At 53.4% G+C, this 57671-nt stretch carries 54 protein-coding genes and 2 tRNA genes (1 of these 56 running past the window's edge); 22 read left to right on the plus strand and 34 right to left on the minus strand.

Annotated features, from left to right (window positions below; translation table 11 throughout):
• Positions 1-26 precede the first annotated feature (26 nt).
• A tRNA-Glu gene (locus AB8B75_RS16045) sits at positions 27-101 on the plus strand.
• 419 nt (positions 102-520) lie between these two features.
• On the opposite strand, the gene AB8B75_RS16050 is transcribed toward AB8B75_RS16045, so the two are convergent.
• The 8 genes from AB8B75_RS16050 to AB8B75_RS16085 all read right to left on the minus strand — a co-directional run bounded on the left by AB8B75_RS16050 (position 521) and on the right by AB8B75_RS16085 (position 8816).
• On the minus strand, positions 521-1186 hold the full coding sequence (locus tag AB8B75_RS16050) for a response regulator transcription factor (RefSeq protein ID WP_405363743.1): 666 nt from the start codon (positions 1184-1186) through the stop codon (positions 521-523).
• The gene (locus AB8B75_RS16055) at positions 1170-3341 is read right to left on the minus strand and encodes a cache domain-containing protein (protein WP_405363744.1); all 2172 of its coding nucleotides are present in this window, start codon (positions 3339-3341) and stop codon (positions 1170-1172) included. The genes AB8B75_RS16050 and AB8B75_RS16055 overlap by 17 nt, the downstream gene beginning before the upstream one ends.
• A gap of 385 nt (positions 3342-3726) precedes the next feature.
• Positions 3727-4296 (minus strand): hypothetical protein, encoded by a 570-nt coding sequence (locus AB8B75_RS16060; RefSeq protein ID WP_405363745.1) that lies wholly within the window; start codon positions 4294-4296, stop codon positions 3727-3729.
• A gap of 135 nt (positions 4297-4431) precedes the next feature.
• Positions 4432-5202 carry a diguanylate cyclase domain-containing protein gene (locus tag AB8B75_RS16065; protein ID WP_405363747.1) on the minus strand — a complete coding sequence of 257 codons (771 nt, stop codon included), beginning with the start codon at positions 5200-5202 and terminating at the stop codon, positions 4432-4434.
• A gap of 266 nt (positions 5203-5468) precedes the next feature.
• On the minus strand, positions 5469-6056 hold the full coding sequence (locus AB8B75_RS16070; RefSeq protein WP_405363749.1) for a heme NO-binding domain-containing protein: 588 nt from the start codon (positions 6054-6056) through the stop codon (positions 5469-5471).
• 96 nt (positions 6057-6152) lie between these two features.
• The gene (locus tag AB8B75_RS16075) at positions 6153-7715 is read right to left on the minus strand and encodes a trimethylamine methyltransferase family protein (RefSeq protein ID WP_405363751.1); all 1563 of its coding nucleotides are present in this window, start codon (positions 7713-7715) and stop codon (positions 6153-6155) included.
• A 121-nt stretch (positions 7716-7836) separates the two neighbouring features.
• Positions 7837-8535: an HAD family hydrolase gene (locus AB8B75_RS16080; RefSeq protein ID WP_405363753.1), complete on the minus strand. Its 699-nt coding sequence runs from the start codon at positions 8533-8535 to the stop codon at positions 7837-7839.
• The gene (locus AB8B75_RS16085; RefSeq protein ID WP_405363835.1) at positions 8532-8816 is read right to left on the minus strand and encodes a DUF3572 domain-containing protein; all 285 of its coding nucleotides are present in this window, start codon (positions 8814-8816) and stop codon (positions 8532-8534) included. The genes AB8B75_RS16080 and AB8B75_RS16085 overlap by 4 nt, the downstream gene beginning before the upstream one ends.
• A gap of 56 nt (positions 8817-8872) precedes the next feature.
• Between AB8B75_RS16085 and AB8B75_RS16090 the strand changes: the two genes are divergently transcribed.
• Positions 8873-10318, plus strand: coding sequence for a diguanylate cyclase (locus tag AB8B75_RS16090; protein WP_405363755.1), 1446 nt, complete (start codon positions 8873-8875; stop codon positions 10316-10318).
• A gap of 35 nt (positions 10319-10353) precedes the next feature.
• Here the strand turns inward: AB8B75_RS16090 and AB8B75_RS16095 are convergent, their stop codons facing one another.
• From AB8B75_RS16095 to AB8B75_RS16110, 4 genes are all read right to left on the minus strand, one after another.
• Entirely contained in the window at positions 10354-10851 is a 498-nt protein-coding gene (locus AB8B75_RS16095; protein WP_405363757.1) for a periplasmic heavy metal sensor, read from the minus strand.
• A gap of 4 nt (positions 10852-10855) precedes the next feature.
• Positions 10856-11224 carry a hypothetical protein gene (locus AB8B75_RS16100; protein WP_405363759.1) on the minus strand — a complete coding sequence of 123 codons (369 nt, stop codon included), beginning with the start codon at positions 11222-11224 and terminating at the stop codon, positions 10856-10858.
• Complete coding sequence (locus AB8B75_RS16105; protein WP_405363837.1) at positions 11211-11801, minus strand: RNA polymerase sigma factor; 591 nt, start codon at positions 11799-11801, stop codon at positions 11211-11213. Before AB8B75_RS16105 ends, AB8B75_RS16100 begins: the two co-directional genes overlap by 14 nt.
• A 68-nt stretch (positions 11802-11869) precedes the next feature.
• On the minus strand, positions 11870-12322 hold the full coding sequence (locus AB8B75_RS16110; RefSeq protein ID WP_405363761.1) for an EF-hand domain-containing protein: 453 nt from the start codon (positions 12320-12322) through the stop codon (positions 11870-11872).
• A gap of 221 nt (positions 12323-12543) precedes the next feature.
• Between AB8B75_RS16110 and AB8B75_RS16115 the strand changes: the two genes are divergently transcribed.
• On the plus strand, positions 12544-12945 hold the full coding sequence (locus AB8B75_RS16115) for a DUF983 domain-containing protein (RefSeq protein ID WP_405363838.1): 402 nt from the start codon (positions 12544-12546) through the stop codon (positions 12943-12945).
• Positions 12946-12981: 36 nt separating this feature from the next.
• A complete protein-coding gene (locus AB8B75_RS16120) occupies positions 12982-13689 on the plus strand; it encodes an NUDIX hydrolase (protein WP_405363763.1) in 708 nt (235 codons plus the stop codon).
• Between the two features lie 46 nt (positions 13690-13735).
• Here AB8B75_RS16120 and AB8B75_RS16125 read toward each other — a convergent pair whose 3' ends face one another.
• From AB8B75_RS16125 to AB8B75_RS16140, 4 genes are all read right to left on the minus strand, one after another.
• The gene (locus tag AB8B75_RS16125) at positions 13736-14653 is read right to left on the minus strand and encodes an EamA/RhaT family transporter (RefSeq protein WP_405363765.1); all 918 of its coding nucleotides are present in this window, start codon (positions 14651-14653) and stop codon (positions 13736-13738) included.
• A gap of 409 nt (positions 14654-15062) precedes the next feature.
• A complete protein-coding gene (locus AB8B75_RS16130; protein WP_405363766.1) occupies positions 15063-16538 on the minus strand; it encodes a carnitine 3-dehydrogenase in 1476 nt (491 codons plus the stop codon).
• Entirely contained in the window at positions 16535-17083 is a 549-nt protein-coding gene (locus tag AB8B75_RS16135) for a hypothetical protein (RefSeq protein ID WP_405363768.1), read from the minus strand. Before AB8B75_RS16135 ends, AB8B75_RS16130 begins: the two co-directional genes overlap by 4 nt.
• Complete coding sequence (locus tag AB8B75_RS16140; protein WP_405363770.1) at positions 17080-17994, minus strand: 3-keto-5-aminohexanoate cleavage protein; 915 nt, start codon at positions 17992-17994, stop codon at positions 17080-17082. The genes AB8B75_RS16135 and AB8B75_RS16140 overlap by 4 nt, the downstream gene beginning before the upstream one ends.
• Positions 17995-18071: 77 nt before the next feature.
• Between AB8B75_RS16140 and AB8B75_RS16145 the strand changes: the two genes are divergently transcribed.
• Positions 18072-19088: a GlxA family transcriptional regulator gene (locus tag AB8B75_RS16145; protein WP_405363772.1), complete on the plus strand. Its 1017-nt coding sequence runs from the start codon at positions 18072-18074 to the stop codon at positions 19086-19088.
• On the opposite strand, the gene AB8B75_RS16150 is transcribed toward AB8B75_RS16145, so the two are convergent.
• Entirely contained in the window at positions 19021-20064 is a 1044-nt protein-coding gene (locus tag AB8B75_RS16150; protein ID WP_405363773.1) for an aldo/keto reductase, read from the minus strand. The genes AB8B75_RS16145 and AB8B75_RS16150 overlap by 68 nt on opposite strands.
• A 131-nt stretch (positions 20065-20195) precedes the next feature.
• Between AB8B75_RS16150 and AB8B75_RS16155 the strand changes: the two genes are divergently transcribed.
• The 9 genes from AB8B75_RS16155 (at position 20196) to AB8B75_RS16195 (ending at position 29694) form a co-directional block, all read left to right on the plus strand.
• Positions 20196-20813: an ImuA family protein gene (locus tag AB8B75_RS16155; protein ID WP_405363775.1), complete on the plus strand. Its 618-nt coding sequence runs from the start codon at positions 20196-20198 to the stop codon at positions 20811-20813.
• 61 nt (positions 20814-20874) lie between these two features.
• Positions 20875-21471 (plus strand): YceI family protein, encoded by a 597-nt coding sequence (locus tag AB8B75_RS16160; protein WP_405363776.1) that lies wholly within the window; start codon positions 20875-20877, stop codon positions 21469-21471.
• 65 nt (positions 21472-21536) lie between these two features.
• A complete protein-coding gene (locus AB8B75_RS16165) occupies positions 21537-22766 on the plus strand; it encodes an MFS transporter (RefSeq protein WP_405363777.1) in 1230 nt (409 codons plus the stop codon).
• A 95-nt stretch (positions 22767-22861) separates the two neighbouring features.
• On the plus strand, positions 22862-24583 hold the full coding sequence (gene metG / locus AB8B75_RS16170) for a methionine--tRNA ligase (RefSeq protein WP_405363779.1): 1722 nt from the start codon (positions 22862-22864) through the stop codon (positions 24581-24583).
• 268 nt (positions 24584-24851) lie between these two features.
• Positions 24852-25352, plus strand: a complete 501-nt coding sequence (locus AB8B75_RS16175) for an Lrp/AsnC family transcriptional regulator (RefSeq protein WP_405363781.1) — start codon at positions 24852-24854, stop codon at positions 25350-25352.
• 31 nt (positions 25353-25383) lie between these two features.
• On the plus strand, positions 25384-25938 hold the full coding sequence (locus AB8B75_RS16180) for a tetratricopeptide repeat protein (RefSeq protein WP_405363782.1): 555 nt from the start codon (positions 25384-25386) through the stop codon (positions 25936-25938).
• A gap of 180 nt (positions 25939-26118) precedes the next feature.
• Positions 26119-26204 (plus strand) — tRNA-Leu (locus AB8B75_RS16185).
• 41 nt (positions 26205-26245) lie between these two features.
• Complete coding sequence (locus AB8B75_RS16190; RefSeq protein WP_405363783.1) at positions 26246-26689, plus strand: protein kinase domain-containing protein; 444 nt, start codon at positions 26246-26248, stop codon at positions 26687-26689.
• A 1115-nt stretch (positions 26690-27804) separates the two neighbouring features.
• The gene (locus AB8B75_RS16195; protein ID WP_405363784.1) at positions 27805-29694 is read left to right on the plus strand and encodes an SLC13 family permease; all 1890 of its coding nucleotides are present in this window, start codon (positions 27805-27807) and stop codon (positions 29692-29694) included.
• 527 nt (positions 29695-30221) lie between these two features.
• On the opposite strand, the gene AB8B75_RS16200 is transcribed toward AB8B75_RS16195, so the two are convergent.
• Positions 30222-30521 carry a hypothetical protein gene (locus tag AB8B75_RS16200; RefSeq protein ID WP_405363785.1) on the minus strand — a complete coding sequence of 100 codons (300 nt, stop codon included), beginning with the start codon at positions 30519-30521 and terminating at the stop codon, positions 30222-30224.
• Between the two features lie 238 nt (positions 30522-30759).
• Here AB8B75_RS16200 and AB8B75_RS16205 point away from each other — a divergent pair, with 238 nt between their 5' ends.
• Positions 30760-33936, plus strand: coding sequence for a CARDB domain-containing protein (locus tag AB8B75_RS16205; RefSeq protein WP_405363786.1), 3177 nt, complete (start codon positions 30760-30762; stop codon positions 33934-33936).
• A 584-nt stretch (positions 33937-34520) separates the two neighbouring features.
• Here AB8B75_RS16205 and AB8B75_RS16210 read toward each other — a convergent pair.
• From AB8B75_RS16210 to AB8B75_RS16255, 10 genes are all read right to left on the minus strand, one after another.
• On the minus strand, positions 34521-35741 hold the full coding sequence (locus tag AB8B75_RS16210; RefSeq protein ID WP_405363788.1) for a cysteine desulfurase: 1221 nt from the start codon (positions 35739-35741) through the stop codon (positions 34521-34523).
• Positions 35734-36327, minus strand: a complete 594-nt coding sequence (locus tag AB8B75_RS16215) for a YIP1 family protein (protein WP_405363789.1) — start codon at positions 36325-36327, stop codon at positions 35734-35736. The genes AB8B75_RS16210 and AB8B75_RS16215 overlap by 8 nt, the downstream gene beginning before the upstream one ends.
• Positions 36324-36809, minus strand: coding sequence for a YIP1 family protein (locus tag AB8B75_RS16220; protein WP_405363791.1), 486 nt, complete (start codon positions 36807-36809; stop codon positions 36324-36326). Before AB8B75_RS16220 ends, AB8B75_RS16215 begins: the two co-directional genes overlap by 4 nt.
• Positions 36809-38089 (minus strand): Fe-S cluster assembly protein SufD, encoded by a 1281-nt coding sequence (gene sufD, locus AB8B75_RS16225; protein ID WP_405363792.1) that lies wholly within the window; start codon positions 38087-38089, stop codon positions 36809-36811. Before sufD ends, AB8B75_RS16220 begins: the two co-directional genes overlap by 1 nt.
• Complete coding sequence (sufC, locus tag AB8B75_RS16230; protein WP_405363794.1) at positions 38089-38844, minus strand: Fe-S cluster assembly ATPase SufC; 756 nt, start codon at positions 38842-38844, stop codon at positions 38089-38091. Before sufC ends, sufD begins: the two co-directional genes overlap by 1 nt.
• A gap of 64 nt (positions 38845-38908) precedes the next feature.
• Entirely contained in the window at positions 38909-39223 is a 315-nt protein-coding gene (locus AB8B75_RS16235) for a heavy metal-binding domain-containing protein (protein ID WP_405363795.1), read from the minus strand.
• Positions 39220-39573 carry a hypothetical protein gene (locus AB8B75_RS16240; protein ID WP_405363797.1) on the minus strand — a complete coding sequence of 118 codons (354 nt, stop codon included), beginning with the start codon at positions 39571-39573 and terminating at the stop codon, positions 39220-39222. Before AB8B75_RS16240 ends, AB8B75_RS16235 begins: the two co-directional genes overlap by 4 nt.
• 6 nt (positions 39574-39579) lie before the next feature.
• On the minus strand, positions 39580-41115 hold the full coding sequence (gene sufB / locus AB8B75_RS16245) for a Fe-S cluster assembly protein SufB (RefSeq protein ID WP_405363799.1): 1536 nt from the start codon (positions 41113-41115) through the stop codon (positions 39580-39582).
• Between the two features lie 15 nt (positions 41116-41130).
• Positions 41131-42312: a cysteine desulfurase family protein gene (locus AB8B75_RS16250; protein WP_405363801.1), complete on the minus strand. Its 1182-nt coding sequence runs from the start codon at positions 42310-42312 to the stop codon at positions 41131-41133.
• Positions 42309-42770 (minus strand): Rrf2 family transcriptional regulator, encoded by a 462-nt coding sequence (locus tag AB8B75_RS16255; protein WP_405363802.1) that lies wholly within the window; start codon positions 42768-42770, stop codon positions 42309-42311. The genes AB8B75_RS16250 and AB8B75_RS16255 overlap by 4 nt, the downstream gene beginning before the upstream one ends.
• A gap of 182 nt (positions 42771-42952) precedes the next feature.
• On the opposite strand from AB8B75_RS16255, the gene AB8B75_RS16260 reads away from it, so the two are divergent.
• From AB8B75_RS16260 to AB8B75_RS16275, 4 genes are all read left to right on the plus strand, one after another.
• Positions 42953-43606 (plus strand): alpha/beta hydrolase, encoded by a 654-nt coding sequence (locus tag AB8B75_RS16260; protein WP_405363803.1) that lies wholly within the window; start codon positions 42953-42955, stop codon positions 43604-43606.
• Between the two features lie 3 nt (positions 43607-43609).
• Complete coding sequence (locus AB8B75_RS16265) at positions 43610-43852, plus strand: hypothetical protein (protein ID WP_405363804.1); 243 nt, start codon at positions 43610-43612, stop codon at positions 43850-43852.
• Positions 43845-44423, plus strand: coding sequence for an HD family hydrolase (locus AB8B75_RS16270; RefSeq protein ID WP_405363806.1), 579 nt, complete (start codon positions 43845-43847; stop codon positions 44421-44423). Before AB8B75_RS16265 ends, AB8B75_RS16270 begins: the two co-directional genes overlap by 8 nt.
• A gap of 570 nt (positions 44424-44993) precedes the next feature.
• A complete protein-coding gene (locus AB8B75_RS16275) occupies positions 44994-46208 on the plus strand; it encodes an NADP-dependent isocitrate dehydrogenase (RefSeq protein WP_405363807.1) in 1215 nt (404 codons plus the stop codon).
• Positions 46209-46315: 107 nt separating this feature from the next.
• Here the strand turns inward: AB8B75_RS16275 and AB8B75_RS16280 are convergent, their stop codons facing one another.
• Positions 46316-46549, minus strand: a complete 234-nt coding sequence (locus AB8B75_RS16280; RefSeq protein ID WP_405363809.1) for a DUF6356 family protein — start codon at positions 46547-46549, stop codon at positions 46316-46318.
• A gap of 114 nt (positions 46550-46663) precedes the next feature.
• On the opposite strand from AB8B75_RS16280, the gene AB8B75_RS16285 reads away from it, so the two are divergent.
• The 3 genes from AB8B75_RS16285 to typA all read left to right on the plus strand — a co-directional run bounded on the left by AB8B75_RS16285 (position 46664) and on the right by typA (position 49396).
• Positions 46664-47122, plus strand: coding sequence for an Lrp/AsnC family transcriptional regulator (locus AB8B75_RS16285; protein ID WP_405363810.1), 459 nt, complete (start codon positions 46664-46666; stop codon positions 47120-47122).
• Between the two features lie 15 nt (positions 47123-47137).
• Entirely contained in the window at positions 47138-47473 is a 336-nt protein-coding gene (locus tag AB8B75_RS16290; protein WP_405363812.1) for an SMR family transporter, read from the plus strand.
• Between the two features lie 105 nt (positions 47474-47578).
• Positions 47579-49396, plus strand: a complete 1818-nt coding sequence (typA, locus tag AB8B75_RS16295) for a translational GTPase TypA (RefSeq protein WP_405363813.1) — start codon at positions 47579-47581, stop codon at positions 49394-49396.
• 50 nt (positions 49397-49446) lie between these two features.
• Here the strand turns inward: typA and AB8B75_RS16300 are convergent, their stop codons facing one another.
• From AB8B75_RS16300 to AB8B75_RS16320, 5 genes are all read right to left on the minus strand, one after another.
• Positions 49447-49734, minus strand: coding sequence for a DUF1330 domain-containing protein (locus tag AB8B75_RS16300; protein WP_405363814.1), 288 nt, complete (start codon positions 49732-49734; stop codon positions 49447-49449).
• Positions 49735-49739: 5 nt separating this feature from the next.
• A complete protein-coding gene (alaS, locus tag AB8B75_RS16305) occupies positions 49740-52397 on the minus strand; it encodes an alanine--tRNA ligase (protein WP_405363815.1) in 2658 nt (885 codons plus the stop codon).
• 146 nt (positions 52398-52543) lie between these two features.
• The gene (recA, locus tag AB8B75_RS16310; protein ID WP_405363816.1) at positions 52544-53623 is read right to left on the minus strand and encodes a recombinase RecA; all 1080 of its coding nucleotides are present in this window, start codon (positions 53621-53623) and stop codon (positions 52544-52546) included.
• A 398-nt stretch (positions 53624-54021) separates the two neighbouring features.
• Positions 54022-56355, minus strand: a complete 2334-nt coding sequence (locus AB8B75_RS16315; RefSeq protein ID WP_405363818.1) for an ATP-binding protein — start codon at positions 56353-56355, stop codon at positions 54022-54024.
• Positions 56356-56557: 202 nt separating this feature from the next.
• A protein-coding gene (locus tag AB8B75_RS16320; protein ID WP_405363820.1) for an RsmB/NOP family class I SAM-dependent RNA methyltransferase crosses the window boundary here: on the minus strand, positions 56558-57671 show its 3' portion. It continues 2 nt past the right edge of the window; the window shows 1114 of its 1116 coding nt (coding positions 3-1116); only part of the start codon is in view: it crosses the right edge, with 1 base visible at position 57671; the stop codon is at positions 56558-56560.

The raw sequence follows: 57671 nt of genomic DNA on the forward strand, positions 1-57671 counted from the left end.
GCCTAATCAACCGCTCACAGCCATGTGGCCCGTTCGTCTATCGGTTAGGACGCCAGGTTTTCAACCTGGAAAGAGGGGTTCGATTCCCCTACGGGCTACCAGCTGTATCTCCTACTATGTAGTCTCCTAAGAGACCGTCTCCGCTGAGAATGACTTTGTGAGTGTTCCAGTTCCGAGACAGTGGTGCCTCGACGCGTTACATTTTAGCAAGGAAATTTGGAAAAGTTGCGATCACAACGTATTCAAGATGTTCGCATCGCAAAAACAAACATCGGCAGTTTTCCAAACTAGAAGACACGTCGCCGTCTGACAGTGCAATACAGACGACGACGTGCTTCCTATTTATACTCGCAAGAACGCTGATACAAACTAGGGATGTGAACCATACTGAGGCGCGCATTGATCACAACACCTCAGATACTCGGCAACTGATTGCGCCAAAATCGCGCGGAACACCCAACACCCACACTGTGTTCTCACACTGTACCAGCAATGGAATTAGGTAAATGAGCGTGGTTACCTAGGTAGAATTACCTATTGGATAGGTCGCGCTGGATTTGTGGAAAAGGTTTGTCGTGATGGACAGATCAACCAGTTCTGCTACAGAATTTACCTGCATTTTTTCCAGAATGCGCGCCCTGTGGTGATCTACTGTGCGTGGGCTGATGTCGAGTTGTCGCGCAACATCTTTACTGGAGGAACTGGAGGGATTGGACACGAGTAGTTCAGCTATTTCTCTTTCGCGATCAGTCAGATTCTCAAATCGCCGCCTTGCAATTCTGGCTTTGTCCCGACCTCGACGGCTTTCGGCATCTTGCTTTAACGCGGCATCAATCTGCTTGAGCAACACTTCTTGTCGGAAAGGTTTTTCCAGAAAATCGATGGCTCCCAGTTTCATGGCTTGTACCGATTCCGGTACTCCCCCATGACCCGTAATGAAAATTATTGGCAGTGTCGCGCCGCGTGCGACCAAAGAACGTTGCAACTCGAGGCCAGACATTCCAGGCATCCCATAGTCCAGGATTATACATCCCGAAATGTCAGAGTCATACGCTTCTAGGAACGCTTGCGCCGATCCGAAAACGCAGGTGGTGTATCCGCGTGTCGTCAAAGCCCGCGACAAAGAAACCTGAATATCGGCGTCATCATCAACAATGAAGACTGTTTGCTCAGACTTCGACGTCATCTTGCCTCGCCTGCAGGGATTTCGGCGTCAGAGAAGGAAGTGAGAACAAAAACCGGGCCCTGCTCTCTGCATCTCGCTGGTACCATAGCTTTCCGCCATGCGCTTCTACGATCGTGCGACAAATGGAAAGACCAAGCCCCATTCCGTCTTCTTTAGTAGTCTCGAACTGTTCAAACAAATTCGCACCTTCATCCAAGCCCGGGCCCGAGTCAGTTATTGAAATTAGTGTCCCGAACGCAGTGTTCTCTGCCCGCAAATGAACTTTTCTTATTGTGTCATCGCTTCCTGCGATCGCCTCAATGGCGTTTCGAAGAAGGTTGAGTAAAACTTGCGCGATCTGCACACGAGATCCGTAAACCGGGTCCAGCCCTTGCGCGTCAGTATCAATTTTTATCCCGTTTTCCTTTGCCTCAGAGCGTACCAGATGAAGCGTCTGTTCCAAGAGCTCTTCAAAATCAAACTCTGCTTTTTCAACACCGTCCTTTTTTACGAATCCCCTGAGTGCTTTGATGATGTCTCCTGCGCGATGCGCTTGGCGGTCCGTTTCCTGCAACACAGATTTCAAGGTGTCTCTATCTTCAGAGTCATTCTGCAATGCGTAGAGCGCCGTATCCATGTTCTGCGTGATAGCCAGCAGCGGCTGATTGAGTTCATGCGCGAGACTGGTTGCCATCTGGCCCATAACATTAACACGTGCGGAATGCGACAAATCCCAATTCAGTTGTTCGATTTCGCGTTCAGCAGCCTTTCTTTCGGAAATATCATCCACCGTGACCACGGCATGCAAGGGCTTCCCACTATCGTCCCTAATTATGATCACATTTTCGCTCACCCAAATAATCGTGCCATCTTTGCGCAGCAAACGTTTTTCATGCAGATAGCCAGATTTTTCATGACTGCCGTCTTTGAAGAAAAACGCAGACACAGGATCATCGGGATGGGATATATCATGCGCGGTCAGTTGCAAAATTTCGGATTCTTCATACCCTAACATGCTAGCAAACTTTGCGTTGACCCGTATCAATTTGCCTGTTCCAGCCTGAATTTGCGCCATACCCCGCGATGCCAGATCGAAAGTACGCCCGAATTCAGCCTCGGAAATTTTTCGTTCAGCGATGGCTTGAACAAGTGTCTCGTTTGCACGTTCAAGCTCTCGATACGTTTTTGGCAATGGTTCCGAGGATGACACTTCGCCCTGAGATACCAAAGATGCGCGTACAGCAAACGCGCGCACCGGTTTGTGAATGTAGTTCGCCAAGATCAAGCCGAAGACACCCGTCATCAAAGCAATAAAGGCCGCAATCCAAACGTTTTGAGTGCGGTTCGCTTTGATTTCGCCTGTAAAATCGTTTTCCTGAGCATAAACCGCTATTGTCCAGGGTAATTCGTCGCTGATGACAGGCATGATCATAGAGACATAAGTCGACCCGCCGAAATCAAAGCGTGACGACACTTCAGTTTGGACCGAAATGTCTTGCTGGGACACTAAGTCGCCAAACGCGGCTCGCGCCACCGGATCACCAATTTCACCAATGTTTACGAAACTAAAACTGCCGTCCGGGTTTTCTTTTCGAATTAGGCTTTGGTCGGGATGGGCAATGACATCACCATTATTATTTAAAATCAGTGCTTTGCCGCTTTCTCCTATAGTTAAACGCGACAAAAATTCAGAAATGGCATGTATGCCAATGTCAACACCAACGACGCCTCGGATTTTCCCTTCTGCGTCGACTACTGGAGAGGCAGCGGTTATGCCGGGCTGTCGCGAGGTGAAAAAGATGTAAGGATCGGTCCAAATACTCTGATTTGCTGTACGCGCATTAATGTACCAAAGGCGCTCTCTGGGATCATAAGTATCAGTTGGGTCCGAACGCGTTTCAACAATCTTGTAGTCGTTTTCCCGCCAAATTAATTCGACCGAACGGAATTCATCCGTTTGTTTAATAAATTTTGATCGAAAGGGACCCGGTCCGCTACTGCGCATCACGTAGACAAAGTTGCCATCTTGATCTCCGTAAAACACGCCGGAGAACTGGGGAGATATCTGCAATTGCTGGAACAAAAGCTTTTCAAGCTGTGCACGATCGTCACTGGAAATAACCTGATTTTCAGCAAGGCGGCGTGCCAGTTCAGCGGCCCCTTTTGCAGGTTTCAAAAAACCCTTGGAATGCTCGATTGTATTGGTTCCAACGTCGCTCAAAAGTTCGCGAGCATGGTCCAGTAAAACGCGTTCAGACGTCAAAAATGACGAAAAAACCACAATTGTAACAGCAATGAATTGCAAACCCGCCAAACATAGCGCCAGGATCATTCCAAGAGAGAGCTTCATTGATGACGCGTTTCTTTTTGCGCCAAAATCGGCCAACTTACAGGATCAACCATTGTTAAGTACGGCGTCCGAATAGGGTGAACTGTGTCACCACTTCGGTTACGTGCTACACGATATGATTGAAAAAAGCAGATTGAACAAAAAAATTTCCTGGACTGAATTTGAATAAGCTGACGCAAGCGGCTCTTAAGTGTCTCGATCAAACGTGACCTCAGGTTTCATTAATCATCGGCATCATCTTAGCAGCTTTCTGCAAAGCCGTCATATGATCATTGTTCCAACGTAGCGATTTCGTGCTTACAGTGCACAATGTGCCAGTCGCGCCCTTCCCGCGCAAGCCAACCGGTATTCCCGCAAAAGACCGTAAGCAATGACCGAAAAGAATGTCTTTCCGCCCAATCAAAGGGTGAGCGTAAATATCGTCAATGAAAAGTGGCTTTTGTAATCCAATGATGTGTTCGGCGATTAGACTCGCCTGTTTGCACATGTTTAGACCAAACTTTTTGTCACTGCCGCAGCGCATCTGTAAATCCGCACTGGATAACTCTAAGGCGCAGAAAAAATAGCTTGCCGACGTCTGCAACTCAGAAGAGAGAAGCGCGAGCGCGCGCCCGTCAGGAGAAAACACTTCTGTCACAAACTTGGACCTACTCGCAAAAAAAACACTTTTTGAGCGCCCTAAGGAACCCATGTCACGACCACGTCTTGGTTTCAGCCTGATTGCCTTCACCGCAGCCATAGTCGAGGAGGCATGGTAATCGTTCAATTTATATTGTGACATTAGTAGAATTACCCATTCCCGTGTGATCAGGAATCGTCGAAAACTCACCAATATACTGATTTATAAAGTAAATATTATGTCGACGCACAATACAGCAATGGGCATAGTCGAAAAAATAGTAGGTATTGCGTTGTACTAGGCGCGCCGCTCGACTTCATCCAAATTCGATTCGTTGTCCACTAATTCGCTATCGGTACGAAGTGCTCCGGAATAGAAAGTGTGACGGCCGCGCCCTAGGTGTTTTGACTCGTAAAGTGCCAGATCGGCGTCCGCCAGCATTTGTTCCGCGTCAGGGTAATCATACTGATTGGAAAGCGCGGTTCCCGCGCTGGCAGAAACTTTGAGAACGTTGCCTTCAAACTGAATGGGTTGGCTGAGTTTTCTGATGATCCGCATTGCAATCTGATCAATTGTTTTGGCATTATCCAAGTCGCGCAAAAGTAACACAAACTCATCGCCGCCGACTCTCGCGACGCAATCGTGTTTTCGGGTTTCCGTCACCATGATCGATGAAACCACCTGCAACACATGATCTCCTGCTGCATGTCCCATTGTATCGTTGACGGCTTTGAAAAAATCCAAGTCCATATGCATCAACGCAAAATTCTCTTTGTTGTCAATCGAGTCGCCAAGAACCTGGTCCATTGCGCGGCGGTTTTTGAGACCCGTCAACGTGTCGGTCAACGCTTGCACTTGTGCCTCATCACGCGCGCCCTGCAGGCGATGGTTGAGTTGGCGCGACGCTTCCATAGCAAGTGATTTTGCTTCAACAAGATAAAGCATCTCAATAGTCAAATCGGTAGGAGCGAAGTCCGCAGCCGATAGCTTGTACTCTTGAACCGCTTCTACAACAGAGATCCCAAAAGACAGATTCACGACCATCTCATTTTCTTCGGGACCCTCCATCAGGACCCCCTTAAGCTCACGATGCGGTGGAGTTCGCAATTGCATGTGCAATTTGCCACCGGCCTTTGCACGCAATTTATCCAAAGAATCTATTGAATGCGGACGTTTCACCTCGAAAACTTCAAGAAACCGCTTTCCAACAAGCGGTTCCCCAAGCAAGAGCTTTTCTGCAGTTGGACCTGTAGATAAAATGTGACCTGATTTGCCTAAAACCAGATGCATTGGACACATGACATCGAGCATCTTTTGGAAAGGGCTTGACTGGTTCATTGCACACCTGTTGCAAGTTCAAATCCACGATCTTCTGCAAAATCAGTTTCTAACAATGCTATCGCAACGACCTCAACACCGTCGTGCGATCCCTCATATTCTAAGAACACCAATGCGCCATAGTCGTCTGCCATTGCACGCAAAACGCCCGTAAGCAGGTGTCCGCACCCGACAACCAGGCCATCGCACCTTAAACTATACCGAAAAGGGCTATGCTCGCGAAGTTCAAGACGTGGGAGGTCCAGGTCAGAAACAGCCAAACGTGCACGATCTGGCAAATCATCCAGCGAGTGCAAGAATTCGACGAAATCTACGCCACCAAATCGCAATAGCCGTCGCAGTGATTGCAAATTTGGATGAGACACCAAGTAGTTGCCAATGTCTTCTAACAGTTCCTCATAGGGTCTATCCAGCACATCGCAAACGGCGTTTAGCAGCCTCGGGGTCAGGGCATCTTCGTACACCCACATCGCCTCGAATTCGATAACACCTGCATCTGCTTGTTTGGCTGCCGCTTTCCACTGCCCGATGCCATAGCAATCGGTGACAAAACTTTGAATTGCTCTATTGACCAGACCGTGCATTGGTTTCTCTTTCGACAGTTAATCGAACTATGCACCGGGCAGGTTAATAAACGCCCTATATATCAAATTGTATCAATAAATGGGCGTCTGGCCTTCTCAGAAATCTGTAGGTGCGCCGCCCTCAGATTTCCGACGTGCCACAAAATCTGCAAGCTCCTCGCGAATGGCTTCATCCATTACAGGTGCTTCAAAATTGGCTATGATGTCCTTGAACATGATGTGCGCGCGTTCGGGCGTCCAGACTGCGCCGGCAACTTCCCAACCTTCGTAGTTCTTCCAGTCGCTCAGAAAGGGTTGATAAAACGCCGTTGTGTAGCGATCCTGCGTGTGCTGAATCCCAAAAAAGTGACCTGCGTTGCCTACGGATTTAATTGCGTCCAAAGCAATCTCATCTGGCCCGGTTGCAACAATTGCGGGATCCATATACCTCTGTATTTGCTGTAAAACCTCGCAATCCATAATAAATTTTTCGGGGCTAGCAATAAGTCCACCCTCAAGCCAACCCGCCGCATGGTAAACCATATTGGTTCCCGATTGCACCGCGGCCCAGAGGCTGTTGGATGTTTCCCACATCGCCTGGCCGTCCGGTACGTTCGCAGCACAGACACCGCTGGAGCGCATGGGCAATTTGTAAAATCGACAAAGCTGGCCCGTCATTTGCGTAGCGCGCATGTATTCCGGTGTCCCGAAGGCCGGCGCGCCGGACTTCATGTCGACGTTCGAGGTGAATGTGCCAATCGCCACTGGTGTCCCGGGATTGATAATTTGAGCCAACACGACTGCGCACAAGGCTTCGGCAAGCGATTGTGCCACTGCACCAGCCATTGTGACCGGTGCCATAGCGCCAGCCAGAGTAAATGGTGTCACCACCAGTCCTTGGCCCCGCCGCGCCAGGCGCATCCAGCCATCGAGCATTGGGATGTCGTGTTTTAAGGGGGAAGTGGAATTGATATTTGTATACATTCTTGGGGATAAATCAAACTCTTCATGCGAAAGTTCTTGCGATATTCGAACCATTTCCATGACATCTTCGACACGCTCCTTTCCTAGGGAGTAGGCGTGCATGACCTTGTCGGTCAGAGTCAGTTTGTCGTATAAAACATCCAGATGTCGGACCGAAGCGTGTAGATCCACTGGTTCCACAGGGTAACCGCCTGCAAAGTGGATGCAGTTAAAATATTGCGTCAGTTTCAGCAGGTCCCGGCACATCTCGCGGGTCCCCGGAACTTTGGTGCCGCGCTCCATGTCCCAATAGTTCGGCGGGGAAGACACGTTACCGAATACAAGGTTCTTGCCACCGATGGTCAGTTTTCGATCCGGATTACGTGGCGTCAGCGTGAACTCTGATGGCGCATGGGCAATCCATTCCATCACGAAGTCGCGACCCATTCTCACATTGGTGCCATCGGTTGCGCAGCCTGCTTTGCGCAGAATCTCAAGAGCTTCGAGGTTTAGAAATTCAACCCCGATTTCCTCCAAGATGCGCATCGCACCATCATGAATGGCTTCGACGCCTTCGGGCGACAAGGGTTCTGTTGGGCGATCGAGGTTGACGGGAGGTTGCCATGGCATTTGCTCGATGATCGCCGTTCCCCGCCTTGTTGCAGCCCCCGCGCGACCACCGCTGCGCGATCTTTTTTTTCTCCCGGCATGTGCCATTGCTCGGCCTTTCTTGCAGTTACTAGGCAATAAAGGACAGAGCACCGGCTAGATGGCCGTCTCATTCGCGACGCAATCAGTCGTTTTTGCCGAACATTATGCGACGCACTAGATGAGAAAGTTATTCGTTTTGGGCTTCAATCCAACGCGGCAAATGGCTGATGTCATCGAATACCACGTCCGCATGGGGTTCTAGCGCATCGCGTGGCGCAAGCCCTGTCAAAACCCCGACGCAATGCATACCGGCCGCGCGTCCAGCAATCAGGTCATGGGTGCTGTCGCCGACGATTGCGATCGTCTCAGGTGCCAGTTGCACGTGTCTTGCAAAAGCCATCAATTGTCCGGTGCTTGGCTTGGCGCCATGGCCGCTGTCAAATCCTGCGATAAATTCAAACATATCAAGAATGTGCGCCGAGCTGAGGTGTGCACGCGCGGGTGCTTCGGCATCATTTGTTGCCACCCCTAGCCGCATTCCGCTTTTGATCAGTCTAGAGAGAAAAGGAACTAGGGGAACGGCCTCTGCCTGCGGGGCAACTGCAGCTTCTTCGTTCAACAATTCGATGATCTCGGATAAAGTTCGCCCTGGGATAAATGGCATTAATGCTTCCGCCACGTCACCTGGTGTACCAGCGATGACAACACTGTCTCTTGCAAAATGTCGGGCATGGTAGTCGAACCCAATAACAGCGCCCATTTGCGCCGCGGAATCGCTGTTATCTGTCAGGCGATCCAGAAAACTGGCTGCCCAAGTTTCCCAGGTTGCGGCAAAATCAAAGAGAGTCCCGTCTTTGTCGAAAAGAACCGCTTCTATTCTACTCATGTCCAGTTCACCTGTTCGCCGCCGGGCAGCGCCTGGCGCGCTTGGAACACAGTATCATAGGGCACGTTGATCTGATCGCAAACTTCAACAACCCAGGCATCATCCATCATCACGAAATCGAGAACCGAGCCCAAAAATATTGGGTCCTGAGCGCCGTTTCGCAAATCTGCTTCGGACGCACCGCTCGACCCGAGGAACACGGGCAAGAGTTCGTTGTGCCCGGCCAGCCACCCCAGCACCTGTAGTGCCAACACCTCTGCGGACTCTCGCGTCGCCATAATCATCTGTCCATAATTTGCCAAAAATTCGAAACTGTTTGTTAACCAAATTCAGCGCAATGTCGACCAGCGGATACCTTCAAGAAAAGGACGCAAAAAGCGTGCAAGGCAAGATTTTAATAGTTGATGCAATTTCGACGAATCGCATTGTTTTGAAGGTTAAACTCGCTTCCGCGTTCTATGAAGTCGTACACGCTGCCACAGCAGATGAAGCCTGTGTTGCGGCCCTCAGGCATGACCCCGATCTGGTTATTTCCGCCATGGCACTGCCGGATTGTGACGCGGCAGAGCTTTGCCGCCGCTTGAAACGCAGTCCGCAAACACGCGCCATCCCAATGATGGTCGTCGGTTGCCGACCCAACGCAGATATGCGCCTGAAGGCGCTCGAAGCGGGTGTTCAGGACGTCATGCTGAAACCCATTGATGATACTTTACTCTTGGCGCGTGTTCGCAGTCTGATTCGCGCCCATAACTCGGCGGCGGAATGGCAAATGCGCGATGATACTTCAAGAGCTCTTGGATTTGCAGAAGAAACCATGGATTTTGGCCCGGCTGGGCGGGCAATTCTGGTTGGGGCAGATGCCAATGTCGCACATAATTGGGTTAACTTGCTACGCCCGCAGTTGCGCACAAATCTGACCTTTTCCGCACCGGAGACGGCGTTGCGTGACCTCTCGCCCGAAAAAGTTCCAGATGTTTTCATTCTGGCTTTGGGTGAAAACGATACATCCAACAGCGATGTGTTGCGGCTCCTGGCCGCTATCAGGGCCACCGCTATCACCCGTCATGCAGGCGTTCTTGTGATGCAGGCGCGTCCCGATCCCGGTTTGGGCGCTTATGCGCTTGATCTTGGGGCAGATGACCTGATGACAGACGGTTTTGAACCTATTGAGATGACGCTACGCATCAAGGCGATGCTTCGGCGCAAACGCATTGCGGATCAGTTGCGCGCCACGGTGCGGACTGGTTTGAAAGCAGCTGTATCAGATCCGCTTACGGGGTTGCACAACCGCCGCTATGCCATGCCGCATTTGTCGCGTGTTGCCGAGCATTCGGCAGCAACCGGTCGCAGTTTTGCGGTCATGGTGGCCGATCTGGACCATTTCAAGCAGATCAATGACATCTATGGTCATGCATCAGGTGACGCGGTGTTGATTGAGACGGCAAAACGGTTGCGAGACAACTTGCGCGGTGTTGATTTGATTGCCCGCATTGGCGGTGAGGAGTTTCTGATCGTTATGCCGGCGACCCCTATGACCGAAGCGCGTGCTGCAGCCAGCAGGCTCTGTCGCAAAATCGGCGGGCGCGGCTTCAAAGTGCCAGGATCCTGTGAATTGATAAAAGTCACCATTTCCATTGGAGTGACGCTCGGTGGATTGCGGACCGCGCAACAACCCCTGCCCCAACAAGACGCCAATATCTTGCTTGATGCCGCAGATAAAGCGCTCTACGCCGCAAAAATGCAGGGGCGCAATCAGGTAAACCTCAATCGCCCTGCGGCTTGAGAAAATCTAGGTTTCACTTGCTATCGGTCTAGTGGCTATTTCTTGGCGCGGGGTCGCTTTTTTAATGCGTTTTCGACCTCGTCTGCATAGGCTTGGCGCTCGGCATCGCTCATCTGAGACACGACGACCAGCCACGCCGATTGCGCAGATTGTTGCACGCTGATCGTCGTATCGGCCTGCTGCGCTACCGACGTTGCAAGGCTGTCGGCATCGAAAGGGACGGCGCGCAGCGCGTTCAACACGTCATTGTATAAGGCACGGCGCGCGCTTCGGTCCAATTTTTGGCCGTTGCGTTCCGATTTGATCTCTCGAATGATCTCGCGGCGCGCCTCAGGCGGTAAGGCGATCATATAGGGTAGCCCATACGCACCAAGGCCTGCCGAGCGCATATCACGCGGCCCACCCTCGCCGCCAAAACGGAAAGCAGCTCCTGCAACCATTCCGACCACCAATAGATTGACTGCCAGCGAGACACCCAAAATCGCTTTGTAGCGACCCGAAAGTTTCGCTTTTTGAGGCGTCTCGTTGGTCATTTCTTCAACCCTCTTCCAAATCCCAGCCAAAGCTGGTCAATTCCGCTGTTGTGGAGGTGACATCCGTCGTCTCGTACCCAAGTAGAAAAGCGCCGGCATCGGGCAGGGTATCGGGCGGGCTGACGCCAATCCAAACCCCAGCACAGGTCGCAGCCACCAAGCCGCCTACGCCCTGCCACCCTCCGAAAAGATCCGACCACCATGCCTTAGGCGCGCGGTCATGGACAGGCGCGCGGACGCGATCCAAACGTATCTTTTCCGCATCCGCCAATACCCGTGCCATCAGTGTTGCGGGGACATCTGGCGATTGGTGTTGGGCTTGTCCCAACAATGCCTCCACCTCAGCGTTTGCTTCATCATCATGCTGGTTCATCATCATATCCCAATTCTGCGCGCTGCCCCGACAACAGTGTAGCAAGTGCGCGTTTGCCACGGGCGGTCAGGCTTTCAACAGCACGCGGCGAGATTTCCATAACTTCGGCGATCTCCGGGTTTGGCAAACCCTCGATATGCCGCAAGACTACGGCCTGCCTCTGCCGATCTGGCAATTGATCCAGAGCGCTCTGCAAAGCATTTCCGCGGGTGCGATCCTGTATTTGCTGCGTCACACTCTTAGATGGATCGGCGGGTTCGGCGATTTCATCCAAACCAACGCCGCGTCTCTTTCGCAAGCGATCCGTGCACAGATTGGACGTTACACGAAAGAGCCACGTTGTAATCTGTGCCTCGCCTGACCGCCAGTCCGGTGCCATCCGCCACAAACGTATCATCGCGTCCTGTGCAACATCCTCGGCCTCCATCACATCGCCCAGCATGTGCCGTGCCTGTTTGAAAACACGAGGTAAAAGACGCGTTGTCAAAACTTGCGCAGCCGGTGCATCACCATTGGCATAAAGCACCAAAAGCGCATCATTTGAGAGCTGTGAAAGGGGCTCGGCCGACATTTCCATCCTGGACATCGATAAGTTGCCGGGGCCCGTCAATCAAGACGGACACCGGAGGATCAGGTCGTCGGCACCTATTTCGAACCCTTGCGGTCACGCCGGTCTTTCATTTTGGCCATAGCTTCATCAAATTCCGACTTGGTGATCGCGCCATCGCCATCTGCGTCGGCTCTGTTGAAGAGCCGATCGCCGCGACCGGGTCTTTCCAATTCCTCTGCAGACAGCTTTCCATCCGCGTTAGCATCATGACGTTCGATCATCTTGCCGGCGCGCTCTTTGGCCCGTTCCGACGCAGCAGCTTCCAACTCATCTTGCGTCAAGAAACCGTCGCCGTCGGTATCCGCTGATGCGAATCTCCCGGTACGCTGTGACTGCATTTCTTCCATGGTGATCTGGCCGTCGGCATTAGTATCCAAGGTTTCAAAATCGACCGGCGCGCCATGGCGGGCGTTTTTTGCCAGGGCCGATCCGCCTGCGAGAGCGATCGCTGTGGTTGCAATCAAAGCTATAAACACGGTGCTTTTCATTTTTCTTTTCCTCAATCGTTATATTTTCCGCAGCCCGTTTTTCGGGCGGGACATCTGTTCAACGCAGCTTCCGCGCATTTCCGTCGCAATTGTTTGAGATAATTTCAGCGACATCACGCCGCAGCGACAGTTGCATCGCTTTCATTTGCGCCCGTAAAGGCGCAAGAAGCATCAAGACAAAGGAATGTGCCATGGCCGATGCGACGCAAGACAACACGGGAATGATCCATGCGCCGGCAACCAGCGCGGATCAGATTGAAGACCGTTCCGCGAAAGCGGCAATGATACGCGGTTGGCGCCGCAAATGCCCCCATTGTGGCAGTGGGCCTTTGCTCAAATCGTACCTCAAGGTCAATGATACCTGTTCCGTGTGTGGTGAGGAATTGTTCCATCATCGGGCGGACGATGGCCCGGCCTATTTGACAATCTTGCTGGTGGGTCACCTCATGGCGCCGCTTTTGCATTTTGCCTTTGTCACATGGCGGCCGGAACCTTTAACGCTTTTTACTGTTTTTGCGGTTGGCTGTGTTGGACTGTCGCTTTATCTTCTGCCACGGTTGAAAGGAGCCATTGTCGGGTATCAATGGGCGCGCCGAATGGGCGGATTTGGTCAGGCCAGCTGAAACACACGCGGCCCCGTCGATGAAAAGAGCTGCGACATGACAAATGTAAAACCAATCGACAAATCGGCTATCCGGGATGCGGCAACCGTGATTGTCTTGCGCGATCGAAACAGCAATCCACGCATACTGATGGGGCAACGTGGAGCCAAAGCCGCCTTCATGCCAAACAAATTTGTGTTTCCCGGCGGCGCAGTGGATGTGGAAGACGCCCACATACATTTGGTTGCGCGCCTTTCAGAGCCTTGTGCGACACGGCTGACTGAAGATTCCGCCACAGATATCTCACATGCGCTCAGCGTCGCGGCAATCCGCGAGCTTTGGGAGGAAACCGGGATGGTGCTTGGTAGGCCGGGCATTTGGTCGACACCTGTACCTGCGGATTGGCAAAGCTTTGCGGCCACAGGCCACCAACCTGATGCGTCAGACATGCAATTTGTTTTTCGCGCCTTGACGCCGCCCGGCCGCCCACGACGCTTTGATGCTCGGTTTTTTCTGGTCGATGCCGAAAACCTGTCATCTGACCTTGACGATTTCTCTGCAGCGTCCGACGAGTTATCACACTTGCAATGGGTGTCTCTGCATCAGGCCCGCGCCTTTGACATGCCGTTCATAACTGAAGTTGTACTGGCCGAAATCGAAGCGCGGCTGGAGAATAACGCGGCTCCTGACAGCGTTCCATTTTTCAAAAACAATGATGAAAAAAGTCTGTTTTTGCGCTTGCGCGGAGATCCCATGCCATCTTGACATTTGTTTTCCCGATGTGGGGATAAATCAACACGCGCAACGGGTCTTAAATCAACAAGACAAGCGTAAGAATGGATATGCACAGCACAAGAACGCCTGCCAGTTCTCGGCGGCTGGGAATTTCGCGAAAGAACAGCACGGTTGCTAACAAACTGAGTACCAGTTCGACTTGGCCCACCGCTTTCACATAGGCTGCTGTTTGCAGGGTGAAGGCCAAAAACCAGCCGTAAGACCCTCCCATCGATAGCAAACCAATCCATACGGCTACGCGACGCGCCCGCCAAACGGCGGCGATTTGCGCCGCATCCCGCCAATACAGCCAAAGACCCATACCCAACATCTGTGATCCGGTTACCACCGCCAGGGTCACACCGGCACGCAGCAAGGGATCGTCAACGGCCAATTGCAACGAAGCCCCACGGTAACAAACCGCCGAGATGGAAAACAGCAGACCCGACGCAAGTCCGAGGCCCACGCCGCGGTTCCAGGTGTCTTGCCATCGCCAACCTTTGATCTCTGGTGGCGTGGACAAAAGCAAAACACCGATAAGTCCCAATGCAATGGCACCAAAGGCAGGCCAACTCACGCCTTCGCCCAGCAAAATCAAACCGACGATCACGGACAAGATCACCTCGGTTTTCATTAATGTCACGCCAACAATGAAATTCCGGGATTTGAAGAGCGTAACGACGCAGATGGTAGCGACGACCTGCGCGACACCGCCAACGAGTGCAAATGCCCAGAACTGCGGCGTTAGGGGCGGCAAGCTTTTGTCGGCATACCACATATAAACGCCAACCAAGAAGGCGACCAACGGAGCAGAATAGAAAAACCGTGCAAACGTGGTACCTGTCGACGAAAGCGTAGCCGTCACCAATATTTTTTGCAGCATGAAACGCAGCGTTTGAAAAGTTGCTGCAGCAAAGGTCACGAGAACCCAAAGATCGAAAACTGGAAAAGACATGCCCTCTCTTGCAGTATATTGAGAGACGCCGCCAGTGATCCTTTCTTAGTCCGGGACGGTGGCTTTGGATCAGCTGCGTGACCCATCGATGATCCAATTTACCCTAGTGGCCTTCTTTAGCAGCTCGACGCGGGATCTTTTATGCAACGAACGGATGGCATTCGCCCGCAGACAGGCCAGAAAGTATCGGCCCAAACCATGTTCGGGAGCGCAAATACTGACCCAAAGTGATGGGCACTTGAGCGCTAACAACTCAAATGCGATGTCTGATATTGGCCGGGTCCGTCTTTACGATACACGTGCAGACATACAGAAAAATCACAAACGTCAGGGCCGTCATAAATTGAATTTTGCGTGGTGAGTGCCTCCGTCGCGACATCTGAAAGATCACCAGCCGGTCAATTCCTTTTCATCTGGGTGCACCAATGCTCCTTCCTGCCCCCGTGGGTAAGGGCAGGTGAGCTTGTGCTTCCACGAACCGACGTAGCGCTGCATCTATCGCCGTACTGGCATCGCAGGGGCGGCGCGTCTTCAGGTTCACATGCAACAGAAAATGTTCGCCTGTCGCCAGCAACCTGTCTCCGTCGTACATCTCGTGCCAGATATGCATTTTTTTGCCGCCTCCGCCGAGAACCCGCGTGCGCACCTCGATCAGAACGCCAGCATGCACCTCGTCAATGTGCCGGATATGTGTCTCCGCCGTGAAATAGCTGCCGCCCGTCGCAATATAGGCCGCGTCACAACCCACCAGAGCCATGAAGCGATCTGTAGCATCGCCAAAAGCCTGAAGGTACTTCGCTTCGTTCATATGTCCATTGTAGTCGGTCCAGTCCAACGGAACGCAACGGCGAAGCGTTAAAATCGGCAAGGATGGATCAACGATATCAGCAGCCACCTGACCCAGTTCCGAGTTTGCCCGCAGGGATTGTTCTTGAGCCGCAAGCAATGCACCCGCGCCGGCATCCTGCGATTTCAAGGCACGCATCATGGCGACTAGGTTGGAGTCACGGATACGCTCCAGTTCCCTGATGGAAAAATGCCCCGATTGTGCATCGGATTGTCCAGCGATCAGGTCGATCAGCTCATCGGTCAATTCCGGCACATCCATCAGTTTTGTCCAGGGCCACTTCAAGGCCGGACCAAACTGCGCCATGAAGTGTTTCATCCCCGCTTCGCCCCCTGCCACCCGGTAGGTTTCAAACAGCCCCATTTGCGCCCAACGCAAGCCAAACCCGTAGCGGATCGCGTTGTCGATTTCTTCCGTCGTGGCGATGCCGTCTTTGACCAACCAAAGTGCTTCCCGCCAAACGGCTTCCAAAAATCGATCTGCTACATGTGCATCGATTTCTTTTTTCAGATGCAACGGATGCATGCCAATGCCAGTCAGAAGGTCCTTCGCAGACTCTGTGATTTGGGCATCGTTTTCTTCCGTTGTAACCACCTCGACCAGTGGCAGCAGGTAAACGGGATTGAACGGATGGCACACCATGATCTGAGAGCCGCGCTTGGCATCTTGTTGTAGCTCGGAGGGTTTGAAACCAGAGGTCGAAGACCCGATCACAGCAGCAGGGTTGCAAGTGTCCTGAATCTCCGCGAGCGTTCTGCGTTTAATGTCAATTCTTTCGGGGACACTCTCCTGAATCCAAACCGCGCCTTCCACGGCTTGGGTGATTTCATCGTGAAAGCTTATCTGCCCCTCCTTAGGCAATGCGACATCCAACAGTCCCGGCAAGGATCGACGCGCATTGGTCAGGACATCGTTTATTTTCCGCGCAGCCTGCGGATCCGGGTCAAAGATCCGAACGTTCCAACCATTCAACAAAAAACGTGCGGCCCATCCTCCGCCGATTACGCCTCCGCCAATTATCGCCGCTGTTTGTGTCATGGCTTCGTTTCCTTCAGCTTGCTGATATCCCAGCCGTAAAAATCCAATACATCCCGCGACGCTTGCAAGCGATCTGCCGGAGCCTCTTCTTGCCTGTTCAGGATGACGCCAAAATCGCCGAGTGCTGTGCCAAGGGCCGCGGTGCGGAACCCTTCATCCACCCACATGACAATCAATGATCTGGCAGGGTTGTCGTTGTTTTTCAGGACGCCAGCGCTTGCAATCTCGTATGTCCCTATGCGGTCGGGAATGATCTCACTGGACAAGGCAAGAGTTTGTGGCTCTGGATTGTAGGCAAAAGTGACCGCCCCTTTGGGGACAGGGTCAAAGCTTGCAACGACAAACCAATCGCCGGCAAACCGTTCAGCGTCAAAACGCGTTGTGGCCCCAATTGCTGCATTGATGTCGCGGTAGGATTCGTTCTCGGATGAACCGAACGGCGCGCATGCACCGAGCACACTCAAACACGCACCCGCCATCATCCACGCGCGCGACTGAGCGCGCAAATTCTCCGCAATCGCAGGCGCATCATGATTTATCTTCATGTTCCGGGCGCTCGTTTGATGAGCCCCAGTTTTTCGCGGACGGCGGCGGCGCCCATCAGTTTGGCGCCCATGTTCTCCACGATGGTCCCTGCCCGTTCGACCAGTTGCCAGTTTTCGGCCAGAACACCTTTGTCCAGCCAAAGGTTATCCTCCAACCCGACCCGCACGTGCCCCCCCGCCAAAACGGCAGCGGCCACATAGGCCATTTGGTCACGTCCCAATGAAAAGGCCGAAAACGTCCAGTCAGGGGGTACATTGTTCACCATCGCCATGAAGGTGTTGAGATCATTGGGTGCCCCCCATGGCACGCCCATACAAAGTTGTACCAGTGCCGGGGCTTCCAGGACTCCTTCGGCAACAAGCTGCTTGGCATACCATAAATGACCGGTGTCAAATGCCTCGATCTCGGGTTTGACGCCAAGGTCTGTCATCATGCGCCCCATGGCGGTCAACATGCCCGGTGTATTTGTCATCACGTAATCGGATTCGGCAAAATTCATGGTGCCGCAATCCAGCGTGCAAATCTCCGGAACACACGCGGCAACATGCGCCACCCGTTCACTGGCGCCGATCATATCTGTGCCCGCAGACAGCAGCGGTAGTGGGTTTTCGGTGTCCCCAAACACGATGTCACCGCCCATGCCTGCGGTCAGGTTGAGAACGACATCCACATCGGCGTCGCGAATTCGATCTGTCACTTCATGGTAGTAATCAAGATCCCGACTGGGTGCGCCCGTTTCCGGGTCACGCACGTGACAGTGCACTATGGCCGCGCCAGCCTTGGCGGCAGCAATTGCGCTATCCGCGATCTGTTGGGGTGACCGAGGCACATGAGGGCTGCGGTCCTGCGTGCCGCCAGATCCTGTCACTGCGCAGGTGATAAAAACCTCTTTGCTCATGGTTAGCGGCATAATGTCTCTCCCTTGTCATCGGTGTGAAGATGCCGCAAAAAATGCAACACGACTTTTCGAAATGCGAAGCAAACTTTATGAAACGCGCAAAAATAATCCAGACCATCATCTTGGTGCTTGATGAAACAAATACGCTTTCCTTTGCGGCGGCGGTTGATCCGATGCGCGCCGCCAATCGCCAAGCTGGCTTGCCGGTTTTCAATTGGCAGTTTGCCACTCCCTCTGACCAGGATGTCACTCTGACCAGTGGTTTGAGCGTGCCCTCAGCCCCTCTGCATCAGGTCTCTGCCTGCGATCTGCTCATTATCGTTGCCGGGTTTAACGTCGAACCTCAGGTCACACCTCGGTTGCGTGCCAGTTTGCGCCGACTGGCAAAGAGCGCACGTCAGATTGCAGGTGTTGATGGCGGCCCATGGGTTATGGCGCAATCCGGTTTGCTGGATGGCCATCTTGCCACCACCCATTGGGAAGATCTGGACAGGTTTGGCCAGCTATTTGATGCTGTCACAACCGTTGACGCCCGTTTCGTGGATGACGACACACGTCTGACCAGTGGCGGCGCCGCGCCTGCCATTGAGATGATGTTGCATCTGATTGCGCGCTACCATGGCACGTCGCTTTCAGATCGCGTGGCAGGTAGTTTCATTTATGACGCTGCGCGACCACCAACGCGACCTCAAATCCGGCATGTGGCACGCAAAGACCATTCCTCGGTAACAGCTCGCGCGCAGGACATAATGCAACGCAACCTCGAGCCCCCGGTCCCGGTGGCAACAATCGCTCGACGTCTGGGTCTTAGTTTGCGTGCCTTGCAACTTCAGTTTCAAAAGAGATTGGGGACCACGCCTCAGTCGCACTACCTTTCGTTGCGGTTGGCTGAAGCCGACCGGCTGGTGACCCAGACCACCTTGCCCCTTCAAGATGTTGCGCTGATCACCGGGTTCGGTTCGCAGTCCGGGTTTGCCCGCGCCTATCGCCAGAGATTCAACACGTCGGCACGCCAACGCAGGTCCGAATTGGCAGTTGTTAGTACGGCATCGGATGTTGCCGATGTGCTGCGTCAATCTCCGTCAAAACCTCTGCGCTCAACGTAATATCAGCCGCCCCCAGGCAGGTTTCTAATTGCGCCATTGTCGTGGCACCAAATATGATCGAGCCCATGAAAGGCCGGGTCGCGCACCAAGCCAATGCCATTTGCGCCGGGTCGAGCCCATGGCGTTTGGCAATGTCGAAATAGGCTGCCACAGCGTCAAAAGCGCGGTCGTTTTTGCGCCCACCCAACTCAGGGCTCAGGGTCATGCGCGATTTGGCGGGGATTTTGCCATCTTGATACTTGCCTGTCAGCAGTCCGGCTGCGAGTGGCGAAAACGCCAGCAGTTGAACTTCTTCCTGCAGGCTCATCTCGGCCATATCAGTGTCATAGAGGCGGCAGAGCAGCGAGTATTCGTTCTGCACGGAGACAACACGGGGCCCGCCCACACGTTCGGCCACTTCCAGCCATTTTGTCGTGCCCCATGCGCTTTCATTACTCAGGCCAAAGGCGCGGATTGTGCCGCGTTTCACTTCTTTTTGCAAAGCGCCCAAAGCGTCTTCCATGTGCTGTTGCGTGTCGAGCATCAGCTGTCCCGAAGGGTCGTAAGTCCAGTTCTTGCGAAACATGTAACTGCCGCGATTGGGCCAGTGAAATTGGTAGAGATCGATGTATTCCGTCTTGAGACGACGCAGGGAGCCTTCGATTGCCTCAGCAATGGTATCTGACGAAATAGGTGCGCCATCCCGCACTGCAGCCAATCCTTCACCGGAGTGTTTTGTTGCCAAAATCACGTCTGCACGACGCATGTCGCGTTCCAACCACAAGCCAATGATCCGCTCGGTGCGCCCGATGGTTTCGGCACTGACCGGATTGACCGGGTACATCTCGGCTGTGTCGATGAAATTGACGCCCGCATCCAACGCGCGGTCAATCTGAGCATGGGCCTCTTCGGCGGTGTTTTGTGTGCCCCAGGTCATTGAACCCAGACAGTACTCCGATACTTCGATGTTTGTACGCCCAAGCTTGTTCATCTTCATGCTGCATTCCCCTTTTCTTCTGGCGCACAGTAACTTGCCCCGTCGTCTCTGCAAGCGGCTTTAAAGCGAAAATGGTGTAAAAACAGGAAATCAGCATTGAGAACAAATATAGAACATTATATGCTTTTGAAATGCCTGCGCCTCACCCTCTCCTGACCCGACGTCCACAACGCACCGGGCCTACCTTGGCCCTGTTACCCTCAACGCCAGATCTGGCTCTGGCGCATGCCCGCGTGCATGAAGCTTGCGGCGCGGCGCGGCGGACACTGGCGCTTTGGCTTGCGGCGCAAACCCAAGGTCCGGTGATCTGGGTCGCACCGTCCTGGGTGCGCGAAGAATTGCATTGTGATGGTGTTGCCAGTTGGATCGATCCCGCGCGTCTGATCTTTGTACATCCCCGCCGCCCCGAAGACGTCTTGTGGACGATGGAAGAGATCCTGCGCGCCGGGGCTGTGTCCTTGGCGGTCGCGGACCTGCCCGGCCTGCCGGGGCTCACGCAGGTGCGTCGGATGCATCTGGCTGCGGAAACCGGTGCAACCGAAGGCAGATACGCGCCTTTAGGATTGCTGCTGACCCCAGGCGCTGGTGGCGCTGCCGGGGTGGAAACGCGTTGGCACCTCGCCCCGGCCCATGCCCAAGGTCCCGAGGGATGGCGGCTGGAACGTCTGCGCGCACGCACCGCCCCTCGGCAGAGCTGGGATATTCATCGCCCCCAAGCGGACATGCTCCCCAAGATCAAACCCGCGTGACCCGATTGGAAAGTCCCTGTAGAGATCTATCTTGAAGGTAACCCAAAGGACAAACCTACTCATGCCGCTCATGATCTCAAGACGTCTCCTGCTTTCAACCGGTCTGGCCAGTTTGGCAACCGCAGGACTGGCCGCCACAACACCCTATGATCTGCTTGCTGAGCGATCCAGCGTTTCCTTCATTTTTGATCTCAGCGGGAATTCGCAAACCGGCACGGTACCAATAAAAACGGCTGATATTCGGGTGAACACCAGAAATCTTGCAGCCTCAAGCGCTGACGTCACAACTGACATCCGCCAGGCAAAAGCCGGTGTGCTTTTTGTCACGCAAGCTCTGCTTAGCCCATCGGTCCTCGATGCCGAGACCCATCCCATCGTGCGCTACACCTCGACGCGCATCATTCTGGGTCAAGCGGGCCGCATTTCGGAAGGCGCCGAGATTGATGGCAATCTGACACTGCGCGGCGTCACACGCCCCTTGCGTCTGGCCGCAGAGCTTACCCGCCCCGCAGGCACGGCCGCCAATGATCTGTCTGTGCTGAACATCCGCCTGACGGGCGCGCTGAGCCGGGCGGCATTCGGCGCTAACGGCTATCCAAAGCTTGTAGATGACACGGTTCGGCTGGACATTTCTGCAGAAATTCGCGCCCGTAGCTAAAAACGACGCGCTTTGTCGAATAACCGATAGGCCACTGCACACATTGAGATATGGATTGCGTTGACATGCGCCTTCTTATTTCCTTTGCCGCTCTCTTTTTATCCGTGTTGTTGCTCCAACTGTCGTCCGGCGGTGTCGGGCCATTGGATGTGTTGTCAGGTCTGACGCTCGGTTTCACAAAACAAGAAATAGGTCTTCTGGGATCGGCGCATTTTCTTGGGTTTTTCATTGGTTGTTGGTGGGCGCCCCGCTTGATGGGAAGCGTTGGGCATTCTCGTGCCTTCGCGGCCTTCACGGCCGCAGGCGCCATCGGATTGATGAGCCATATGCTCTTGATCGACGCCTATGCTTGGGCTCTTATGCGGGTTGCGTCGGGGATGTGTGTTGCTGGGTGCTATACAGTGATCGAAGCCTGGTTGCAGGCGAAGGTTACAAATGAGACCCGTGGTCGCACAATGGGTGTTTACCGTGTCGTCGACATGACAGGGTCCATGGCGGCGCAGATGATGATCGGGTTTCTGGCACCTGCATCTTACGTCTCCTACAACCTGCTTGCGATCTTGTGCTGTGCCGCCCTCATTCCCCTGACGCTCACCACAGTGCGCCAACCCGAAACACCAGCTTCACCGCGTTTGCGACCCAGTCTGGCTCATACCAAATCGCCCCTTGCCGCGGCAGCGGTTTTGGTGGCGGCCCTGTCAAGCGCATCCTTTCGAATGGTTGGACCGGTTTATGGCACCGAGGTTGGACTAACAAATGATCAGATCGCCTACTTCCTGACGGCATTTGTCTTCGGCGGCGCGCTCGCACAAATTCCGGTTGGATGGATCGCAGATAAATACGACCGCCGGTGGGTTCTAATATGGTTGTCCGTTGCGGCTATTTTCAGTTCGGCCATGACGATTTTTGCAGCTGAACTCGGCACCTTAGGCATCATGCTGACTGCCGGGCTGTTTGGCCTCACAACTTTCCCAATTTACTCTGTCGCCGCGGCGCATGCACATGATTTTGCCAGTGACGATGAACGCGTTGAACTCTCTGCCGCGCTGATGTTCTACTTTGCGTTGGGTGCAATCGCCGCCCCCTATGCCGCGTCGCTCCTGATCGAAACCTACGGCCCGCAAGCGCTTTTTATGATGCTTGCGGCGGGGCATTTTTTACTTGTCGCCTTTGGCCTGATGCGAATGCGCGTGCGCGCGTCTCCTGTTGATCGGACCCGTTACATCTATTCCCCGCGCACGTCATTCACCATCGGTCGCTTGATCGGGTGGAGCCGAACAAAACCCCGTAAGTGAGCGTTATCCTACGCAACGAAAGGATTCACCGTGGCTCTTGTCGTAAAGCTGCGCTAGGAGATAGCCCGGTCACCAGTATTTTGAGAGGCTTTGCCATGGCGCGCCATCTAATCACATCCGCCATTCCCTACATCAACGGGATCAAACATCTTGGCAATCTGATAGGCAGCCAATTGCCGGCAGATTTGTTTGCGCGCTACATGCGTGCTCGCGGCCACGAAGTACTGTTTCTTTGTGCGACGGACGAACACGGTACGCCAGCCGAACTTGCCGCCGCCAAAGCCGGGAAGCCAGTAGCGGAATACTGCGCTGAAATGCATACGGTCCAGGCAAAGATCGCGCAGGGGTTTCGCCTGTCCTTTGACCACTTTGGCCGATCTTCCAGCCGGCAAAACCACGCGCTCACCCAGCATTTTGCAGGCCGTCTGGCCGATGCCGGTCTGATCACAGAAGTCAGTGAAAGACAGGTCTATTCCAATGAAGACGGTCGTTTTTTGCCTGACCGCTATATCGAAGGCACCTGCCCTAACTGTGGGTATGACAAAGCGCGGGGAGATCAGTGTGAAAACTGCACAAAGCAGCTGGAACCGACTGATCTGATAGATGCCCGGTCGGCTGTTTCCGGGTCTACTGATCTTGAAGTGCGCGAGACGAAACACCTTTATCTGAGGCAATCGTCCCTGAAAGATGAACTGGATCAATGGATTGACAGTAAAACCGATTGGCCAGTTCTGACCACCTCCATCGCAAAGAAATGGCTGCATGATGGCGACGGTCTGCGTGACCGGGGCATCACGAGAGATCTCGATTGGGGCATTCCGGTGCGCAAGGGCGACGAGGTCTGGCCTGGCATGGAAGAGAAGGTGTTTTACGTCTGGTTTGATGCACCCATTGAATACATCGCCTGCGCGCGTGAATGGGCCGACGCGCATGGCAAAGCGGAAACCGATTGGCAAAGATGGTGGCGCGTCGACAAGGGTGCGGATGACGTGCGCTATACGCAGTTCATGGGCAAGGACAACGTGCCCTTTCATACGCTCAGCTTCCCTGCTACGTTGATTGGCTCCGGTGAACCCTGGAAAATGGTCGATCACCTGAAATCGTTCAATTACCTCAACTATGATGGCGGGCAATTCTCCACGTCACAGGGCCGCGGCATCTTTATGGATCAGGCTTTGGAATTGCTACCGGCTGATTACTGGCGTTGGTGGCTTCTGAGCCATGCGCCGGAAAGCAGCGATTCCGAGTTTACGTGGGAGAATTTTCAAACTTCAGTGAACAAAGATCTCGCTGACGTGCTTGGGAATTTCATCAGTCGTATCACCAAGTTCTGTCGGTCGAAATTTGGCGAAGCAGTCCCTGAAGGTGGCGAATTGGGTGCCGAAGAAATTGCTCTTATCAAAGAACTTTCCGAGCGTTGTGCACGTTATGAAAGACTAATGGAGGAGATTGAAGTCAGAAAATCGGCACAAGAGTTGCGCGCGATTTGGGTCCTAGGCAACGAGTATCTTCAGACGGTCGCGCCTTGGAGCACGATCAAGACGGATCCCGAAAAAGCTGCAATGCAAACCCGGGTTGGTCTGAATTTGGCGCATCTCTATGGTGTGCTTTCTGCTCCGTTTTTGCCAGATGCTAGTGCGTCCATCTTGGGCGGCCTCCATGTGCAACAAGCAGAATGGCCAAAAGACATGTCGACATTCATGTCACGACTACAGCCGGGCCATGTTTTTTCCGTTCCCGAGGTTCTTTTTGCAAAGGTTACAGATGAAGAACGAGAACTTTGGCAACAACGGTTCGCTGGTGTCCGCTCCCAATAGTAGTGGATGCGATCTCCTTTGGTCTCGGGTCGTAGTGCTATCGCTAAAGCCAAACACGCATGCTGAAGCCCTTGCATATGGTAACAATAGCTTCTGACCAGCCTATAAAATTCGCGCGGCCAGTGTTCGGATCGCTGTTTAGGCCGTCCTTACCTCATCAACTAGAAACTCAAGACCACAGGTTATGTCATAGTCCTCAATAATTTATCTTGGAATACTCATGTAATTACGGTCATAAAGGCTGAAAATTGAGGGCCTGGAGGACAATATGGTCAAGATGGATGCCGAAAATGGTCAAAAAGAACAAATGCAACTTGATCGTTTTGATCGGGCAATTCTGGCAGTCCTGGCCGAGGACGGCCGCATCAGTATTACTGACTTGGCAAAACGCATCGGGCTGTCCAAGTCACCGACTCAGGCGCGCTTGCGCCGACTGGAACAGTCAGGTGTGATCATTGGCTATAGGGCTTTGCTGGATCCCATACAACTCGGGCTTGATCACGTCGCTTTTGTGGAAGTGCGGCTTCAGGATACACGAGAAAGCGCCCTGAGGGCGTTCAACTCGGCAATCGCCAAAGTACCAGAGATCGAACAAGCTCACATGATTGCCGGGAATTTCGACTATCTTCTGAAAGTCCGCACTCGGGATATGTCACGATATCGCCAGTTCCTTGGCGAAACGATTTCCATGTTGCCGCACGTCGCCGGTACGTCAACTTATGTTGCGATGGAAGCCGTGAAGGAGACGATGTTGGCAGAGACCACTTGACCAGAGCGACAACCATGCCACATTTCCGGCTATGAAAATCCTCACTGTTTTGTTCTCGTTTCTTGCGATCCCGCTGTTGGCGGCCTGCCCTGAGCCAGTAGACTACGGGCCCGAATTGGATAGCCTCTTTGAAGAAGCCCGCGCCGCGTCAAATGATATGGCCGGTCGAGAAGTCTCCAATAAGATGTGGCAAGTCTGGTTGCGTGCGCCTGATGCGGCGGCGCAAGAGGTGCTGGATAGGGGTATGAGAAATCGCGAAGTTTTTGATTTTGTAGGGGCTCTGGACCAGTTTTCGACCTTGATTGACTACTGTCCGACCTATGCCGAAGGGTTCAATCAGCGGGCCTACATTCATTTTTTGCGCGAAAATTATGAAGACGCGTTGATTGACTTGGATAGGGCGTTGGACCTTTCGCCTTTGCATGTGGCCGCGCAATCCGGGCGCGCACTGACTTTGATGAACCTTGGTCGCACAAATGAAGCGCGCGAACAATTGCAATCAGCACTCGAATTGAACCCATGGCTTTCAGAGCGATTTTTGCTTGAGCAAGGTGGACCGCTTGCCCCCTTGGGAAAAGACATCTGACCCAATCGCAACTGAATTTTCAGAGCTATGTATCGCTTAAAGTCACCGTGTACGCACTGGTTTACTGGTACCTGCAACACTTTGTGAATTTTTGAATTTGCTAACCTAAAACGAGTTTTAGAGAAATTTGGGTATTCGGGCTTGATTTCAACTCAAACCGGGGACTAAACAACAAGCGATGCGGGCGTGATGGAATGGTAGACATACCAGACTTAAAATCTGGAGGGCGTACGCCCGTGTGGGTTCGACTCCCACCGCCCGCACCAAATTTCCCTTTAATTCAAGGCGTTAAGAGTGAGAGGGCAAGATGGCATACCACACAATTAGAGAACGTGGCACAGGTGGTTTTGGCGTCGTGTACGAAGTGCGCGATGACGCAGGACGACACTTTGCTTTGAAGGCGCTGAAGCCAGAAGCAGAGGCTGAAAACCCAGGAGTCGATCTTGGTGCGCGATTTAGGCGTGAAGTTAAGTACCAAAGCGCGATTGATCATCCAAATGTAGTTAAGATTTTTGAACACCGTCTCGAGGATACGCCTCCCTGGTTCATTATGAAACTTGCTCAATGCAGTCTTTCTGATGAACTTGGTGTCCGCACAAACCATCCCCAACCCGCCATTCTGAAATTCTGTGCCGACCAATCAATCGACATCCAAGATGTGCCCAAAAAAGGTTTAGCAGGGGTCGCGATCTCCCTGGAAACGGCTCTGTCAAGTTTCAACAGCAACTGGTTCGCGATATTGCCGAAATAGACCTGCACTCCATTCAGTGTTCGGTTGAAAATAGGGTGCCAACGGTTTCGGTTGGCCCAATCACTTCCATACGCGGATGGCCAAACGCGGAAATTTGGTGATCCCAATGGCGGTAAATCAAAATTTTGGGATTGGAGTAAAACAATGCCTCGCCGTCAGAACAATATCGGTTGTGATCCGCTTAGCAGTGCAAAACCCGGAGTTGGCAGTTGCTGTAGGATTGGCATCCAAATCGGTCAATACAGTCGCGTTTCTTGTAGGGATGCTCGGATTATTGCCATCGAAGGTTATGGCCAAAATCGCGGAGCCCATGTCCCGAGCGAAGCTGTTGTTGCCAATAAAATAACAGAGATTGCCGAGTTTATTAACGTCATCCTGAAAGTCGTATGCATCTTTGATCCTCCATCTTGAAATTTAACACATCATAGAAATGGACCTTACTAACCTTTAGCTTTGCGTTGTCACTTTAGTACGTCGATTTTTTGGGGGCGTTAAATCATGTGCTCGGCTTTCAGTTTCGGATGATGATATTTCTGTATTGGTATCAAATGTTTGGAGACTTATTTTCATTGGAAACAGTGCTTTGTTTTCAGCCCAAACTATTAAGGCCCAACGTCATAGGCGGCCAATTCTACTTCAGCCACATTGGGTGGATGGTCGTTGTCGAAATGCATAGCAGATCCCTGGGTCAGCCCTAGCAAAACCAATCTTAAGTGTCCTTCCAACTGTTTTGAGCAAGAGGTGTATCTTGGAGCCTGACGAGCATCTGCTTTGGAGGCGTGTTCAACTTGATCGTACTTTGCCTTCCGCCCGCCTAGTGAAACTTGTCCAAGCACGCTCAAAGTGTCGAAACCGCGATGAACGCGGGTATTGCCGGGCCGCAACGCTGCATGCCGATCTGTCGGTGATCGACCGGCTAGAGCTGATTTCGAAACTTTGCAAAAAACCGACATCCGTCAATTTCGACAGATATATTGAAAGGACCGCTGATCCAACCCAGACACCAGATTCATGGAATTGTTGACGGGTACCAATGCCACTGGCCGATCGTTTTGGCTGAATTGGACCTATGCCTGATGGTAAACCGACGCTAGTCTTCCGTTTGGGGAGAAACGATGGAAGCGACAGTTCTGACGTTCGAAATGATGGTGGTTCTTGGGCTTCTTGCCTTCACCGTGTTCCTGTTCGTGTCAGAGATCATCCGCATCGATTTGGCGGCTGTCCTAGTGATGGTGATTTTGGGGGTTCTGAGCACTCTGCCCGGTCTGGAAAATCTCGCCGACCGTGCTGACCTCTTTGCAGGGTTCTCGTCGAACGCAGTCATCTCGATTATTGCGGTGATGATCATCGGTGCCGGGCTGGACAAGACAGGTCTGATGTCCAAGGTTGCCACGCTGATTTTGAAACGGGGCGGCACGACCGAAACCCGGATTATCCCGATCGTGTCAGGCACAGTGGGTGTCATCAGTTCTTTCATGCAGAACGTTGGGGCTGCGGCATTGTTCCTTCCGGTTATCAGTCGGATATCTGCCAGGACAGAAATACCAATGAGCCGTTTGGCTATGCCCATGGGGTTCTGCGCCATTCTTGGTGGCACCATTACCATGGTCGGTTCCTCACCACTCATCTTGCTGAATGACTTGCTGATTTCAGTCAATCGAACTTTACCTGCCGATCAGCAGATGCAGCCTTTTGGCCTCTTCTCGGTTACGCCAATCGGGATGATGCTGGTACTGACAGGGGTGCTCTATTTCGTGTTTTTGGGCCGTTGGATCCTACCCGGTCAACGGGGTCGCGGCGAAGACGCGGGCGCTGCACGGTCGATGCAGTCTTACGTTGAGAATACCTATGGGCTGCGTGCCGATATGTTCGAAGTGAGCGTGCCAGAGGGTTCTATATTGATCGGCCAAAAGCTGGCAGATATTATGGTCGCACATCACATCTATATTCTTGGCACGTCTTATAGGGGTCACAAGGTTATTGCGCCCATGGCGGATACAGTGATCGAGGCACCGGCACGTTTGGCAATTCTGGGATTGCGGCGCGTCCTGTATGACGAATTTGCCGAGCCTTATGGTTTGGAAATAATGTCCGAACTGGACGTCTTCGCAGATGATTTTGCCGCAACGGAATCTGGGGTGGCCGAAGTGGTCATCCCACCGGGCTCATCCGTTATTGGCCAATCGCCCATCGAACTTCGCCTGCGCCAGACACATGGTCTGTCCATTCTGGCGATCCACCGTGGCGAAGAAACATTAAGCCACGTTGAAACCGAAGACCACGTCGCGACCCATATCGGTGAGGTGCTCTTGCAGGCCGGCGACACATTGGTTGTCCATGTTCAATGGGAGAGATTGACCCGACTGAAGTCCGATCAGGATTTTGTGGTCGTGACATCTGACTTCCCACAGGAGGAGTTGCGCCCGCATAAGGTCAACTGGGCAATTGGGTTCTTTTTGATGACGCTCGGGTTGATATTGTTTACGGATTTGCTTCTGTCGCTTGCACTGCTGGCGGGAGCGGTGGGTATGATCCTATCGCGCGTGCTTTCAATCGATGAAGCCTATGATGCGGTGGGGTGGAGTACAGTGTTTCTGCTTGCATCACTAATTCCTCTGGGTCAGGCGGTCCAAAACACCGGTACTGCTGCTTGGATTGCGGAGCAGATCTTGTCGCTCTTGAACGGATGGCCGATCTGGTCCCTGCAAACTGGCGTGGCCATCCTGGCGACGATCTTTACGTTGGTTATGTCGAATGTTGGCGCGACAGTCTTACTTGTGCCCTTGGCGATTTCCATTGCGATCTCTTCAGGAGGTGACCCAGCGATCTTCGCGTTAACGGTGGCAATTTCGACTTCGAACTCATTCCTGATCCCAACACATCAAGTCAACGCGCTGATCATGGGACCGGCGGGTTACCGTGTTGTGGATTTCGTTCGCTCGGGAGGGATCATGACTGTCTTGTTTCTGATCGTTTCCATGACTGGACTCACAATCTTCTTTTAAAGGAGGGAAAAGGATTTCACAGCGGGCCATTGCCGAACAACTGAACCTAGTTGCCACCCATGACCGCTTTGCATTTAGCAATTTGGGATCATCGCAAATTGGGCGAATGGCTGCGTTCTCAGAAAAAGCTACTGTCTGTCGAAGCATTCGCGCCGGTTTTCGTTGCGAGCTTTGTTGTCTTGGAATTGAAGTGGTCGAGTGACAAGGCAACTTTGAAGTTCACTTCAAGGGCGACGGTTTGGTCTCCGGGCGCAACAGAAAATTTTAAGTTCCAACGTTCTTCGGGCGGAAATCAGCCGACCCTAACAGCACCGTAAACCAGCGGGCTGTGGCCAATGGAAAGGAGTTTGCTCGCCGCGCCATCACAATGTGCCTCTGAGTCCAAAACAGGACATCGCGACGCTCTGCTACTTTGTACCTGCAACGTGAAAATTGCGACGGGTGTAAATTTCTTCGCCTTGGCGCTTAGGATTTGCGGCTGGTTGTTCATTTTGACAGTTTCAAAGATCGAAATCCGGATCGGTAAGTCACATTTCAAACAGGCAATCCACCGCAACTAATTCGATGATCTCTTTGGTTTGAGCAGCCTCGAAAGACCCGAACTTACTCATTTTTTTACTTGTAGCAGTTTCTCTTTTTATGACCTGCGCCATCTTCGCTCGCGCATCGTCACGATGGCTGACAGAGAAAAGTTTACAACTTGCGTCCAAATGGTTCGTGGTATGCGTGAAGCTGTTTGGCAAAGAAGGTCTGAATGGCGTTTTCAGGCTGAAGCTCGCGTCTTTGCGAGCGCAATATTTGGAATAAGCAAGACTACATTCAGCCATTTTCAAGTGCCCATATCACGACTAACGACGGCATCAGATTTGAGGCAGGCCTCGACCGGAAGCATCATTGCGATCCTGCTTTGATTTGGTGTCGGAAAGAGGTCCGATACAATTCCACGTCGAAATTTGGACAAAACTATGCTATGTTTTCGGCATTTAGATTAAATTAAATTATAGTTGGATTTTAATGATGTTGAATTTTTTCGACTTCGCGAGAGTCGTGGTCATTGGACTAGGCGTGACTACAATCCCTACCCTAGCAACTGCTCAATTTGATGTCGGTGGCGTCTTTAACTGCCCCCTTGGAGATTGCGACGCAAACACCTCCGACGAAGGTGGCGACCATCATGGCATAAGCTTGCAGGACCACCGCGCCGAAGCGCGGGCGTCAGGCAATGGTGCATTACAACGCTCTGCCTTCGCTGAGGTCGGCGTGCGGTTTCGCCCATGTTTCAGCGGAACCACCACCCTTGCGATGAGCAATATTCACCTGCGCGGCCGGTTGCGCGGATTTGGTGGTGGCTCCGTGATCCGAGGTGAGGTCGATGTTCGCACGATCCTGCGTGACATTACGAACGACGTAGAACTGGCGAATGATCTCATTTATGAACGCGAAGAGCGCGGAACAGCTGGAACCACAGTAAATCTCAATATCAACAGAACATTCGATCAGTCGATAACGGCAACTTTGACTGCAGGCGTCAGCTACGACTTCGTGGTGCGCGTAAATACCCGCAAGTTTGGCTTAAACGGTATGTCGGACTTCCAGCAAGGCGCGCGCGAGGTCACGTTCGACGAAGTGACGATCGTTCCGATACTGGATGACACCGACGGCGACGGCCTGCCCGATCAGTGGGAAGTGTCTGGTATCGACCAGGATTGTGATGGCTCTCCGGATCTCGACCTTCCGGCCATGGGAGCCGACCCAACGGTCAAAGATATTTTTGTGGAGTTGGACTGGATGACCGGTCAAGAGCCAACGCAGGCGGCGGTTGCGGCCGTGGTTCAGTCCTTCGCACTTGCTCCCGCGAACGCCGGCGGAGTCAGCACTCCCGGCGAGGGCATCAACCTGTGGGTTGATACCGGCAATCTCACCGATCCCACGGCCTCCGAAGACGGCGCAGGTGCCAATACATGCGGCGATGGTTTTGACAATGGTGGCGGTGACGGATCGGACCAATTAGATACGGACTGCCTCGTTGGTGCGCTTGCGTTTTCCAGTCTTCCGGACGGAGGTAATCTTGGCGGCGGCAATGGCTTCCCGGTTAGCGGAGTGCCCGATTTGTTCGTTGATTCCGATGATGATGGTGAAACAGATTTTGCAGAAGCGAAATTTGATCCCGCACGGGGAAATTTTGATCCCATCCGCGAACAGGTCTTTCGGTATGGCATCAACGCTGTCGCTGGCGGACCACTCCCCAACATGGGCGGACAGGCGCGCGGAAACGATTTTCTACTGTTCAATCAGAATGCCGGGCTTCTGATGCATGAGATCGGACACACGCTCGGACTAGATCATGGCGGTCCAGATGAGGAAGAACCCACAACCAATGACGTGAATTGCAAACCCAACTACGTCAGCGTCATGAACTACCGCTTTCAGGGTGGAATCATGGTGGCCGGAGGTGTGCCCAACGGACAAGACATTGATGGCGACGGCACCGGTGATGGATTTATTCTCGATTACTCACCGCCGCGATTTGCCAACGGGCGCGGCTTTGCGCCGCTTGCGGATATTGATGAAACAGCTTGGGATGAAACGATCGTTCAAGATGGCTCGGATGCTGCCAATTTCTCCGCTTGGACTCTAAACAATCAAGCGCTGGTCACAGGACGTTTGAATGCAACGCCAGACTGGGACGGAGATGGTACGCCGGGCGCTCAACAGGCTCCGCCAACTATCGATTTCAACAATGCGTTTTGGAATCCGGCCGCCAGCGAGGGTGGTGTAGGCATAAACACCTGCAATGACATGATGGACAATGATGGAAACGGCGCAGTGGATGCGGCCGATGCCAGCTGTATCGGAACACCCCGCTGCGGCGACGCGTCCAATGCGAACGTCCAGCAGTATTCCGGTGCAGATGACTGGAGCAACGTGGTTCTCGATCCAAACCGGAATGCTCTGGTCGCTGAGGGTGACATTCCTGGTTGGAACGAAGAGCCGTCGGCTGAAGACATCGACTTTGTCGTGGCAAGCCTCCAAACCACGGATCTCGCTGTTGTGGCCAAAACGGCGAGCCCAGATCCGGTTGTGGCCGGCCAACCTGTCGACTTTACGATCACTGTGGAGAACCGAGGTGGAAATGCTACTGCAGATGTGCAGGTTACGGATGTTCTGGATCAGCGATTGCATTTTGTAGACGGATCGCCCAACTGCACGGCCATTGGCCAAGAAGTCACCTGCGCCCTTGGTGGCCTTGCGCCAGGCGAAACGCGGGATGCCGTGATTAATGCACGGGTCAGCGTTGACGTGGTATGTGCGCCAGATGCGCAATTTGCGACTCTGACAAATGTTGCTGAAGTTGTGAATTCAGGCGGCTACGATACCGATCCGTCAAACAATTCCGGTCGCACAACGGTCGATGTTCTCTGCGCCCGATATGAGTACGCCGCAAAATACATATGCGGTGGCAACAACGACCCGAAAGACCCGCGTCTTGTTCCGGGTGATTTCAGGACAACCGTCAACGTCCACAACCCCAATGACGAGCGTGTGACATTCTTCAAGAAGATTGCGCTTAGTTTCCCGCCGGAAAAGCAACTTGCCGGGCGGGTTGTTCCCATTGGACTTGATGAACTGGACTACGACGAAGCTCTGAAAGCAGATTGCTCCGAGGCGCGCGACCTGATCGGGACGCAAGGCTATGTTGAAGGCTATCTGATCGTGCAATCGCCACTGAGCCTTGATGTCGATGCGGTGTATACGACGCAAGTGACGCAAAAGGAGGGCGGTATCTCGACGAGCATTGATGTCGAAGAAGTTTCTGAAAGAGAACGCAAGGAAGGTCCCCGTCCGGATCTTGTTGTCCTGCCGACCAACCCTGAGCCACCGTTCGATTCGCAGTTTGATGTGCAATTGCCCGAAGGTGTCCCCAACGCGCTATATTGCGGCGACAACGGGCCGAGCGGTGGTCCGGCCCGATCCGTCGCGGCCACGGTACGCAATATCGGTATGGGTGATGCGGGGCCTTCTACGTTGCGGATTTCATTCGCGGGTAGTACGACCATCGACACGGTTATCCCCGCGCTGCCCGCTGGCGATGACATGGATGTGTCGGTCAACATTCCGCGCGATTGCTATGCGAACGCATCCTGCGCATTCGAACTTGCCGTCGATCATGGCAACATGTTGATTGAACAGGACGAAAGCAACAACGACGATGAAAGCTTGTGCTTGTCGCCAGCAGGGTGACATTTCCGCGCGTTATGCAGAATAGGGCGCCCTTCTTTTGGGCGCCCTTTTGGACAAAGAGCTAAGCCTGTTCGACAAAACCAGCCCTTCGGAGCGATGTCAAATTTCCAAACTATGTTGATAAGGCAGCTTATCAGATAACGCCACTGCAATGGTTCGGTTTGGATTTACCGGGACTTTTCAAGTGAATTTCGGGAAATGGGATTTTCGCTTCGGTTCCAAGAACCTCAAGTCGTAGGTGCGATGAAACACTGAGTGGCTGATTGCCGCATCTGCCATAACAGTTTTTCCACGACACGGTCTTTCACAAGTTGGAAATATCGAGTTGTGAACGAATGGCAACAATGAGTAAGCCGTGGTGCGGCATCTAACCTTTTGCAGTAGATTCACAATGGGCCATTCAATGACTGCGGCCAGGCTCTGGCATGACAGATGCTGACCTGCTGCTGGTTCCGGCCTCCGAAGCGATGCAGAAAGGCGCGTTAGCAATTTGAAAGAGCGTGCCCGCGGTAGCGAAATCGAATCTTCAATGGATGGCAGAACGTGCTTAAGATGCCTTCAAAAAGCCGCGCGCATACGAATGATCAAGCAAAGAGATCATGTGCAAGTTCCAGGGCGTCGACCAGAACATCCACTTCGTCTTCGGTATTATAAAGGCCAAAGGACGCGCGACAGCTCGCAGGTATACCCATATGCGCCATCAGCGGAGCAACGCAATGCTGTCCCGCCCGCACGGCCACGCCTTTCTTGTCCAAAATCGTTGAAATATCATGCGCATGCCCGGCTCCATCCATTGTAAAGCTGAAAATCGCCGCTTTGTCCGCCGTCGTCCCTTGAACCTGCAACCAGTTCAACCCGCTGAGTTTCTTGACCGTGTAGTCGCGCAGTCTATCCTCATGTTGTGAAATCTGATCCATGCCCAAATCCATCATGTAGTCGAGCGCCACACCCAGACCGATGGTTTGCACGATACCTGGTGTGCCAGCTTCAAACATCATGGGCGGATCGTTGTAGGTGACAGTATCCTTGGTAACGTCGCGGATCATGTCACCCCCTCCGATGAAGGGGCGCATTTCAGCCATACGTTCTGACTTCACGTAAATCGCGCCGGAACCTGAAGGCCCGTAGAGTTTATGGCCGGTAATCGCGTAAAAATCACATCCAATGTCCGAGACATCCACCGGTTGATGTACTGCGGCCTGGCTGCCATCCACCAATACAGGAACACCCCGCGCATGGGCTTCTCTTGTAATGGTTTTTACATCGACACGTGTTCCCAAGACATTGGAAAGATGAGAAATCGCGATAAGTTTCGTTCTAGGACCAATAGCGTCTATTACGGCCTGCGGATCCAGGTAACCCGTACTGTCGACATCCACCCATTTCAAGACAACGCCCTGGCGTTCGCGCAGGAAGTGCCAAGGCACGATGTTGGCATGGTGTTCCATCACACTGAGAACGATCTCATCGCCCGCTTGCATCCTTGGCATGGCCCATCCGTAAGCGACCATGTTGATGCCTTCGGTTGTGCCGGAATTCAGCACAATCTCATCCTCGGAAGGCGCGCCGAGAAATTTTGCGATCACTCCGCGTACGCTTTCGTACTTGTCGGTGGCGAGGTTGGACAGATAGTGCAATCCCCTGTGCACATTTGCATATTCGTTCGAATAGGCATGGGTGATCGCATCGATGACCACCTGCGGTTTTTGCGCCGAGGCCCCATTGTCGAGGTAAACCAAAGGTTTGCCATTCACTTCACGGCTCAGAATTGGAAAATCACTCCGTATCTTGTGGACATCATACATTGGCAGGGACTCCCAGAGCGCCGATGCCGATCATGGGACCGACCAAAGCAATAGCAAAAACAATGGCAAACAGCGTCACGAGACATACGACGAAAGCACGGGACAGAGACTCAAGCTGAAGCCCGATGCTGGTGAAATTCAAAAGTATCCAGAGTGTCGCAACCAGAACAAACAGAACCAGAAAAGCGGCCAGAACGGGTGACAACAGAACCGCGATCACCACAACCACCTGAGCACCGGCGCGCAAAATCTGCAGCCAAACCAGCAGCGAAAGCAAGTCATTCATGTCCCCCTTACCACCAAGGGCACGACCCACCCAGAACAGCATGTGAACAGAAATCAAAAATACGCCCGCCATGATCATAAAAAGCCTGAAAGGCTGCGCAACAAGGGACGCATAGGGGTCCGGCACGGGCACAAGGTAGTTGGAAATGACCGAAACAATTGTCGTGCATATGATCACGACAGTTGCCAGCAACCACAAGGTATTGCGTTCAACCTTCCAACTCAGGATCTGAGCGGCGGCGGTCTTGGGCTCTCGCAACGATAGCCACGCCAATTGCTTCCAGTCTATTGCCAAACTCACCCTGGCATCCTTTCAGCGGCAATCAAACCGCCCACCCAAAACCAGACAAACGCCAGAAACCAGACAAAACCGACGATTTGCAATTCCAAACCCGGACCAATGAACCCGGCAACCAGACCGTTCAGCAACATCAAAGGTGATGCAGCCAAGAGCGCCCAAAACAAAGCTAGACGCGCGCCATAATAGCTGCCTCGCCCGCGGAAGAGTTTTGCCACCACATGGGAAGCCGCTGCAAGACAATACAACATCAAAGGCGCGATGAAGACCCACGCCATAAGCGATGCCCCCAGCAACATGTTCAGCTCTGTACCTTCAATGTGAGCTTCGCGCGCCAGCCGCGGCATTTGCGCAACAAAGACGATCACACACCCCGCCATCAGATAGGCCAGCGCACGATCCTCTCGAGGACCAAGGGACAACATGCCGCGCAGCACCTTGCCGGGATTACGGTAGGTCGCCGTGATGTTGCGCGTGACCGCCATTAGCCGCGGTGCCGTTCCAGCCAGGCAGCCAAACGACCATTGATTTCTTCTCGCAAATCCTCGTTTTCAATCTCTTCGACGGCTTCCGCTAAAAAGGCCAATGTCAGCAAGTCAGTCGCAGCATCCGCTGGCAGTCCTCGGGACCGAAGATAGAAAAGAGCATCTTCATCAATCGCCCCAGACGTTGACCCGTGCGAGCAAATCACGTCATCGGCATAGATTTCCAGTTCCGGCTTGGCAAGAAACTGGCTGTCATCGTCAAGCAATAGCGATTGGCTGATCTGATACCCGTCCGTTTTCTGAGCATCTTTCTTAACCAAAATCTTGCCCTGAAAAACACCTGTTGCCCCATTTCGAAGCACTTTTTTGAAAACCTGTCGGCTTTCGCATCCAACCGCATCATGGGTGACAAAAACCGTGTCATCATGGTGAAAATCGCCATCTCCAACACAGGCTCCTGCTACGTGCGCCACCGCGTCATCACCCGTTAGTTCGATCACACATTCGTTGCGTGTCAGCACGCCGTTCGCTGTTAACGTGAAAGATTTGAAGGTACTTTCTGATCCAAGGCGCGCGAAAATATGCGTAACGGCACGTCTTTCGTGATCGCGTCCTTGTGCCCGGACGTGCTGGAACGTCGCGCCATCTGCTATATCGACTTCCATACACTTGTTGAAGCGCGCCGCTGCGGGACCGTTTTCAAGAATTGTGACTTCGGAGCCAGGGTCCACACGAATGACATGGTGCAGGATCGCATCGCTGGTCTCGGATCGGTGATGATAGGTGAGATTGATCGGTTTGGACGGGGTTCCCGTCACATGGATCAGCACGCCATCGGTCGCAAAAGCCGTATTCAAGGCCGCCAAAGGGCGCGCAACAGGGTCCTGCCCCTTTGTTTCCAACACGCCATAGAGGTCCCGCGCCCAGTGGATATCTGTTTCTGCTTCGGCCAGACGTTCGATAATTACGCCTTCCAACGCCAAATCGTCAGAAGCTTCCGCATCGAAAACACCATCGACAAAAACGATCTGGAGGCGGTCCATTCCATCAAAAATCGGGGCTTCGTCATTGTCAAACAAGGACGCTGGCAATGCCTCTCCCTGAACCAATGTGTCTGGACGCGTGTATTTCCAGTACTCATCGCGCCGTTTTGGCAATCCCATTGAATGGACCCGTGACAAAGCTTCCTTACGGGCGCTATCGGGCCAGCCGGTTTGGGGCATTTGCAATGTGTCAATCCGAGTTTGTGTCGGCGACTGTTGAAGTGCTGTCTCAGCCATTAGGCGACCTCTGCCAGAATATCACTGTAGCCATTGTTTTCGACTTCAAGCGCCAGCTCAGGGCCGCCCGTTTTAACGATGCGTCCGTCGGCCATTATGTGCACGACATCGGGTTTGATATGGTCCAGCAAGCGTTGATAGTGCGTGATGACAAGGAAGCCCCGGCCTGCGTCGCGCAGGGCGTTCACACCTTCGGCGACCAATTTCATGGCATCCACATCGAGCCCGGAATCCGTTTCATCCAGAATGCACATTTTGGGCTCTAGCATCGCCATCTGCAGGATTTCGTTGCGTTTTTTTTCGCCACCCGAAAAGCCAACATTGACAGGGCGCTTGAGCATTTCTGCGTCGATCTTCAGTTCCTTCGCGCGGGCGCGCACGACCTTGAGAAATTCTGACGCTGACATTTCCTCTTTGCCACGGGCCTTGCGTTGCGCGTTCACAGCAGTACGCAGGAAAGTCATATTGCCCACGCCGGGGATTTCCACGGGATACTGAAATGCCAGGAAAAGACCTGCAGCTGCGCGTTCTTCAGGCTCCATTTCCAAGACATCTTCGCCTTCCAGATGCGCAGTACCGCCGGTGACCTCATAGCCATCCTTGCCAGACAGCACATAAGACAGGGTGGATTTTCCCGAACCATTAGGGCCCATGATTGCGTGCACCTTGCCCGCTTCAATCTCCAGATCAACGCCCTTGAGGATCTGCTTGTCCTCTTCTTCGAGTTTCACTTGCAAGTTCTTGATGCTAAGCATTTTTTCCCTTTTCCCAACGCAGAAGCGTTTATATGTCAGTGCCTTACGGCGTATATTCAATGTTCTAGGTTATCACAACGGCAGTGCCGGAAACGGAGACCATCAGCATACTGTCTCCAATCACCTCATAGTCGAGATCAATGCCCACAACGGCATTTGCGCCCAAAGCAGACGCACGTTCTTCGATTTCCGCCATGGCTTCTGTTCGAGCGTCTTGCAGTTTTCCCTCATACGCACCTGAACGCCCGCCGATCACATCCGTGACAGAGGCAAAGAAATCCCGCACGATATTTGCGCCCATGATCGCTTCGCCTACAACGATGCCTTTGTAGGCGGTGATTGCGTGACCTTCGATGACAGGGGTGGTGGTCAGGATCATTTGTCTGTCTTCCATCTGTCGAAATCACCGCGGGCGCGTGCTTCGGCAATCTGCTGTGCCGCACGTTCAAGATTTGCTTGTCGTCGCCCTTCTGCCCCTTGTGCGGCCCTTAGTTTCCGTTGCGTCGCCATCCACTTCCATGTGGCAAAAGAAAAACCCAGCGGAACCACAACGCAAATAAATGAGCGCACAATGGATGGAATCAAGGAGGTTGATGCAGTTTTAAAGAAAACGATGAGCCCCACGAACGTTAGAAAACCGACAAGCACAGCCTCACGGCCACCATCATATGCGCGGGGAGCTTTCAGCTCATTCAGTGTTGCGTGTGTATCGATCTCATTGCCAGGCATAGTGGGTTATCCAACTGACCCCTCAAGCGAAATCGCCACAAGCTGCTGTGCTTCCATCGCGAATTCCATCGGCAGCGCTTGCAGCACGTCCTTGCAGAAGCCGTTGACCACAAGCGCCACGGCCTCTTCTTCGTCCATTCCGCGCGAGCGGCAATAGAAGAGTTGATCGTCGTCGACTTTGGACGTCGTCGCCTCATGCTCGACCCGCGAAGAGTTATTCTTGACCTCGATATAGGGCACTGTATGCGCGCCGCAGTCACCACCAATCAGCAGGCTGTCACATTGCGTATAGTTGCGCGATTCCTTGGCCTTGGGGTGCATCGAGACCAGCCCGCGATAGGTGTTTTGCGCCTTGCCCGCAGAAATCCCTTTGGACACAATGCGCGATTTGGTGCGTTTGCCCAGGTGGATCATCTTGGTACCAGTGTCGGCCTGCTGCATGTGGTTGGTAATGGCAATAGAGTAAAACTCACCCTGCGTGTCATCGCCGCGTAAGATACAAGACGGATATTTCCACGTCACGGCAGAGCCTGTTTCAACCTGCGTCCACATCACCTTGGCGCGGTCGCCCCGGCAATCGGCGCGTTTGGTCACAAAGTTGTAGATGCCTCCTTTGCCGTTCTCATCGCCCGGGTACCAGTTTTGCACGGTGGAATACTTCACCTCCGCATCTTCCTCGACGATAATCTCGACCACAGCAGCGTGCAGTTGCGCGATATCGCGTTGCGGCGCGGTGCAGCCTTCGAGGTAGGACACGTAAGAACCTTTGTCGGCGATGATCAGCGTGCGCTCAAATTGCCCTGTGTTTTCTGCGTTGATGCGGAAGTACGTCGACAGTTCCATAGGACAGCGGACACCGGGTGGCACGTAGACGAAGGAACCGTCCGAAAATACCGCGGAATTCAGGGTGGCATAGTAATTGTCAGAGACGGGTACCACGGTGCCGAGGTACTTTTTGACCAGATCTGGGTGCTCTTTTATGGCTTCAGAAATGGAGCAAAAGATCACGCCTGCTTTTTTCAATTCGTCCTGGAAAGTCGTACCGACGGAGACAGAGTCAAACACCGCATCCACAGCGACCTTGCGTGGTTCATCGCCCAGTTGTTCGGCACCTTCGACACCTGCGAGGATCAGCTGTTCCTTCAGCGGAATGCCAAGTTTCTTATATGTTTCCAATAGCTTGGGATCGACATCGTCCAGCGACTTAGGCTTCACTTCCATCGACTTTGGACGCGCGTAATAGTATTGATCCTGAAAATCTATCTCGGGATAATCGACCATCGCCCACGTGGGTTCTTTTTTCTGCAACCAGCGATCATAAGCCGCCAGACGCCACTCGAGCATCCATTCGGGCTCTTCGTTCTTCTCCGAGATCAGCCGCACGATATCGGGCGACAGACCTTTGGGCGCATACTCCATTTCGATGTCTGTGGACCAGCCGTATTTGTATTTGCCGCCCACCTCGCGGACAGCATCCACAGTTTCCTGATCGACGCCGTCTTTCACTTGGACATCGTCCAAGGGTTGATCCAATGCAGCCATCTTTCCCTCCAAAACTCACGCCGCACGGGCGCGAAATTTACGTTCTTGCGCAAGCCAGGCGTCGGCGAACCGCAGCACGTCTTGCTCAGTTGTATCTAACCCCAACGACACCCGTATGGCGCTGCTGGCTGTCTCGTCGTCAAATCCCATCGAACGCAATACCGTACTGGCGCGCACTTTGCCGCTCGAACAAGCAGATCCCGCGCTAACGGCAAACCCTGCCAGATCCATCTGCATCACTTGGGTCTCGCCCTTCCATCCGGGCGTTGCGAAACAAGACGTGTTGGGCAGGCGATTCACGCCTTTCCCGACAAAAATAGTCGTCTTGGCCCCAGCTGCAAGGGTGTTTTCTAGAATCTTTCTAAGTTCTGCTATTTCTTCCCAGCGTCCTGCGGCAAGATCACGTTGCGCTGCCTCTGCCGCCGCGCCAAATCCGGCAATGCCAACAATGTTTTCGGTGCCGGAACGGCGACCCATTTCCTGCCCGCCCCCACGCAAAACCGGCTGTGGATCCTTGGCTGTGAAGTTGATCAGCGCGCCGACGCCTTTAGGACCTCCCAGCTTGTGCGCCGAGAGGATCATGTAGGCAGGGCGTTTTTCGCCGTCATACAAAACGGGCAGTTTCCCGGCGATTTGCGTGATGTCGCAAACGATTGAAAAAGGCACTGCCCCATCGCTGGATGCGCCCCGATAGCCGTTCGGCGGAATTTGACGGCTTTGGAGCATGACACCTGTTTCGCTATTGGCCGCCGAGACCGCAACCAGTGCAACGGGGTCTCCGTCTGCGCACCTGTTCTGCCCTGCGAGGCTGTCAATCAAGTTCATGAATCGGCTGGAACCTTGGGCGCTGACCGAACCGTCTTTGTCATAAAGCGAAGGCAGTTCGATGTCGCTCCAGACTGTAAAGCAATCATGCTCTGTGGGAAGGGATGCAAAAACACCTCCATGCTGGTTTTTCTGCGCTACCGCCAAAGCCGCGGCTTCCGTCGCGCTGCCGGTAAAAATCACTTGCGACGGGGCACAGCCCACAAGACCCGCCACTTGGGTCCGGGCATGCTCCATAAGCCCCTTAGCCGCACGGCCCTCTGCATGCACCGACGACGGGTTACCCATCACATCCATCGCCGCAATCATCGCATTGCGCGCCTCCGGGCGCAGCGGTGTCGTAGCGTTGTGATCTAGGTAGACGCGGCTCATTCTTCATCGACAACAGCAAAGAGGTTCGGCACTGCCGGGCAAGGTACCAGTTCATTCGCCACTACATCTGACAGCCGCGTATGGTGCAGGAATACATAGACATGGGCGCTGAGCCCTTCCCACAGCCGGTTGGTCAGCGATTGTGCCCGGCTGCCCGACGCGCCACCGGAGGCGCCGGCACCCTTGTGCATGGCATCAACGGTTTCATCTACCGCAGACAGTATCTCCACCACGCGTATGTCCGAGGCGCGTTTGGCAAGCCGATAGCCACCACCCGGTCCGCGCACTGACGAGACCAGCTCGGCACGGCGCAGTTTGACAAACAACTGTTCGAGATACGGCAGTGAAATGGCCTGGCGTTCAGCTATGTCCCCGAGCGTCACCAGTTGCCCTTCCGGCTGCAGCGCAATATCTGCCAGCGCAACCATTGCATAGCGCCCTTTTGTGGAAAGCTTCATTCTGAGGCTCCTTGCCGTCGCGCACCCGCCCGCATTTGATTGACGCGGCGCGATAAAATGCCTAAGTCCGGGTTTCGCACTCCGTTTTGCGCAGTGCAATTAAATTAGAACCGTTCTAAGGTACCTGAGCGAAGCCGTCAAGAATTCGCGCCGTATCTATAGACATTGTTACAGGGACTCTCATGCCCGAGGTCATTTTTCCAGGACCCGAAGGCCGCCTCGAAGGCCGCTACCACCCACAAAAAGAACGAGATGCACCCATCGCGATCATTCTGCACCCGCATCCGCAGTTTGGCGGCACGATGAACCACGTGATCGTGCACCGGATGCATTATGCGTTCTATAACATGGGGTTCACCGTTTTACGTTTCAACTTCCGCGGAGTAGGCCGCAGTCAGGGTGAATACGATCAGGGCATCGGTGAGCTTTCTGATGCGGCCTCTGCGCTTGATTATCTGCAGTCGATGAACAACAATTCCAAACACTGCTGGGTCGCCGGGTTTTCATTTGGCGCCTGGATCGGCATGCAGCTTTTGATGCGTCGCCCGGAAATCACCGGGTTCATCTCCGTAGCGCCGCCCGCGAACATGTATGATTTCTCGTTCCTGGCCCCCTGCCCGGCCTCCGGTTTGATCATAAACGGCACCGCAGACCGCGTGGCACCACCCAGTGACACAGAATCGCTCGTCGGCAAGCTTCATGAGCAAAAGGGCATCACCATTACTCACGAGCAGGTTAACGGCGCCGGGCATTTCTTTGAAGAACCGCACCTTGAGACGTTGATTGACAGCACGACTTCTTACGTCAAGCGGCGCCTGACTGAGACCACAAGGTAGGCCATGGGTATTGTCGAAGATGTTGCTGATGAATTGGCGCTGGAAAGCCTGAAAATCATCAACGCCACCGGTGACGATGCCTTTGTGCAGCGGGTCGCTGATACCATCGGTGGGTCCTCCCAAACCATGGAAGAAGCCTATTTGACTGCAGTGCGTGTCCGGCGTGCAGAGCAACGTGCGCGCGAGATGCTGAAAACCATTACGGATCAAATGGCGCGCACGTTGGAATCGCCCAAGGATGGATGATCGCGTCTCTGCTCAAATTGCGTTCTTGAGCGAGGCGGACAAGTTGAAATCCGTACTGCGCGCTTCGCGCCTGCATGATGGCAGCCGATTTGAAAACTCTGCGGAGCATACTTGGCATGTCATGCTTTATGCCTTCGTCCTTGCGGAACAGGCCGGACCGGATGTTCAGATCGACCGGGTCCTGAAAATGCTCCTCTTGCATGATCTAGTGGAGATTGATGCGGGCGACGCCCCGATCCACGGACAGATCGATGCACAGGCCATCGCCTTGGCAGAAACTCAAGCGGCAGATCGGATTTTTGGCCTATTACCTCCGGATCAATCGGCGGCGTTTCGAAAGCTATGGGACGAATTTGAAGCCGCGACGACCGCTGACGCGATCTTTGCAAAATCCATAGATCGAGTTCAGACACCCATAGGAAATCTGGCCAACGGTGGCGGGACATGGGCAGACTATGATGTCTCTTACGCGCAACTCGATGCCCGTGTGGGCGTTCCGATCCGTCGTGGCGCGCCCGGACTATGGCGTTGGTTGCAACCCAGACTTGCGGCCTTCTTTGCTCTTACTTAGTCAAATGTGATAATTTTGAAGTGCCTTAGGTCGCTACGGTTTCACTAGCAATTGGCGGGTTGTTTGCACTTGGAGCCTATACTTTTGACTTTGCTTGGATCGAAGATTTCAAAGGTACTGAGTTCACGCAGCGTGCATATCCGTTGATTAGGGCCGGAGGCTACACATTGCGGCCACACGGTAATTTGGTCGAAATTGTTTGCACCGATTTCCCTCATAACTCTGGCGGTGTCCGCCTGCCCTTCTGTGTGAGAAAAACCCAAGCGCGCGAAGCATATGTGGCCTGGCAGTTGTACCTTACACACCGCTGTCCAACTCAGTCGTTGCGCTTGTAGGACCCGGTCTGAATTGCGCCACAAAAAACATCTTATAGGCGCTTTTTCAACGTTTGTGAGCAGCAGGCTTTTCGGTATGTCAGGGCTAAGGTTTTGTGGCATCTGACTCAATTGTTGCCGAATCGCGCGAAGCTTAATGCGCGTTCAGCATGCAAATGTATACCGTCTTCCCAAAACACAACTATTACGATAGACCGCCCACTATGAGACTCGGATATCACTGCAGGAGCGTGGCATGACCAAGATCAAGGTAGACAACCCCATCGTTGAATTGGACGGCGATGAGATGACCCGCATCATCTGGGACTTTATCAAAAAGAAACTCATCCTGCCCTATCTGGACGTAGATCTGAAGTACTACGATCTTGGCATGGAAGCACGCGACGAGACGGATGATCAGATCACCGTAGACGCGGCCCATGCGATCAAGAAATACGGCGTTGGCGTGAAATGTGCGACGATTACGCCAGATGAAGCGCGGGTGGAAGAATTTGGTCTCAAACAGATGTGGCGCTCGCCCAACGGAACGATCCGAAACATCCTGGGTGGTGTGATTTTCCGTCAACCCATCATTTGCCGAAACGTGCCACGTCTTGTACCGGGGTGGACCAAGCCAATCGTAGTGGGCCGCCATGCTTACGGGGATCAATATCGCGCCACAGATTTTAAATTCCCCGGCAAAGGCAAGTTGACCCTGAAATTCGTCGGCGAAGACGGCACCGAGATTGAACGCGAGGTGTTTGATGCACCTGACAGCGGTGTGGTCATGGCCATGTACAACCTCGACAAATCCATCATCGATTTTGCCCGCGCGTCTCTGAACTATGGCCTGAACCTGGGCTGGCCGGTGTACCTGTCTACGAAAAATACGATCTTAAAACAATATGATGGACGATTTTTGGAGTTGTTCCAACAAGTCTTCAATGAGGAATTCGCTGACGCATTCAAAAAGGCAGGTATCTGGTACGAGCACCGCCTGATTGATGATATGGTCGCCTCGGCCATGAAATGGTCGGGCGGATATGTGTGGGCGTGTAAAAACTACGATGGCGATGTGCAATCGGACACCGTGGCGCAAGGGTTTGGCTCGCTTGGCCTGATGGCCTCTGTTTTGATGACGCCGGATGGCAAGGTGGTTGAATCTGAGGCTGCCCACGGCACAGTTACCCGCCACTACCGTCAGCACCAAAAAGGGGAACAGACCTCCACCAACTCCATCGCTTCGATCTATGCGTGGACTGGCGGATTGAAGCACCGCGCAAAACTGGACGAGAATGCGCAACTGGCGCATTTTGCGCAAACTTTGGAAAAGGTCGTGGTGGACACGGTCGAAAGCGGTTTCATGACCAAAGATCTTGCGCTCCTGGTCGGCCCCGATCAACGCTGGCTGACCACCATGGGCTTTCTTGAGAAAATTGACGAGAATCTCAACAAGTCTCTCGCCGCATAACGCTGATTTGCAGCCCTAGGACAGCGGCCTTACCCGCCAGATTTGGCAAGACAAATTGGTAGGCCAAGGGCTTGGAATTTTTGATCCCTTCAGGACCACATTTAATGTCATTCCGGTTGGAAAAGCTGAGTGGAATGATGGCCTCGGTTGTGAATGCGCATGTAAAGGCGCGTGATGATTTGACTCGCCGTTTTTTCGAAGAGGCACGGGATAAACGCATGCACCAGCGCGGCGCCAGCCGCAGCGAAAAGCGATGCCGCAAAGGTCAAAGCAAACAACATGTGTTGGAAGAATGTCTCATCAACTGTGGCGGGATGTGACAGAAAAATACGCTGAAACATTAGGGTTCTCCATTTTTGATGACGTCTTTCATATCAGCCAATATCTGAAAAAATGTCCCAAATAGAGCGAGTTTTTGATTGATTATCGAACAATTTCCCACGATAATTCAAATTATGTTGACAATCGATGAAACAGATCGACGAATCCTCAAGTTTTTGCAACAAGACGCCAGCCAATCGCTTGACGCGCTTGGTGAAGCCGTTCATCTCAGCCGCAATGCATGTTGGCGGCGGATCAAGGCGCTCGAAACCGCCGGCGTTATCTCAGCACGTGTCACGATGCTCGATCCGAACGCCTTGGGTCTTGGGCTGATGGTTTTCATTATGATCCGGACCAATGCACATGCACCGGACTGGCTCACGGCTTTCAAAAAAGCCACCAGATCAATGCCCGAAATCCTAGGGGTTTACCGCATGACCGGTGATCTGGACTATCTTGTTCGCGCGCGCGTTGCGGACATGGCAGATTATGACCGGCTTTACCAAGCTTTGATCCGACGGGTGCCGTTGTCGGATGTCTCCGCAAGCTTTGTGATGGAGCAGATCAAAGATACCCACGAATTGCCCCTTTAACGGAAAGGCCTGTCCATGCCGATGCACTACATCTATCTTTTTCTGGCCATTCTCGCTGAGACCATCGGCACAACAGCGTTGCAGGCCAGTCAGCAATTTAGCAAATTCTGGCCTTCGGTCTTGGTTGTGGTCGCTTACGGAATTTCATTTTACCTGCTGGCGCTGGCGCTGAAATTCATGCCCGTAGGAATTGTTTATGCCATCTGGTCTGGGCTGGGCATTGTCTTTATCGCGATCATCGGTTTTTTGGTTTTCGGTCAACGTCTCGACTTGCCAGCCGTCATGGGTTTGAGCCTGATCATTGTCGGGATTGTAATCATTCATGTTTTTTCGAAAAGTGCTGTTCACTAAGACGGCGGTCTTTTTCAGTTTCCCCTAGCTTTCTGGAAGGAGGCGCGGTATGCGCGCCCAACTCTCGCGCTTCAGGCGCGTCATTTCCCAATAAAGGCTCTCGTCATGGACCTGCGTAACATCGCAATTATTGCTCACGTTGACCACGGAAAAACCACCTTGGTGGATGAGTTGCTCAAGCAATCCGGCACCTACCGCGAAAACCAGGCCACGGCTGAGCGCGCCATGGACAGCAACGATCTGGAGCGCGAGCGCGGCATTACAATTCTGGCCAAAGCGACCTCGGTGGAATGGAAAGGCATCCGCATCAACATCGTGGACACGCCCGGCCATGCCGATTTTGGCGGTGAAGTGGAACGTATCTTGTCGATGGTCGATGGCGTCGTTTTGTTGGTGGACGCGGCCGAAGGGCCCATGCCGCAAACGAAATTCGTAACCTCCAAGGCCCTGGCTCTGGGGCTGCGCCCGATTGTGGTCCTCAATAAGGTCGATAAACCAGATGCGGAACCCGATCGCGCGTTGGATGAGTGTTTCGACCTCTTTGCCAATCTGGGAGCTGATGACAACCAACTTGATTTCCCGGCCATGTATGCCTCGGGACGCAACGGTTGGGCCGATATGGAACTGGACGGTCCGCGCGCGGATCTCTCAGCCCTCTTCGATCTGATTGTCGAACATGTGCCCAGCCCGTCGCAGGTCAGCGAGCGAGACGCGCCGTTTCGTATGCTCGCCACTACGTTGGGCGCGGACCCGTTCATCGGCCGTATTCTGACAGGCCGTGTGGAAGCAGGTACATTGAAGGCCGGAGAAACTGTTAAGGCGTTGTCACGTGATGGCGATCTGATCGAGAACTTCCGGGTCAACAAGATCCTGGCCTTTCGCGGTTTGAACCAGCAACCGATCGATCTGGCCGAAGCAGGCGATATCGTCAGCCTGGCGGGCATGTCCAAGGCTACTGTGGCCGACAGCATCGTTGCCCCACAGGTAACCGAAGCCCTGCCCGCGCAACCCATCGACCCGCCGACCATCACAGTGACATTTGGGATCAACGACAGCCCGCTGGCGGGACGGGACGGCAAGAAGGTGCAGTCTCGCGTGATCCGCGAGCGCTTGATGAAAGAGGCCGAAAGCAATGTCGCGATTAAAATCAGTGACACACCGAGCGGCGAGGCCTTTGAAGTTGCAGGCCGTGGCGAATTGCAGATGGGTGTTCTCATTGAAAACATGCGCCGCGAAGGGTTCGAATTGAGCATTTCGCGACCGCAGGTTTTGTTTCAGGACATTGACGGGGTACGTCATGAACCTATTGAAGAGGCCACCATCGACGTGGATGATGAATATTCCGGCGCGGTCATCGAGAAAATCACTGGAGTTCGGCGCGGTGAGCTTGTCGAGATGAAGCCAGCAGGAGCCGGCAAGACACGGATCGTGGCTCATGTACCATCGCGCGGGTTGATCGGGTACCACGGCGAATTTTTGACAGATACACGCGGCACAGGGGTTTTAAACCGGGTGTTTCATGCTTGGGCCCCCCACAAGGGCCCGATCCCCGGACGGCGCGCAGGTGTCCTGATTTCCATGGAAAACGGGACGTCGGTCGCATACGCCCTTTGGAACCTAGAAGAGCGCGGCAAGATGATGATTGGCGCTCAGGCAAATGTCTATACGGGCATGATCATCGGCGAGCACAGCCGCGAGAATGATCTGGAAGTGAATCCGCTTAAAGGGAAGAAGCTGACCAATGTCCGCGCGTCAGGCACCGATGAAGCGGTGCGCCTGACCACGCCCATCACGTTGTCGCTAGAAGAGGCCATCGCCTATATTGATGACGACGAATTGGTTGAAGTCACACCCAAAGCGATCCGTTTACGGAAACGCTATCTGGATCCGCATGAGCGCAAACGCATGGCGCGGGCGGGATAACCGGCTTTTCATCGCCGCAAGGAAAAAGACCGCTCAAACAGAGTGACCTTTCATTCACTGGTTTCTATGATCATCAATTCGCGTTCACTGGCGTCACGCGCGTGGTTTAACGCCCGCTGGTATATGTCTGAATTATAGCATTTTTCTGCGGTTTCGATGTCCGGAAAACGTGCAACGACATTGCGCGGACGTGCTTGTCCTTCCAATTGAACAAACTTGCCTCCTCGCGCAATAAATTCGCCTCCGTGATCGGCAATCGCTTTTGTAGCCATTTCCGCGTATTTGCCATAGGCAACTTCATCCGTGACCGTGACATGCGCAATCCAAAGTGCTCCCATGGACCCTATCCTTTCAAAATTTCTTCTGCGGTTGCAATGGCAGCTTCCGCGTTTTTCGCGTCTCTTGCGCCGCCCTGAGCCATATCAGGGCGCCCGCCACCACCTTTGCCGCCGAGTTCGGCAACCGCTGCCTTGACGAGATCTACCGCAGAGACCTTGCCCGTCAAATCCTTGGTAACGCCGGCCGCCACGGCGGCTTTGCCGTCCGCATCAGCAATCAACAGAACAACGCCGCTGCCAAGCTTTTCCTTGAATTGGTCCACGAGTGCGGGCAGATCCTTGCCTGTTACTCCCGACAAAACTTGGGCCATAAAAGGTATTCCCGCGATGGACCGGGATTGCGGCTGTGTCGACCCGCCGCCAGCCATGGCAAGCTCCCGGCGTAACTGAGCAACTTCATTGCTCAGGTTGCGACGTTCTTCCATCAGGCCGCGCACCCGTTCAGGCACATCTGAGGGCTGCGCCTTCAAGTCCAATGCCACTTCTGACAGTCTTTGATCCTGCCTCCGCAAATGTGCGAGTGCTGCCTCCCCTGTCAGGGCTTCGATCCGTCGAACACCAGCGCTGCTTGCGCTGTCGCCAAGCGTCACAAATGCGCCGATATCACCGGTTTGGCGGACATGCGTGCCGCCGCATAGTTCCAGGGAATACGTGTTGCCATCCGCGCCCTTGCTTGAGCCCTCTTTGTGGCCCATGGACACAACACGCACCTCATCGCCATATTTCTCGCCAAACAGCGCCTGTGCCCCCAAAGCCCGTGCGTCATCCGGCGTCATGATGCGGGTCTCTACAGGTGAATTCTGCCGGATGTAGCTGTTCACTTCGGTTTCGACCTGCACCAGTTCTTCAGTGCTCAGGGCTTGGGTGTGACTAAAATCAAAGCGCAAACGATCGTCCGCGTTAAGCGAGCCCCTTTGTGCCACATGGTCTCCCAATGCTTCCCGCAGGGCCTCATGCAACAGGTGTGTCGCCGAGTGATTGGCGCGTATGGTCGTGCGCCGCGTATGATCCACGTCCAGCACTGCCGCCTCACCAACTGACAATGTGCCTTCTGTCACTTTCGCAATGTGGATGAAAACGCCAGCTGTTTTGCGGGTATCTATAACTTCAGCCAAACCCTGTGCCGTGCGGATTGTACCCTTGTCGCCAATCTGCCCGCCACTTTCAGCATAAAATGGCGTTTGATTGAGCGCGATTTGCACGTCTTCGCCTGCGACGGCCTTTTCTGCAGTTGCGCCGTCCTGAACAAGGGCCGTAATCTGTCCTTCTGCAATTTCCGTGTCATAGCCCAGAAAATCGGTTGCGCCGTGCTGATCAGCAACGTCAAACCAGATCGTGGCATCGGCAGCTTCACCCGATCCGGACCATGCCGCGCGCGCTTTGGCCTTTTGCGCTGCCATCGCCGTGTCGAAGCCGTCTGTATCAACGGCCCGGCCCTTTTCACGCAAAGCATCCTGCGTCAAATCCAAGGGGAATCCATAGGTGTCATAAAGCTTGAACGCCGTTTCGCCCGGCAGGTTTGCACCGTCAGGCAAACGTCCCATTTCATCATCTAGAAGCTTCAGGCCGCGATCAAGTGTCTGGCGAAAGCGGGTTTCTTCCTGCAGCAGCGTTTGTTCGATCATTGACTGTGCCTGTCCCAACTCAGGGTAAGCGGCGCCCATCTGCTGTACCAAAGCCGGAACCAATTGGTGCATCAACGGGTCCTTTGCACCTAGCAGATGTGCATGACGCATAGCCCGCCGCATGATCCGCCGCAGCACGTAGCCGCGACCGTCATTGGATGGCATGACCCCATCGGCCATCAAAAACGACGTTGACCGCAAATGGTCCGCAATGACACGGTGATGCGTGATCACGGCATCATCTGTCCCGGTGGAAGACGCATGCGCCGATGCCTCGATCAAAGATAGCATCAGATCGGTCTCGAAAACACTGTTTGTGCCCTGCAACAGCGATGAAATGCGCTCCAGCCCCATGCCGGTGTCGATGGATTGCATCGGCAATGGCGTGGTCGTACCGTCATCAAATTGCTCGTCTTGCATGAAGACGATGTTCCAGATCTCGATAAACCGATCACCGTCTTCTTCCGGTGACCCCGGCGGCCCGCCCCAAATGTGATCGCCGTGATCATAGAAAATTTCGGTGCAAGGCCCGCAAGGACCAGTGGGACCCATGCGCCAGAAATTGTCATCCGTCGCAATACGAATGATCCGCTCATCCGGTAAACCGGCGACCTTTTTCCAGATGGCAGCCGCATCTTCGTCCGTATGATAGACGGTGACCAGCAGTTTTTCTTTGGGGATGCAGAGCTCTTTGTTCAGCACCTCCCATGCAAAGGGAATGGCCTGTTCCTTGAAGTAATCACCAAAACTGAAATTTCCAAGCATTTCGAAGAAGGTCAGGTGACGTGCGGTCATGCCAACATTGTCGAGATCATTGTGTTTGCCGCCCGCGCGCACACATTTCTGGGCCGTTGTCGCGCGCTGGTAGTCCCGCGTTTCCACGCCGGTAAACAGGTTCTTGAATTGAACCATACCGGAGTTCGCGAACATCAACGTGGGATCATTGCGTGGCACGAGCGGGCTGGACGGCACAACCGCATGGTCCTGCTTGTCAAAGTAAGACAGAAAGGTAGAGCGAATGTCGTTCAGGGTTTGCATGAACCGGGCCTTTGAGCGTGGAAATTCTGGTCTTGACCAAATAGCTTCCCTGCTCCCGGCTGTCCACGGCTCAAAATGGCCTAATTACAAAACAGGGCTCACCCTTTTGGTGCGCCCTGCCTTGCTTTTTCGCGGTGGAAAAGCTTTTACGCTTCGACGATGTCGTCGTCTTCCTTGCGTTCATGTGCGGGCATGTCGAAATCCAGCCCATGTGCCGCACGGATCTTGTCTTCGATCTCGAGTGCCATCTGAACATTTTCGCGCAGGAAGCCTTTGGCGTTCTCGCGCCCCTGCCCGATCCGTTCGTCGCCGTAACTGAACCAGGACCCGGATTTGTCCACCACGCCAGCTGTTACGCCCAAATCGAGCAATTCGCCCATTTTGGAAATACCTTCACCATACATGATATCAAATTCGACCTGCTTGAAGGGTGCGGCGACTTTGTTTTTTACAACCTTGACCCGAGTATGATTGCCCACAACCTCATCGCGGTCTTTGAGAGCACCGATCCGGCGGATGTCCAATCGGACAGAAGAGTAGAATTTCAGAGCATTGCCGCCCGTTGTAGTTTCCGGTGAGCCGAACATAACGCCAATTTTCATCCTGATCTGGTTGATAAAGATGACCATGCAGTTGCTGCGGCTAATCGATCCCGTCAGCTTGCGCATAGCCTGGCTCATCAAACGTGCTTGCACGCCAACGGAACTGTCTCCCATGTCGCCTTCAAGCTCGGATTTGGGTGTTAGAGCAGCAACCGAATCCACAATAACCATATTTACAGCACCCGACCGCACAAGGGTGTCAGTAATTTCGAGCGCTTGCTCGCCTGTATCGGGTTGACTGATCAGCAACTCATCAAGATCGATACCCAATTTCTTGGCATAGCTTGGGTCGAGCGCGTGTTCCGCGTCCACAAATGCACACACACCGCCCGCTTTTTGTTGCTCTGCGACACAATGCAACGTCAACGTCGTTTTGCCGGAGCTTTCCGGGCCGTAAATTTCTACGATCCGTCCCATTGGCAGACCACCAATGCCCAAGGCGATATCAAGACCCAAGGATCCGGTGGAGCTGGAGTTAATGTCCTGCACGGCACCTTCTTGGCCGAGCTTCATGATTGAGCCTTTGCCAAATTGGCGCTCAATCTGTGCCAGCGCAGAATCAAGCGCCTTTTGTTTGTCCGCTGTTTTTTTGCTGCTCATGCTCAATAAATCTGCCGTTCCCACTGCGTTTCCTTTTTGTGTCATACTTCGCGATGATCGGCAATCACACCAACGTCGCGCGCCTAGGATGTTCTCATTACGTTCCTTATGAGATCAAAAAGAGAACATTTCAATCAAAATTTCGATAAACTATCTTTTTCCGATTCTAGTTAAAGAGAAGTATAAGGGGAACTGGATTCTCAGAGTGCCTGATCCAGTGCTATCTTTATTGAATGAAGTCAGTGTCTTGATGTGTATTTTTATTGTCTCTTGAAAACACAAACAATCAAACCGCAATCACATACTTCAATAGGTATGCCAAATTTTGACATAAGAAAATTGACTCCTGTCTGCGGAGTTTGAAGGCGGTACTGGCAGTGTTTTGTTGTGTAGGCCAAAATGCCAAAGTGCACAGCTTTCAATCAGTGCAATTGCTGATGAACGGTATCTGTCAGGTCATTCAACGAAAAGGGCTTTGGGAGAAAGACAGAGTTAGGAATTTTAATCTGTGTTTCGCCAAAACTATCCTCAGCATAACCTGACACAAAGACCACGCGCACGCCTGGACGTTCTTTCAATGCCTCGCGCACCCAGCTAGGGCCATCCATACCCGGCATCACCACATCTGTAACAAAGACGTCCACGTTCAGCGAAGCGTCCTCGAGTGTTTTCAATGCCGCCTCAGCAGAATCCGCTTCTAGCACAGTGTAACCTCGCAGTCGCAATGCGCGGCTGGCAAAAGCGCGTACCGGTGCTTCGTCTTCCACAAGTAGGATAACACCGTCGCCATGTTTTGCGGCTGGCTTGGCCTCAATTTGTTTCGCAACTGGTTTCTGGATTTCGGAGGCTTCCAAAATCGGAAAGTAAAGGGTGAACTTGGTGCCCGTTCCCACTGTACTATCTACAAAAATATAGCCGCCTGTCTGCTTGATGATCCCGTAAGCAGTGGAGAGACCCAGCCCGGTTCCCTCGCCGGTGCGCTTTGTGGTAAAAAAGGGTTCAAAGACCTTTTGTAACTTGTCAGATGGGATACCCATCCCATCGTCCGAAACCTGAACTGTAACGTACCGCCCAGGGGGCACACTCACTCGGTCACGATCCAGCGATTCTGCCAATACCGTGCATTCTGTTACAATTCGGATCTGACCGCCTTGCGGCATGGCATCTCTTGCGTTGACCACAAGGTTCATCAAGACTTGTTCCAATTGCCGCTTGTCAGCACGTATGGGCGGCAAAACAGGATCATGGCTCAAAGTTAGCGTAATCTTCTCGCCGACAAGCCGATTGAGAAGATGGGTCAGATCCGACAAAGTGTCACGCATGTCAAGGGTTTCAGGACGTAGCGTTTGCTTCCGTGAGAACGCCAATAGCTGACCCACCAGCGCCGCAGCCCGATTGGCATTCTGGTTGATTTGAACCAAATCGCCGAAATCAGGGTCGCCGTGGTCATGGCGCAGCAACAACAAATCACAATGGCCAGAAATCGCCGTCAAAAGATTGTTGAAATCATGCGCGACACCCCCGGCCAATTGCCCGATAGCCTGCATTTTTTGACTTTGAACAAATTGGGCTTCTAGCGACTTCAGTTCGGTTGCGTCGTTTAGGACTGCGATCAAGGCCGCTTTGCCATCCTCCATGACCCGGTTAAGTGTCACCTGGACAAAGACTTCTTTGTCCGTCCGTTTGAGACGCAGAAACTCGGACTGTTGTGTCGAACGTCCTGCAAGGGTTTCCGTCAACCAACCCGTGATCGACCGGCCTAAGCCTTCCATCAGATCCGATAAGTGCACCTTGTCTTTCAGAGCAACGCCAATCAAACCCGCGGCCAATCGATTGTAGGCTTGAACATTGCCTTCCGGGCTCACTTTGAGCAACGGCACGGGCAAGTCCTGAAACACATTCCAACCGTCTTTGGATATGGTATCGGCCCCTGGTGGCAGTAAATAGAGGGCACGCCTTCCGGCGCCTGCGTCAACCTCACTGACAAGGGCACGTGTCGGGCCTTCCACGCCGGTGATATCGCACACGGTGCCGGGCACAATCGGAAGCTGTTTGAAGAGGCGATCCAGTGTCTTGATCCGCCCGCCGGAAAGCTTGCGCGCTTGTTCATTCATGTACAGTACTGCATTGGTCCGCCCAACCAGTATCATGGGAAGCGCTGGACCTTCCGCACCCTGTTGTGCGTTTGGAACATCTTCAAGCCGCCAAAGATATGCATCTTCTCCAGCGTTGTGCACGGACAAACGCAAGTGTCCGCGCCGTGTAACCAAATCTTCGCGCGCAGCACCTTCAACATCTGACCTGCTTTGAAGGCGAAACAGAATGCCGCTCGGATTTGCAAGTGTGTTTTTAAGTGTTCCGCTAACCGTATCATCAAGATCCCCGTCAAACCGTTTGCGCGCGGCTTTGTTGGTTGAGAGGATCTCTCCCTCACCGTCGGCCAGAATACTGGGTGAGGCATCATTGCTTATGAAGTCAGCGAGAGTGGCTACGGTTGCGGACCTGAATTGTTTGAACCGCTGACTGAGCCACATGAGAATGCCGCTGAAAACCACAAGTGAAAGACATCCGGCAAAGAGTACCTGGCGCAGAAGTTGATCTGGAGATGCAAGGGCCAAAATCCCCAATAAGACGGCGATCAGCACCAAGGTTACCAGCCGCTTTTGAGCGTTCAGAACAACCCTGGTCAATCTGGACGGTTTTAATGCGCTGCTCGGCAAAAGGGGGCTCCCGGTGATTTCGAATCGTTCAGTCATTAACATGCCCTAGTTGTTAAGCTAGGCTTAACCACGTTGCGTAATGCTCGTTATGGTTGAGTATGGTCACACAAAAACCCGCGTCAAGTGTGCTATGAAAAAACTGGCGCCTGTGTCCGTTTCAACAAAGATCAGATCAAAAAAGCGGCGCAATGACATTCGTCCGGCACAAGAAACGACAAAGACACGTCATGAGAGTATATCAAACGCTTCGGAGAACTGCACAGTAGAATCCGTCTCCCCCTTCCAACGGCGTGAATGTTCTATCGGCTACACAAGAAAATCCTTCGTTGTGCGAGAGAAATTCCATGACCTGACGACCGTTTTCACGATCCAACAAAGAACACGTAGAGTAGACAAGATGACCCTTTGGTCTGACAAAAGGGACGCATTGGTTCAGTATGTCTTTCTGTACGTCCAGAGTACTTTTCAGTTTCTCCGGTGTTAGCACCCACTTTCCCTGCGGGTCACGACGCCACGACCCGCTACCAGAACAAGGTGCGTCGATAAGTACGACGTCAAAGGGTGACCTTTTGCGCACACCTTTCATTGAGAGAATGTCCACGTTGATATTTGCTCGCGCAGCCCGCGCGGGCAAATCCTTCATCCTGTCCGGCTTGGCATCATATGCTGAAAAAACACCGTTTACGCGCCCCGCCACGGCCAAGGTCTTGCCGCCGCCGCCCGCGCAGAAATCAAGCATCTCCTCGCCCGAAAAGAGCGGCACCATGTCTGCGACGGCTTGGGAAGACGCGTCCTGCAACTCGATCTTACCTTCCAAATAGGCGCGTGTTTGTCGGATTTTCCGCGCACCTTCGACCACTTCCACGGCGGAGGGAGACAAAGGATGCGGATGCCCGACGATGCCCTCCAAGCGCAATTCTGACAAAGCACTGTCACGATCCAGTCTCGACAGGTTGACCCGGATATAGACCGGTGCTCTGTGCCGCATGATTTCTGCAGTTTCCTGAGTTTTATCTCCCAAGGCGCGTTTAAGATCCGACCAGAGCCACTCGGGAAAGTCTGCACTTTCACTGCTGTTTGGAAACGGAACGCGTCCCATTGAGCGTTCCGCATCCGTTATAGGTGCTGGCGCGTACTTGCCTGCGCCGAACACAGTGTCTGGATCTATTCTGTTGTCTCTCAAGTACCCCAGAAAAAGCGCGCGACCGCCATCACCTCCACCGAGCGACGCAAGGCTTCGCCGACGCCTGAGAACATCAAAAACCAGATCGGCAATTGCTGCTCTGTCCTTTGATCCAGCATATCGGTTGCGCCGCCCCCAATCAGCTAGAACGCGGTCAACAATCTCACCC

It is taken from the genome of Roseobacter sp. (assembly GCF_045106495.1).
Lineage (GTDB): Bacteria > Pseudomonadota > Alphaproteobacteria > Rhodobacterales > Rhodobacteraceae > Roseobacter.

Bases quoted from the DNA above. Each gene is read 5' to 3' on its own strand.
- AB8B75_RS16190 (WP_405363783.1), top strand. From the start codon at position 26,246: ATGGCATACCACACAATTAGAGAACGTGGCACAGGTGGTTTTGGCGTC.
- AB8B75_RS16260 (WP_405363803.1), top strand. From the start codon at position 42,953: ATGCCCGAGGTCATTTTTCCAGGACCCGAAGGCCGCCTCGAAGGCCGC.
- AB8B75_RS16125 (WP_405363765.1), bottom strand. From the start codon at position 14,653: ATGTCTTTTCCAGTTTTCGATCTTTGGGTTCTCGTGACCTTTGCTGCA.
- AB8B75_RS16140 (WP_405363770.1), bottom strand. From the start codon at position 17,994: ATGCCGCTAACCATGAGCAAAGAGGTTTTTATCACCTGCGCAGTGACA.
- AB8B75_RS16270 (WP_405363806.1), top strand. From the start codon at position 43,845: ATGGATGATCGCGTCTCTGCTCAAATTGCGTTCTTGAGCGAGGCGGAC.
- AB8B75_RS16110 (WP_405363761.1), bottom strand. From the start codon at position 12,322: ATGAAAAGCACCGTGTTTATAGCTTTGATTGCAACCACAGCGATCGCT.
- AB8B75_RS16095 (WP_405363757.1), bottom strand. From the start codon at position 10,851: ATGACCAACGAGACGCCTCAAAAAGCGAAACTTTCGGGTCGCTACAAA.
- AB8B75_RS16065 (WP_405363747.1), bottom strand. From the start codon at position 5,202: ATGGAGGGTCCCGAAGAAAATGAGATGGTCGTGAATCTGTCTTTTGGG.
- AB8B75_RS16315 (WP_405363818.1), bottom strand. From the start codon at position 56,355: ATGACTGAACGATTCGAAATCACCGGGAGCCCCCTTTTGCCGAGCAGC.
- AB8B75_RS16150 (WP_405363773.1), bottom strand. From the start codon at position 20,064: ATGAAGATGAACAAGCTTGGGCGTACAAACATCGAAGTATCGGAGTAC.
- AB8B75_RS16145 (WP_405363772.1), top strand. From the start codon at position 18,072: ATGAAACGCGCAAAAATAATCCAGACCATCATCTTGGTGCTTGATGAA.
- AB8B75_RS16210 (WP_405363788.1), bottom strand. From the start codon at position 35,741: ATGTATGATGTCCACAAGATACGGAGTGATTTTCCAATTCTGAGCCGT.
- AB8B75_RS16195 (WP_405363784.1), top strand. From the start codon at position 27,805: ATGGAAGCGACAGTTCTGACGTTCGAAATGATGGTGGTTCTTGGGCTT.
- AB8B75_RS16220 (WP_405363791.1), bottom strand. From the start codon at position 36,809: ATGGCGGTCACGCGCAACATCACGGCGACCTACCGTAATCCCGGCAAG.
- alaS (WP_405363815.1), bottom strand. From the start codon at position 52,397: ATGCAAACCCTGAACGACATTCGCTCTACCTTTCTGTCTTACTTTGAC.
- sufC (WP_405363794.1), bottom strand. From the start codon at position 38,844: ATGCTTAGCATCAAGAACTTGCAAGTGAAACTCGAAGAAGAGGACAAG.
- AB8B75_RS16090 (WP_405363755.1), top strand. From the start codon at position 8,873: ATGTCGACCAGCGGATACCTTCAAGAAAAGGACGCAAAAAGCGTGCAA.
- AB8B75_RS16265 (WP_405363804.1), top strand. From the start codon at position 43,610: ATGGGTATTGTCGAAGATGTTGCTGATGAATTGGCGCTGGAAAGCCTG.
- AB8B75_RS16250 (WP_405363801.1), bottom strand. From the start codon at position 42,312: ATGAGCCGCGTCTACCTAGATCACAACGCTACGACACCGCTGCGCCCG.
- AB8B75_RS16235 (WP_405363795.1), bottom strand. From the start codon at position 39,223: ATGATCCTGACCACCACCCCTGTCATCGAAGGTCACGCAATCACCGCC.
- AB8B75_RS16130 (WP_405363766.1), bottom strand. From the start codon at position 16,538: ATGACACAAACAGCGGCGATAATTGGCGGAGGCGTAATCGGCGGAGGA.
- AB8B75_RS16175 (WP_405363781.1), top strand. From the start codon at position 24,852: ATGGTCAAGATGGATGCCGAAAATGGTCAAAAAGAACAAATGCAACTT.
- AB8B75_RS16070 (WP_405363749.1), bottom strand. From the start codon at position 6,056: ATGCACGGTCTGGTCAATAGAGCAATTCAAAGTTTTGTCACCGATTGC.
- AB8B75_RS16290 (WP_405363812.1), top strand. From the start codon at position 47,138: ATGCCGATGCACTACATCTATCTTTTTCTGGCCATTCTCGCTGAGACC.
- AB8B75_RS16155 (WP_405363775.1), top strand. From the start codon at position 20,196: ATGCCTGCGCCTCACCCTCTCCTGACCCGACGTCCACAACGCACCGGG.
- AB8B75_RS16105 (WP_405363837.1), bottom strand. From the start codon at position 11,801: ATGGAAATGTCGGCCGAGCCCCTTTCACAGCTCTCAAATGATGCGCTT.
- AB8B75_RS16200 (WP_405363785.1), bottom strand. From the start codon at position 30,521: ATGGCTGAATGTAGTCTTGCTTATTCCAAATATTGCGCTCGCAAAGAC.
- AB8B75_RS16120 (WP_405363763.1), top strand. From the start codon at position 12,982: ATGACAAATGTAAAACCAATCGACAAATCGGCTATCCGGGATGCGGCA.
- AB8B75_RS16280 (WP_405363809.1), bottom strand. From the start codon at position 46,549: ATGTTTCAGCGTATTTTTCTGTCACATCCCGCCACAGTTGATGAGACA.
- metG (WP_405363779.1), top strand. From the start codon at position 22,862: ATGGCGCGCCATCTAATCACATCCGCCATTCCCTACATCAACGGGATC.
- sufB (WP_405363799.1), bottom strand. From the start codon at position 41,115: ATGGCTGCATTGGATCAACCCTTGGACGATGTCCAAGTGAAAGACGGC.
- AB8B75_RS16165 (WP_405363777.1), top strand. From the start codon at position 21,537: ATGCGCCTTCTTATTTCCTTTGCCGCTCTCTTTTTATCCGTGTTGTTG.
- AB8B75_RS16160 (WP_405363776.1), top strand. From the start codon at position 20,875: ATGCCGCTCATGATCTCAAGACGTCTCCTGCTTTCAACCGGTCTGGCC.
- AB8B75_RS16300 (WP_405363814.1), bottom strand. From the start codon at position 49,734: ATGGGAGCACTTTGGATTGCGCATGTCACGGTCACGGATGAAGTTGCC.
- AB8B75_RS16060 (WP_405363745.1), bottom strand. From the start codon at position 4,296: ATGTCACAATATAAATTGAACGATTACCATGCCTCCTCGACTATGGCT.
- AB8B75_RS16275 (WP_405363807.1), top strand. From the start codon at position 44,994: ATGACCAAGATCAAGGTAGACAACCCCATCGTTGAATTGGACGGCGAT.
- AB8B75_RS16285 (WP_405363810.1), top strand. From the start codon at position 46,664: ATGTTGACAATCGATGAAACAGATCGACGAATCCTCAAGTTTTTGCAA.
- AB8B75_RS16135 (WP_405363768.1), bottom strand. From the start codon at position 17,083: ATGAAGATAAATCATGATGCGCCTGCGATTGCGGAGAATTTGCGCGCT.
- AB8B75_RS16180 (WP_405363782.1), top strand. From the start codon at position 25,384: ATGAAAATCCTCACTGTTTTGTTCTCGTTTCTTGCGATCCCGCTGTTG.
- AB8B75_RS16240 (WP_405363797.1), bottom strand. From the start codon at position 39,573: ATGCCTGGCAATGAGATCGATACACACGCAACACTGAATGAGCTGAAA.
- AB8B75_RS16050 (WP_405363743.1), bottom strand. From the start codon at position 1,186: ATGACGTCGAAGTCTGAGCAAACAGTCTTCATTGTTGATGATGACGCC.
- AB8B75_RS16075 (WP_405363751.1), bottom strand. From the start codon at position 7,715: ATGGCACATGCCGGGAGAAAAAAAAGATCGCGCAGCGGTGGTCGCGCG.
- typA (WP_405363813.1), top strand. From the start codon at position 47,579: ATGGACCTGCGTAACATCGCAATTATTGCTCACGTTGACCACGGAAAA.
- AB8B75_RS16255 (WP_405363802.1), bottom strand. From the start codon at position 42,770: ATGAAGCTTTCCACAAAAGGGCGCTATGCAATGGTTGCGCTGGCAGAT.
- sufD (WP_405363792.1), bottom strand. From the start codon at position 38,089: ATGGCTGAGACAGCACTTCAACAGTCGCCGACACAAACTCGGATTGAC.
- AB8B75_RS16115 (WP_405363838.1), top strand. From the start codon at position 12,544: ATGATCCATGCGCCGGCAACCAGCGCGGATCAGATTGAAGACCGTTCC.
- AB8B75_RS16100 (WP_405363759.1), bottom strand. From the start codon at position 11,224: ATGAACCAGCATGATGATGAAGCAAACGCTGAGGTGGAGGCATTGTTG.
- AB8B75_RS16080 (WP_405363753.1), bottom strand. From the start codon at position 8,535: ATGAGTAGAATAGAAGCGGTTCTTTTCGACAAAGACGGGACTCTCTTT.